The sequence below is a fragment of the Kocuria sp. MNB10 genome (assembly GCF_054073685.1).
Window position 1 is genome coordinate 921,048 of the sequence record NZ_CM133411.1, and the last position, 56,978, is coordinate 978,025.

The window sequence follows — 56,978 nt, forward strand, 5'->3', positions numbered from 1 at the left end:
GTAGTTGCGGGAAGGACGCGACGTAGTCGGTGCGCTCGAGCAACCGGGTCCCGTTGACCGGTGGGAAGCGCAACCGGCGCGTTCCCGCGTCCGGGGACAATCGCGCCGCGACCTTGCGGGCCGCGGCGGCGATGCCCTGCACGACGTCCTCGGCCTGCGGACCGAGCCCGGTCACGCCGTCCCCGAGGGTGGGCAGGAACCAGCCGTGGGCTTCGAGGCCCTCGCGGAAGGTGTCCTGCAGCTGGGAGAGGTCCTGTGTGGTGTCCGTGGCGCTCATCGTTGCCCCCTGGAAACGAGTTGGAGTGTGGCGGTGTGGAGCAGGATGCGGTCGTTGTTGACCATGACCGAGGGCCCGATGCTGTCCCGGTACAACCGGGCCAGGCTCACGGGCGAACGATTGGCGAAAGCGGTGATGCCCACGATCACCATGGCGTCCCCCACGATCCGGCGCACTGCTTCCGCGCCCGAGACCTTGAGGGTGTTCATGGCGATCGCGAACTGCATGGACTCGGTCACGGCCGGATCGTCCCACGCGGCCTCGTAGCGGGCCACGCTCGCACGCACCACGTCTGTCATGGACTGCAGCTGCACCTCGAGTTCCGCGAGTCGCAGCGCGGACGGCGGTGTGGTCCCCGGGGTCTTACGCGCGGCCTTTTGCACGACGGACCGGGCGGTGAGCCCGGCCTGGGTAGCCATGCCCAACCACGCGGAGGCCCACAGGCAGTGGGCCGCCGGGAGCATGGTCTGCGCGGAGATCGTCTCGAACAGCACCGTGAACATGGCGTCCGCGGGCGTGGTGGCGTCCAGCTCGAAGGACTCGGAGCACGTGCCCCGCATCCCCAGGGCGTCCCAGCCACGCTGGCGGTCCAGCTGCAGGTTCTCGGCCTCGACCACCAACAGCACCTGGTCGCTCGACGCCGCGTCCTCGCTGCGCCGCGCGGTCACCAGGATCGCGTCCGCGTACGCACCGTAGGAGATCACGGGGCAGCTCTTGTGCAGGGCCACCCGGCCGTCCTCGATCGGGCGCACGGCGCACGTGGAATTGCGGGTGTCCCCGCCGATCTGGGCCTCGGTCGTGGCGGAGGCCAACAACAGCCCCTCGGCGGCCACACGGCGGGTGTAGTCCCGTAGGAAGTCGGTGTCCGCGTGGCGGGTGAGGCACAGCACCTGGGAGTGGTGCATGGCCAGGATCATGGCCGTGGAGGTGCACTCCCGACCCACGCGCTCGAGCATCCGGCACAGCTCGGTGATGCTGTAGCCCAGCCCACCGTCCGCTTCCGGGATCGGCGCGGCCAACAGGCCCTGGGCGCGGGCCTCCTCGATGGCCTCCCGCGGGAACCGGGACTCCGAGTCCACCGCGTCCGCGAACTCGCGCGCCACGGCGGCCACGGCCTCCGCGCGCGCGGCGACCCGCTCGGCCCGGTCGGTGTCCTCGGCACCTCGCTGCGAGGTGTCGGTCAATACTGCATGATCAGTCATTGTTGATCGCCTCCACGGCCTCGGTGATGGAGTTGATGGACGTGAACGTGGCCTTGGTCAGGCGCTCCTCGGGAAACTCGATGTCGAACTCGTCCTCCAGGCCCAGCATCACGTTCACGGACGCGTGGGAGGTCATGCCTGCGCGGTACAGGTCCGCATCCGCGGCGATCGTCCCGGCGTCCTCGGACAGCTTCCCGTGCTGGCCCAGCACGGAGCGGACGGTGGTCTCGATGGCGGTGGAATCCATGGGGTGAACCTCTTTCGGTTGATGTGGTGGTTTTCGATGTCCGCGCCCCGGGTACCGGTCGGCGCGGTGGTCTGGCCTCCGGTCAGGGCTGGGGTGAGCGGATGGCCAGGGCCACGGCCATCGCGAAGCCTCCGTCGTGGGACGTGCTCACGCTCCACGCCCCGAGTCCGGCGCCGCGGGCCAGGCGGGCGGCCGTGCCCCGCAGTTCCACGCGAGGGGCACCGTGGGCGTCCGAGCGGATCATGATCTGGGGCCAGGCCACGGCGTCGTCGGCGCTCGGGCGCAAGACCTTCAGCACGGCCTCCTTGGCCGCGAAGCGCCCCGCCACGGACTCCGCCGCGAGCGGACGTCCGTCCGGACGCGTGAGGTCGGCGATCTCCTCGGGCGCGAACAGTGCCCGCAGGTACCGCTGCCCGCGCTGCGCGAGCGCTTCGGCCACGGGCGCGACCTCCTGCAGGTCGCAGCCCACGCGGGGTACGCCGACGACGCCGTCCCCTGCCTCGGTCCCGCGTGTCACGGCCACGGGCGCGCTCGTCATGACGAACTCCGTGAGGTCACGTCCTCGAATGCCGAGGGCACCGACGGCTGGGGCGAGGTGCGCTTCACGCCCACCCGATCGGCCCAGCGCCCGAGGGCGACCGTGGCCGCGGGGGTCCAGCACGGGAACTCGTGGCCGCCGTTGCACTGGCCCGCCTGGCCGTACTCGGTGTACTGGTAATCCACTCCCTGTGACTCGAGCTCGCGCGCCATGGTCACCGTGGTGTCCTTCAGAGCGGGTTCGATGTCCCCCTCCTGGCCGTTGCCCCGACCGGCGAAGAGTTGCACGTGGACATCCTTGAGCTCCCCGCTCCGGACCGCGGGATCGTTCGCACGCCACTGTTCCTCGGTCGTGACCGAGCCGTTGCCGAACACCGAATCGGTGCGGCCCGTGGCCTCCTGGGATCCCGTGGCGATCGTCTGCTTGGCCTCATCCGAGGACAGGTCCAGCAACCCGGACAGGCTCACGGCCTCCCCGAAGAGATCGGGACGTTGCTCGGCGTAGCGCATGGCGCCGTACCCGCCCATCGAGTTGCCGATGATCACGCGGTGCTCGCGGTCCGCCCTGGTGGACAGGTGCTGATCCACCCACGGGACCACCTGGTCCAGGTGGAATGTCTCCCAGTTCTGCGTGAGTTCCTCCTGGGACGCCCAGTCCGAGTACCAGCCCACCTTGCCCCCGCTCACGATGACAGTGATCACGGGCAGACCCTGGGTGAGCTGCTCGGCCTGACCCGCCTCGTACCACTGCAGGGCAGGGGACTCCGTGGCACCGCTGCCCGGGAGGAGATACACCACCGGGTACTTCTTCGCGGGGTCGTAGTCCTGCGGGGTGATCACCACCACCGAGTTGCGCCCGCCCGGGGCCTCGGCAGAGACCTGGTCCGTGCTCACCGCGAGTTCCGCGGCCCGCTCCGAGAGCCCCCGCGCACCCGTCACGGTGATCCCGTGGGACGGTTGCGTGAGTTGCTGCGGGTCCGCGAAACCCACCTGGGACAGCGCGGCGTCGTCGAAACCCAGGCTCTCACCGGAGGAGGACGGCGCGTGGTCGCCGGACCCGCCGGCCGCGCAGCCGCTCAGCAGCACGGCCGTGAGGGCGCACCCGGCGAGCGCGCGGGCGCTGCGTGTTCTCAGACGGCGCACGGGACGACCTCCTCGGCGGGTGAGGGGCTCAGGCCCAGGGCGGCGTCCACGATCTCGAGGGCCGTGAGGCGTGAGGCGTGGGCCTGGAGGGAGTGGTCCAGGGCGGGCACGTGGGCCACCCTGATCCGGCGGCCCTGGCGCTGCAACCGGGCCAGACCCTCCTCCCCGCGTTCCTGCTGGAAGAGCAGACCGTCCTCCGGCCCGAAGTAGAACGTGACCTCGGCGCCCCGGGACGCGTACTCCATGACCACCTCGGGAACGTTGGGGATGTTGCGCCGGCCCAGCACGAGCCACGCGATGTACGGCATGCGGCGGCGCACCCGGTCCTTGGCGCGCGTGCGCCAGCTCGTGGTGACCTCCACGTCGCTCATGGTGCGCAGCTGTTCCAGCACGGCGTCCACGTCCCAGTTGCGATAGAGCTTGTCGTAGTAGCTCTCCGCCGCGCGCCACGCCACGTTGTTGAGCACCACGCGGGTGGTCATGGCGCTCGTGGGCGGGGCCATGGCGACCAGCCAGCCGCCCACGCACAGCCCCACCCCGGTGACTTTTTCCCCGGTGCGCTCGGCCAGCCACGCGGCACCCAGGTCCAGGTCCGCCACGCCCTGCCCCGTGTAAGGGTTGATGTCCTTGACCTCGTCCAGGCCAGCGGCGTCACCGCAGTGGTGACGCTCGATGCGCAGCGCGGGGACACCGCGCGCGGCGAGTCGGCGTGCCTGCACGGTCCACAGTCCCGTGGGCCCGTCCTTGGGGTCCGCGGACGGCGGTGCGAGCACCACCGCGCCGGCCCCGGTGCCGTCGCGGCCCACGGGGTGGGTGTAGGAGGTCGGCAAGTGGTCCGGGCCCAGCTCCAGCAGGTCCTCCTGGACCTCCGCGCCGAACTCCGCCACATGGAAGCACGCGGTCGTCGTGGGACGCCAGCCGCTCACGTCCACCCAGTCCTCCCTGTGGGACGTGGTGGGGACGGAATCGTCCAGTCGACCCACGAGGGCGGCGATCGCCTCCGGGCTCGCCTTCGCGTAGATCGCGGCCACGCCGTATAACTTCTTGGCGATGCGCCGGTCCTCCTCGCGCACCGTGATCAGACCCGGGGTCTTGATCTTGCGGGGATCCGGTAGGGCGCGGATGGCCGCGGCTTCGGCGTCAGTGAAGTGTGCGCCGCCGATCTCCACGCCGTCGGGGACCTCGGGCGGCAGGATCAACCCGCTCGTGCGCCGCAGGCCCGTGTACTGGCGCATGTAGACGGCGCCCGAGACCGGTTCCCACAGCACGCGCCGATCGAACGGCAGGGGTGAGGTCGCGAGCACACCCGCACCGATGCGCAGCCCGATCCCGTGCACGGGCAGATCAGGTCCTACGAGCTCCCGCGCGGTACGGTGGGCCACCGCAAGGTCCTCGTGCCACACCTCGAGCGGGTTACTCAGGGCCGGACGCGCACCGGATTCGGAGGTCCCGCTCCACGCCAGGCGGATCACGAGCCACCCGGATTCCGCGGCGCGCGCGGCCACGAGGCGCATGCTGCGGTGACTCACGACCTCCTCGCGCGCCAAGGCCGGCGCCACGATCACGGCGCCGCGCACACGATCGTCCACGGGGCCGTGGACCCACGCGTGGATGGTGTGGTCGTGGTCCGTCAAGAAAGTTGCCTGCCCGGCAATACGCATGAAATCTCCCCCAGTTCTGCTCCGGTGCGCCTCAGCCGCGCCCCTTCGCACGTCCCCCGTGGCGATGGGGTGCCCTCTCGAAGACCGGGCCCCACCCCGAAGTGCGGATCGATGCCCCGAACTCCGCGTCACTTTCGCGTTCCCCCGCGGGAGTCGTGCATGTTTGCACTCATAAAGCATAGCCAGGGAGACGCCGGTCGTGACCGAGATTACCGTCCCCTAATGTGTGGTTTTACATCAAGATCACTGTTTTTCGCGCTCCCACCTGAGGTGATACCCACGTGTACCTATATGAGCCCACACAGAATTGTCATCACTGTGGTGTTAGGTGCTTGTGCACACGATTATGATGGCAAACGTCGGCACACGCGGGATTCGTGTTTCGGCGACATTCACCGCTCCCGGTGGGACAGCCATGAGGCATTGCTGCACCACGTGGCGCGGAGGCGGACTGGGGAAGTCCGCCCATTCGGGAAAAGCGGCAGCGGCTGAGCTGCTCCGCTTTTCATGGGGGAGGAGATAGCGTGGCAGCACGCGTCCTGATCATCGGACTCAACTATTCACCGGAACATACGGGCATCGCGCCGTACACCGCCGGCATGGCTCGCGCGCTGCGCGAGGAGGGATGGGACGCCCGGGTCATCACGGGTCTCCCGCACTACCCGCAGTGGCGCGTCCACGAAGGGTATTCGCACCGCCGCGCCACGCACGAGGAGATCGACGGCGTACCCGTCCTGCGCGTGCCGCACCCCGTTCCCCACGACGCCGGACAGCTGCGCCGGCTGGGAATGGAGATCGTCTTCGGTCTGCGTGCCGCGACCGCCGCGTGGGGCGATCCCGACGCCGTCGTGGTCGTGAGCCCCGCCCTGTTCTCGTCGGCGATCGTGCGGGTGCGCGCCGCGCTGAGCCGCACGCCGGTGATCGCGTGGGTGCAGGACATCTACACCGCCGGGCTCACCGAGACTGGCGCGGCGAGCGGACCCGTGGCGCGCGTCATGCGCGGTATCGAGAGCACCTTCCTGCGCTCGTGCCAGGGGGTGGTCGTGATCCACGACCGCTTCTCGGACTACCTGCGCCGCGAGATGGCCGTGCCCGCGCGCCGGATCAGCACCGTGCGCAACTGGACCCACATCTCCCAGACCCCTTCGGTGGACACCGACGAACTACGGCGTCGTTTCGGGTGGGGCGCGGGCGACGTCGTCGTCCTGCACACGGGCAACATGGGGGCCAAACAGGACCTCGCGAACGTCGCCGCGGCCGCGGACGTTGCCGAGCGCACGGGAGCGCCGCTGCGATTCGTGCTCGTGGGCGGCGGGCACCAGCGCCCGCAGCTCGAGGAGCTGGCCCGACGCACGCCGCGCTTCGAGGTCCTGCCCGGGGTCGACGACGAGACCTACGCCGGACTGCTGCGCGCCGCGGACGTCCTGCTGGTCAACGAACGACCGGGGCTCAAGGAGATGTGCGTCCCGAGCAAGCTCACGAGCTACTTCACCGCTGGCCGTCCCGTGCTCGCGGCCGTCGAGGCCGAGAGCCCGTCCGCCGCCGAGCTCGACGCCGCGGACGCGGGCATCCGTGTGGCGCCCGGGGATCCCGAGGCACTCGTGGCGGGCGCCCTGCAACTGCACGAGGAGTGGATCGCGACCGGCGGCGCCACGCACCGCGGCGGACGCCGCTACGTGCGCGACGTGCTCAGCGCCGGCGCCGCGGTCCGCGCCTTCAGCACCGCGCTGCGCGCACTGCTACCCACCGAGACCACCGCACCTGCGGCGGCACTGCATTCCTGATCGGCCGGGACACCCGTCCCGACGTACCACGTCACACAGGGGAGACCACTCATGACCAAGAAAGCGCTCATCACCGGCATCACCGGGCAGGACGGTTCCTACCTCGCGGAGCTGTTGCTCGCCAAGGGCTACGAGGTCCACGGCCTGATCCGCCGCGCGTCCACGTTCAACACGTCCCGCATCGACCACCTGTACCAGGACCCGCACGACCCGCAGGCGCGGCTGTTCCTGCACTACGGCGATCTTTCCGACGCCGCCCGTCTGGTCACGCTGCTGGGCGAGATAGACCCGGACGAGGTCTACAACCTCGCGGCCCAGTCGCACGTGCGCGTGTCCTTCGACGAGCCCGAGCACACGGGTGACACCACGGGCCTCGGCACCGTGCGTCTGCTCGAGGCCGTGCGCCGCGCCGGGGTGAAGTGCCGCTTCTACCAGGCCTCCACGTCCGAGCTGTTCGGGGCCACTCCCCCGCCGCAGAACGAGGACACCCCGTTCTACCCGCGCTCCCCGTACGGCGCGGCTAAGATCTACTCCTACTGGATCACCAAGAACTACCGCGAGGCGTACGACATGTTCGCCGTGAACGGGATCCTCTTCAACCACGAGTCCCCGCGCCGCGGCGAGACGTTCGTGACCCGCAAGATCACGCGTGCCGTGGCCGCGATCGCGGCGGGCAAGCAGGACCTGCTCTACATGGGCAACCTGGACGCCGTGCGCGACTGGGGCTACGCAGCGGAGTACGTGGAGGGCATGTGGCGCATGCTCCAGGTGGACGAACCGGAGGACTTCGTGCTGGCCACGGGCCGCCCGTCCACGGTGCGCGAGTTCCTGGAGACCGCGTTCGAGCACGCCGGGCTGGACTGGGAGAAGCACGTCCGCTTCGACGACCGTTACCTGCGCCCCACCGAGGTGGACGCGCTCATCGGTGACCCGTCCAAGGCCGAGCAGAAGCTCGGGTGGAAGGCCACGGTGCACGCCCCGGAGCTCGCGCGGATCATGGTGGACGCGGACCGCGCTGCCCTGGAGTGCGCCGGTTCCCCGTGGATCGACACCGTGTCCGAGCGCATCTGGACGCCGGAGCACGCGGCGTGAGCGCGGACGTGGCGAACCGCCGGGACACCACTGCCGGCCAGGAGCACTGGCCGCACACGGTGAGCGACCCGGCCGATGCTCGCACGACCGACGACGTCGCCTACACCCCCGGCGCGCTGGACCGCTCCGCGCCGTTCTACGTGGCCGGTCACCGCGGTCTCGTGGGTTCCGCCATCTGGCGTCACCTCCAGGACGAGGGTTTCGAGAACCTGATCGGTGCGAGCTCCCGTGAGCTGGATCTGCGGGACCGCGCGGCCGTGGAGGCGTTCATAGCCGAGCACAGGCCGCGCTACCTCGTGCTCGCGGCGGCCAAGGTGGGCGGGATCGGCGCGAACAATTCCCAGCCCGTGGACTTCCTGTCCGACAACCTGCGGATCCAGCTCAACATCCTGGACGCCGCGCGCACCGCAGGCGTGGAACGCGTGCTGTTCCTGGGCTCCTCCTGCATCTACCCCAAACTCGCGGAACAACCGCTGCGCGAGGACTCGTTACTCACGGGGTACCTGGAGCCCACCAACGACGCCTACGCGATCGCCAAGATCGCCGGCATCCTGCACGTGCAGTCGATGCGACGCCAGTACGGGCTGCCGTGGATCTCCGCGATGCCCACCAACCTCTACGGCCCCGGGGACAACTTCTCCCCGTCCGGCTCCCACGTGCTGCCCGCCATGATCCGCCGCTACGACGAGGCCGTGCGTGCCGGTGACACCGAGATCACCAACTGGGGTTCGGGTTCACCGCGGCGCGAGTTCCTGCACGTGTCGGACCTGGCCACGGCCTGCCTGTACCTCATGGAGCATTACGACGGGCCCCAGCAGGTCAACGTGGGCACCGGCGAGGACGTGACCATCAAGGAACTAGCCGGCCTCGTGGCCTCGGCCACCGGGTACGAGGGCACCACCTCGTGGGACACCTCCAAGCCGGACGGGACGCCCCGCAAGCTTATGGACGTCTCCCTGTTGCGTTCGCTGGGCTGGTCCGCCTCGATCGACCTGCCCACCGGGCTCGACGACGCCGTGGCCTGGTACCGCGCGCACCGCGAGCAGGCGCGGGGCGCCTGAGCGACGGGATGCCCCGCGTGATGCGGGGACACTCCGTGTCATGGGCGAACTCTCCGCATGATGCCGTGACGACCCGCGCGATGCGGGTCGTCACCGCCGCCCCGGGGGGGGATGACCGCGGCGTGCCGACCGCAAATAGCATGGGAGCCCGGCGTTCAGAGCCGAGCGCCCTGCTCGAGAAGGCAGCCATGAACATCCACGCCTACGTGGTCGATCACGTCGATGCACCGTTCCGGTGGGAAGAACTCACCGTGGACGAGCCGGGTCCCGGTGAGGCGGTGGTTAAGATCGTGGCCACGGGCCTGTGCCACACGGACCTGAACACCTAAGCGGGCAAATATGCCGCTGCCGCTGCCCGGAGTGCTGGGCCACGAGGGTGTCGGGATCGTCACGAAGATCGGCCCGGGCGTGGAGAACGTGGCCGTGGACGAGTCCGTTCCCCTGGAACTCGCGGGCCCCCTCGCGTGCGGTATCACCACCGGGGCGGGAGCCGTGCTCAACACCGCGAACCCCGCCCCGGGTGAATCCGTGGTGGTCTACGGTGTGGGTGCCGTGGGACTCGGGGCCATCATGGCAGCCCACAATTCGGCCGCGGCCACGATCATCGCGGTGGACCTGCATGACTCCCGCCTGGAGCTCGCCCAGCGCTACGGGGCCACGCACGGGATCACCTCCCGGAAGGAGGACTCGCTGGAACAGATCCGGGAGATCACCGGAGGGGCAGCGGATTACGCCATCGAATGCACCGGTGTGATCGCCGTGCTCGAGGAGGCCATCGAGGCGGTGCTCACGCTCGAGTGAGCTCCGCCCGCCGCGCCGCGGGACGCCACGCGTCCACGCCCACGACCAGGCCCAGGATCGCGATCGCGAGCAGCAGCGAGGCCGTCACGTCCGTGAGCCAGTGGTACCCCAGGTAGAGCCGACTGAACGCGACCACCCCGATCAACACCACCCCCGCCGCGGCCACCCACCATCGGGTGAGCGGGGAGCGGGAAGGGCGCAGCGTCGTCGTACCCGTTGCGGCCTCAAAGGACGACGCCGCCGCGGGACCCGCCGCCGGTGACCGCGGGCTCGTCAAGGCGCCCGCGCAGGAAGGTGGACCGGCCGGTCGCCGGGGTCGAGGTGGTCATGGCGTCATGCTGCGTCCGCAGACCGGGAACGGGTTGTGCGTTGGCCCTACGCCACCAGGAGCCAGCAGCCCGCCAGCCCGATGGTCGAGAGGACCGCAGCCACCAGGAACGACCGCCACGGCGCACTGCGTCCCACCAGGACGTATGCGACGAGGACCACGGCGAACTCACGGATGACCAGCAGCGTGGCCGCGAGGTGCAGGTCGAACGACGCGACCCATGCGATCAGCGCACCGAAGACCACGCCGATCACCGGACCCACGAACGTCTTCCAGGCCGCACCGGTGCGCACGAGCAGCACGGAGGCCGCCCAGGACAGCACTACGGGGAAGGACACCATGGCGATGAACGGCACCATGGACATCGCGGGTTTCCAGTCGCCACCCAGCAGGGGCGTGAGGACCACGCTCGCCGTGAGGGCGATCAGCACGCACGCGAACGCGAGCATGAGTGCGCGCAGCAACAAATGGTCACTCGCGCTCCGGATCTCCTCCGGGGTCTCCTTGTCCGCAATCCCCACGCGCACCACGTTCGCGGTGGACGCGGCCAGGGCGTCCCCCGGGGCGCGGCCCACGGCGCTGCCCGCGGTGTAGGTACCGAGGACGGCGGTGCCGGCGAACACGGCCATGAACAGTCGCTCGGCCTGGCCCTGGAACCAGGACACCAGCGCGTAGCCGGACATCGTGCCCATGTCGGAGAGGATCGAACGCTCGCCCGGCGTGGAGTGCGGCAGGGGTTGGGTGTTACGGCGCGCACGGCGCCAGCACAGCAGGGCGAACATGCCCTCCGTGACGGCCAGCTGCAGGGCCGGGCCCAGCAGCGAGTGGGTCAGCACCAGGATGGTCCCGCCCACGAGCAAACCCACGAGGGAGGCCCGCAACTGCATCCGGGCCAGGGTCCCCCACTGGTTGGTGGCCTGCAGCGTGCCCACGTACAGCAGACCCAGGGCCCCGAAACCGGGCGCGAGCGCCACGGGCAGCACCTGGAAGAACTCGCCCCAGTTCTCGAGCGTCCCGTTGTGCAGCAGGAACAGCATGAGCCCGGTAAGGATCACGAAGGCCAGGACGGGCATGATCACCCGGTAGCGGTTCATGATCTTCATGCCCCCGGGTTCGGTCAGCACACGGATCACCGCGAACCGGGCCCCGGAGTCGATCGTGACCTGGATGGCCGTGTAGAGCAGGGTCACCACGTTGTAGATTCCCACGTAATGCGGGGACGTGAACGCGGCGAGCGTGAGGATCACGATCGCGGAGGACATCCGCGGGATCGCGCGCTCAATGAGCGACTTGATCTGGTTCAGCATGCCGGCGCCGGGATGAGCGTGGCGTTCCTCCACAACTGTCGGCGCATATAGGGCCGGGTCCGTGGCCGGGCTCGCGCTACTACGTCCTCGAGCTGCGCCCGCGTGGCCACGGGGTGCATGGTCCCTCCCCCGTTGTCCATCAGCCAAGACATCCCCAAGGCCTCCACCCAGGCGCGATAGGCGCGATCGACCTGGGGATCGTCCTTGACCCGCCGTAGGTAGTCTGGGGCGCCGGAGATCTGGTTCGCACTGATCCGATACGCGATCACCGCGGTGGCCGTCTTGTGGATCGTGGACCCATTGAGTAGCGCATCGACCCATAGAACATAGTCCTCCGCAGCCGAGGGCGTGGCGTATGCGTTGGCGTCCAGAAGTGTCTGCCGCCGGGCCAACAGACTCGGGTGGAACAACGGATTCGTGAACGGCAACAGAAGCCCCACCTCCTTGCTCGTGAGCGACCCCAGGTATGAGGGTCGAGGGACGGCGCGATGGCCGAACCGGATGCCGCTGCCGCACACGATGTCCGCGTGCTGCATGGCCGCGAGCTCAACACGGAACCGCCACGGCAAACACACGTCGTCGGCGTCCATCTTCGCCACGAGTTCGCTGTCCGTCGTCTCCAGGGCGTGACGCATGCATGCCACGGTGCCCCGATTGACCGGGTTGGCACGCACGACGACGCGGCGGTCCGTCACGCGGCGTGCCGCGCGTTCGGTCTCGGCGTCCGGGCCGTCCACGGACACCACCAACTCCGCGTCCCGCGGCATGGCCCGCAGCGTGGAACGCATGGCGCTCTCCACGGTGGCGCCCGCCCGATAGGCGGGCATGATGACAGTAAGCCTGGGCAAAGTGGTCCACTCCCGTTGATGAAGCCCCGGGAACGCGAAGGTCGCCCCTCCACACCCGTTGAGCTGATTTATTTGTGAACTGCCGGTGTCCGCGGTGAAAGCTCCGTGGCCGGTGAAGATCTTATTCCCGCGGGCGGTGATTTCGTATCACCACGGCCGAAGATGCGTTCAACGATCCACAACCCCCACAGGGGCAGGATCGACAACGTCAAGAACACCTCGAGGGACTCCAGCTGCCCCACGATGCCCTGGAAGACGAGCGTGGATCCTACGGTGGCCAACAACAACCGATTGGTTTCACTCCGGCTGCGACTGTAGGCATCGGAGACCATGGCAGACACCAGCCCCAACACGAAGTAGCCGACGATCGCACCGAGCAGGCCGAAATTCAGGATCATTTCTGCGCTGAGCCCCGGAACCACGTAAATCTGGTCTTCCCCACCCAACAAGTCGTATCCCGAGACCTGCACCATGGACCGGAAAGGATTCTCCGCCGGGATACCCGCGAAATGCAGAAGCGCAAGCGGGACGTTGAGCAGAGCGCTCAACAGGGTCTCACCCTGGAGTGCCCCGTGGAACTGGACGTGGTTCTCGGCCCAGGCGGCCATGGAGAACCGACCCCATTGCCAATCCACGAACGACCACGGGTCCGTGGTGGCACCTACGCGCCGGGCCGTGGTCGCGATGATGAACCCCACGAACACGGTCACGCCCACCACGATCAGCGGCCACCGCAGGACGTTGATCCGGGGCAGCATCAGAGCCAGCAGGGGAAATGCCACGTAGGCGATCTCGGAACGCCCACCGTTCCACGTGGCGCTGACGCCCAATGCGGCCAACCCGGCCACCAGGATGATGGTGTTCCACACCGCTGGGCCGGGCACACGCTTCCGGCTCGCGAGCGCCAAGACCAGGATCGTAATGCCCCACGGCAGCCAACCCGCCAGGAATGCGTAGCGGGCATTGCCGCCGTCCACGGAAATGATCCGCCCGCCGGTCTGGTCGGTCGTGGCGCCCATCACTCGCACGAGTCCCACGGCGCCCGCTGCTACGAGTACGAGAGCCAGGCCCCCCATGCTGACCCGGTGATGGGATACGAAGGAATACAACTGTTCGGGTACCAGAGGGCGCCGGGGAACCTGTCGGGGACCACGGTGTGCGGCCAGGATCCGCGGCCGCGGGATCGTCAGCCCCGCCCAGAGGGCACACATGCCCAAGAAGGTCGCCCAGGCGGCCGTGGTCAAGCCGGATGTAGCACCTGCGGGAGTACCGGACATGGCCTCGTAGAATCCGCGGTCCCTGGACCACCCCAATACATGGGCGAATCCGGACAGGACGTTGGCCACGAGGAAGTTGATCACGAGCCACATCCGCAGGTTCAGCCCGTCCACCCGGTCCCTGGTCCAGATGTGGATGAGCGCGAGCGCACCCACGGCGGTCGTGGCCCCCAGGAGGAACACGGCCCAGCCGAAAGGAGTCATCGTGTTCATCGTGGGCTTCAGAGAACGCCGGAGTGTGCGCGCGAAGGGCGCACCTGGTTGGCCACCAATGCCACGGGCGTTTCGCGGAATCCCTGAACCGAGAACTGCAGCTGATCGGTCGAGGTCTTCCCGGGCACCGTGACCAGCAGGACCTCATCCGCCAGTTCGCCCAGCACCGCCGCGTCCACGGAGTCCTGCAACGGGGAACAATCGAGGACGACAACGTCGAATTCCGAACGCAACTCACCCACCAACGCAGCCATCGGTTCCGAGCACACCAGGTCACTCGGGCGCGGCGTCGGCGTACCCGCGGGTAAGAAGGTCAGCCCCATCTCGAGGCGAACAGTGCTCTGGTCTGCGCCGGCCCGACGTTCCACGAGATCCGAGACACCGAGGTGATTGTGCTGGGCCAGCAAAACAGTTGCCCCGCGGTCGGAGAGGTTGGCATCCACGAGAGCCACGCGGCTGCCCAGACCGGCAAAGCTACGCGCGAGTTCCACGGCGACCGTGGTGGCACCGTCGCCCGAACGCTGACCGGTCACCACCAGTACCGCGCAGCCGGCCACATGGGGCAGGACCTCGGCATGACCCTGTTGGATGCGCGAGCGCAGCGAAGTGACGTGAGGTGACACCTCCCGCGCCGGCGCGGATTCGCCACCCGCGGGAAAGAAGCTGCGCGCGTCAGTCCTGTGCTTCAGTCGCGGAACGGACGCGACCAGCGATGCACCCGGCACACGACGCAGCTCCGTCGTGGTCCGCGGCCGCCGAACCAGACTCTCCAACACGAAGGCGAGGATCACGCCCAACAGCGCGCCACCGACCACACCGAACAACGGATAGAGCCACGACGGCAGGCCACTGGTTTCATCCGGGAGCTGCGCCCGGCTAAGAACCGTGGCCTGAACGGTGCCTCCCCGGTTGGCGACCTCGGGGGACAGTGACCCGACCCCTCTGGTCAATTGATCCGCGACCCCGTTGGCAACCGTCTGGGCCTCCTGAGGCGAGTCCGCGGTGGCATCGACCTGGATGATGGAGGTGGCCGTCGGATTGGTGACGTCCAACATGTCCTGCAATTGCGCGACCGTCTTATCCACACCCGTGTCCTCGACGACGGGTTTGAGGATGTAGGGAGACGTCGCCACGGTCGCGTACGACTTCAGCTCTCGCGAAAGGTACGTGGCTGCCTGGTTCAACTCCGTGGCGGAGTCACTCGCGGGAATGGAGACGTAGAGGGATGACGTGGCCTTGTACATGTCCGGAGACACCAAGGCGTAGATCCCCCCGGCCAACAAGCCCACCACGGTCAGTGTGATGACGGTTTTCCACCATTTCTTCAAAATATTGACGTAATCATGCAGCGTCATGTGCCCTCCCAGCCCCTGATCACAATGAAAGACGGTTCGTTTCGGACGCTGCCCAGCCCCCGAGCACGTCCCGCCAGTCTCTTCATCGCTCCCCTGTAATGGGCCTCAGTCTAACGCGCGAAATCATGTCGATGAACACGCAGATAGTTTCTGTAGAATTATTTTGTACCCGAATTGGGGGATAAACCTTCATCGGCAGATCTCGACAGCAATTTGAACCCGCAAGAAATGAGGGCTGCAAAACTGTTCGCAGAAGCAGAATCATTCCCACGACAAGTACGTTGCCCTCAGCAACGAGACAGTGCGCGACCTGCGCCGTTGCGGAAAGTCTTCCCGGACGCATGCGGGCAAGGACCCCGACCCAGGCGCCCGTCGGCGTCGAGGAGATATCGAGGACGAAGCGACGGCATTAGTCCCGGTGTCTCCACTTATGGGGTCAGAAGCAGGCGGATCGACGGGCGCAGTGTGCCAAGCTTGGATCCCGTAGCCGCGCGCCCGCGGGGAGAGCGGACCGGTTGCGCGCAGCGCGCAGCCCTATTTGCGGCTCGACGACAGGGGGAGACCATGACACACACGACGAGACGCCTGGCCACCTTCACCGGCCGCGGCTACGACAAGGGCCGGGGAACACTGCAGTGCGCCGCGTGGGCCCTCGTGGCGGAACCGCTGCAACGGTCCGTCCTGTGCCCGCCGAGCGTACGCACCCGCATCCTGCGGGCCTTCGGCGCGCAGATCGGGGAGGGCACACTGATCCGCCACGACGTGCGGATCCACTGGCCGTGGAAACTGACCGTGGGCGAGAACTCGTGGATCGGCGTGGGCGCATGGTTGCTCAACCTGGAGCCCATCACGATCGGCTCGGACGTGTGCGTGTCGCAGGGCGCCATGCTGTGCACGGGCAGCCACCGCGCGGACGACCCGGCCTTCGAGTTCGACAACGCCCCCATCACCGTGGCCGACGGCGCATGGATCGCCCTGCGAGCCACCGTCCTGCGCGGCGTCACGGTGGGCGAGGGCGCCGTCGTGGGAGCCACCGCGCTCATCACGCGGGACGTCCCGGCCGGGGCGCGCGTGCTCGCCCCCGTGGCCACGAAGGCGTGAGCGGCATGCGGATCCTGCAGGTCGTCGCCCTGGTCTCGGGCACCAACGCGTACGGCGGGCCCACCACGGTGGCCCTCAACCAGTGCCGCGCGCTCGCCGACGCCGGACACGACGTGATCCTCGCCGCGACCGGCTCCGATCTGGGCGCGCCTCTGCCCACCGAACGCGACGGCGTGCGCACGCAGCTCTTCCGTCCCGTCCAGGCCCTGCCGGGTGCGGGTTTCGCGGGTCTCACATCGCCGGCCATGCTGTCGTGGCTGCGCCGGGTCGCGCCGACCGCGGACGTGGTGCACGTGCACACGGCGCGTGACCTGCTGACCCTGCCGGCCGCGTGGCTCGCGGAGCGCGCGGGCACCCGAACCGTCCTGCAGACCCACGGGATGATCGACCCGTCCGAGAATCCCCTCGCGGGGCCCCTGGACGCCCTGCTGACCCGACGGGTGCTGCGGGACGCGCACCGGGTCTGCTATCTCACCCCTCAGGAGGAACAGGACCTCACCGAGGTCGCCCGCGGGCCCGTGAACCTCATGGAACTGCACAATGGGATGCCCGTATCCTCGCGCCCCCGCGTGCCGCGGGAAGACGACGAGTGTCGCGTGCTGTTCCTCGCGCGTCTGCAGGATCGCAAGCGTCCGCTCGCGTTCGTGGCCGCCGCGCGATCCCTGGCCGAGCGGTTCCCGCGCGCCACGTTCACGCTCGTGGGCCCGGATGAGGGCCAGGGGGACGCGGTGCGCGCGGCGATCGCGGCCGCGGGCCTCGGCGAGCGCCTCTCGTGGGCCGGCCCGGTGGACTCCGCGGGCGCGGCGCGGTGGATGGCGGAATCGGACGTGTACGTCCTACCCTCCGTCCACGAGCCGTACCCCATGTCGGTTCTCGAGGCCATGTCCGCGGGACTGCCCGTGGTCGTGACGGACACGTGCGGGCTCGCGCCCACGGTCGCGCGAACGGGGTCCGGCGCGGTCGTGGACGACACCCAGCCACCCCTCGAAGATGCCCTCGCGCAGCTGATCGCCGATCCCGAGCGGCGACGGCGAGCGGGTCGGGCGGCCGCGGACACGATCGCGCGCGAGTACGGGATGCGCGCCGTCGTCGAGAAGCTGCTGGGCGCGTACCGGGACTGAGCGGACGGCGCGGTCCCGGAGGACGACGCCGCCGGGTCACCCCGCGCGCGAACGCCGCGCTCGGGGGTGACCCGGAATGCTACGTCGTGAAATGGGGCGCCCGCGCCCCACCCCATAGGATGGACGGGTGAAGGCCTTACTGCTCGAGAACATTCATACCGACGCCGTCGACTCGCTGCGCAGCCGCGGCTTCGAGGTAGAGACCCGCAAGGGTGCCCTGGACCCGCAGGAACTGATGGCCGCGCTGGACGGCGTGGACCTGCTGGGGATCCGCTCCAAGACGCGCGTGACCCGCGAAGTGTTCGAGGCGCACCCCACCCTCAAGGCCGTGGGTGCGTTCTGCATCGGGACCAACCAGATCGATCTCACCGCCGCCACGGACACCGCCACGGCCGTGTTCAACGCGCCGTACTCCAACACGCGTTCCGTGGTGGAGCTCGCGCTGGGTGAGATCATCGCGCTGGCGCGTCACCTCACGGACAAGAACTCCGGGATGCACCAGGGCGTGTGGGACAAGTCCGCCAAGGGCTCCCACGAGGTGCGGGGCCGCACCCTGGGGATTGTGGGCTACGGCAACATCGGCAAGCAATTGTCGGTCGTGGCGGAGGCCTTCGGGATGAACGTCTACTTCTACGACATCGTGGACCGCCTGGCCATGGGCAACGCGACCAAGTGCGATTCCCTGGAGCAACTGCTGAACACGGTGGAGACCGTGACCCTGCACGTGGACGGGCGCGAGAGCAACACCAACATGTTCGGCCGGGAGCAGTTCCGCCAGATGCGCCCCCGTTCCCTGTTCCTCAACCTGTCCCGTGGTCACGTGGTGGACATCGAGGCCCTGCGCGAGGCCCTCGTCTCCGGCCACCTGGCCGGGGCGGGCCTGGACGTCTACCCGTCCGAACCCAAGGTCGCCGGCGAGGCGTTCGAGTCCTCGCTGCAGGGGCTGCCCAATGTGATCCTCACCCCGCACGTGGGTGGTTCCACGGCGGAGGCCCAGGAGAACATCGGCGGTTTCGTCTCCGGCAAGCTCATCGACTACTGCCGCTACGGCACCACGAGCCTGTCCGTGAACTTCCCCGAGGTGCAGCTGGACCCCCACATCCACGGCACCCGGTTGCTGCACATCCACAGCAACCTGCCCGGCGTGCTGGCTCGCGTGAACGCGGTGCTCGGCGAGCACGGGATCAACGTGGACCGCCAGCAGCTCGTGACCAAGGGGAAGATGGGCTATCTGGTCACGGACTGCGGCAACGGTGTCACGGACGACGTCGTGGCGGCCGTCAAGGCCCTGCCCGAAACCATCCGGGTGGCCACGGTCAGCTGAGCCGCGCTGCCGTACGCTGGGATGACCGACCTTTTCCCCACAACGATGTGGAGACATCATGAGTCACCCGGCCGTACCCGGCGCGCACCTGCAGAACATGGACCCGGACCCTCACCGCGGTGAGGAGGTGGACTTCCAGTCCCCGGGCGAACGGGCGGAGGCGGAGAAACCCCGCACCCGCACCGTGCGCTGGATCGGCCTGGCGGGCGGTCTGTTGCTCGCGGTGCTCATCTACACCCTGATGCCGCAGGACGTCCCCCACGCCGCCCGGCTCACGGCCGCCACGGCCGTGCTCATGGGCGTGTGGTGGATGACCGAGGCCCTGCCGTTGCCCGCGACCGCCCTGGTCCCCCTGGTGGTGTTCCCCACGCTCGGCACGGACGTGAAGTTCGACGCCGTCGGGGCGTCCTACGGCAACAACGTCATCTTCCTGTTCATGGGCGGGTTCCTGCTCGCGCTCGCGATGCAGCGCTGGAACCTGCACCGGCGGATCGCCCTGCTCACCGTCAAGGTGATCGGTACCAAGCCCACACAGATGATCGCGGGGTTCATGGTGGCCACGGGCTTCCTGTCCATGTGGGTGTCCAACACCGCGACCGCCGTGATGATGCTGCCGATCGGCGTGTCCGTGCTGCTGCTCGTGACCAAGATCGGTTCCGGTGCCGACGCCGCCCAGGGCACCTCCGCCGCGCCCGCACGGGAGGAGATCGAGCCCCAGGACAGCGAGGTCAAGGGGGAGATCGTCAAGTCCAACTTCGGCACCGCGCTGATGCTCGGGATCGCGTACGCGGCGTCGATCGGTTCGCTGGGGACCATCATCGGCACCCCGCCCAACACCCTGATGGCCGGCTATCTCTCGGACGCGCACGACATCACGATCGGTTTCGGTCAGTGGATGCTCGTGGGCGTGCCCCTGGCCGTGGTGCTGCTCGCACTGTGCTGGGTGCTGCTGACCAAGGTGTTGTTCAAGCCCGAGATCACCGAGATCCCCGGCGGCAAGGAACTCATCAACGACGAACTCGCCAAGCTCGGCCCTATGTCCCCGGGTGAGAAGCGCGTGCTGGCCATCTTCGTGCTCGCCGCGCTGTCCTGGGTCTTCGTGCCGGTGCTCTTCGCGGATCCCATCATCTCCGACGCCGGCATCGCCATGGCCGTGGGGCTGCTGTTGTTCCTGTGCCCGGCCGGTGCGGCACCGGGCGTGCGCCTGCTGGACTGGGACTCCGCGGTCAAGTTGCCGTGGGGCGTGCTGTTGCTGTTCGGCGGTGGCCTGGCCCTCTCCGCGCAGTTCTCCACCTCCGGGCTCACCGAGTGGATCGGCGAGCGCGCCCAGGGTCTCGGCGGACTGCCCGTGGTGTTGCTCGTGCTCATCATGGCCGGCGGCATCCTGCTGCTCACCGAGCTCACGTCCAACACGGCCACCGCGGCCACGTTCCTGCCCGTGGCCGGCGGTGTGGCCATGGGGATCGGCGTGGACCCCATGCTCCTGGCGATCCCCGTGGCGCTCGCCGCCACGTGCGCGTTCATGCTGCCGGTGGCCACCCCGCCCAACGCCATCGCGTTCGGTTCCGGGTACGTGACCATCGGGCAAATGATCAAGGGCGGGATCGGGCTCAACCTGATCGCCCTGGTCCTGATCACCGCCACGACCATGACCCTGGGCGTGTGGGTGTTCAACCTGGCGTTCTGACCCGCGGTCACCCATCCGGCGACGACGGCGCGGCGCCGCCTTAGCAGGGTGACCGCAAGCGGCGTCGTCGTTCTCCAAGGCATACGACAGCGTGCGGCGGCACCCGACCGCAGAGGAAGGACCCCCGGACCCGCAAGATGCGGATCCGGGGGTCCTTCTACTACATGTGTGGTTACTTCTTTTTGGCGACCCGGCCGCGCTTGACGGCCTTGGCGGCGTCCTTCTCCGTGCGGGCGGCGGAGTTCTCCAGCACGCCGGAATCGGACTCGATGTGCGAGCGCATGAACCACTGGAAGAGCTCGAGCCCGCGGACCTGGGCGATCAGCATGTCCTCGGTGATGGGATCCACGTCGCTGATGCGGGCCAGGGCATCCCGATGGTCGGTGATGACGCCGTCGTAGACGAGGTCCAGTGCCGCGAGGTGCTCCACGCCGGAGGCGCGCTGGACGTCGTAGTCGTCCCACGTGCGCTCGGCCACGATGGCGCCGGGCAGACCGTTCGGCGGCACACCCAGGGTGGCCATGCGCTCGGCGAGCTCGTCCACGTACCCGCGGACCTCCTCGATCTGCGGGTCCAGCATCTCGTGGACGGAGATGAAGTTGGGACCCACCACGTTCCAGTGGGCGTGCTTGAGGGTCAGTTGCAGGTCGTTGAGCGCGTGCAGCCGCTGCTGCAGGATCTCGGCCACACCGTGGCCCTGCTCCGTGGTGAGACCCGGAACGGTGTAGTTGGCGTTCTTCGTGGATTTCTTGGCCATGACAACCTCCTCGTGGGGCGGTGGTCCCGGGGTGGAACCACGCCATGCCGTCTTATTTTGATGTATTCAGAATAACAAGGACGCGAGCATTGCACCAGGGGTCACTCGGGAGCCACCGCCCTGGGGCGCTCGTCGCCTCGGGGTGCCCGGACGATCGGCCCGACGGCGCTCTGGTCCCGAAGCGCCTTCACGGTGCTCTGGCGCCTGAGCGCCTCTACGGTGCGGCGGCACGACACCCCACTGACGGAACGCGAGTGGGAATCCGCGAGCCGCCCGGATGCGGGCTGTGAACTCCGCCTAAACCGACCCCTCGACCCATCCCGCCGCGGACGCCGAACGGATCGGGGGTTTCCTGCTGAGGTGGTTCCCGCCGCGCCACACCGAGGAGCTACGCCGGACCGACCGGGACACCGTGCGCACCCTGGGTGGTTACGTACGGGGCACCGCTGCGGTGGCGGTGATCGAGATGCTCGCGATCGCGGTCGGCTGTGGTTGCTCGGTGTGCCGCTCGCGGCCCCGCTGACCATGCTCGTGTCCCTGGGAGCGTTCATCCCCATCGTGGGCCCGATTGTCGCCGCAGCGCTGGCCGCTCTCGTGGCCCTCGTGACCACGGGACCGTGGGCCGCGCTCGTGGTGCTGCTCAGCATCGCGCTCGGAACGCTCGTGGACGGCGTCGTCGGCGCCGCCCTGGCGGCACCCCTCACGGCAGTGGCGTGGTCCGTGATCCAGTTGTGGCTGCCGCGGCCCGGTCGGATTGGTGATCCAGCTCACGGGCTCTAGGGTGGAAGAAATACCTGAGACCTGGAGTATCGGATGAGTTCCTATCCCCATCTTCTGTCCCCGCTGCGCGTGGGTTCGCTGACCCTGCCCCACCGCGTGATCATGGGGTCCATGCACACCGGCCTCGAGGAGGTCCCGGGCGGTGAGCACGAGCTCGCGCGCTTCTACGTGGAACGCGTGCGCGGCGGCGCCGGGCTGATCGTCACGGGCGGGATCTCCCCCAACCCGGAGGGCGCTGCCCGCCGCGGCGGCGCGCACCTCAGCCGCGAGGACCAGCTGGGTCCCCACCGCACGGTCACGGACGCGGTGCACGGGGAGGGCGGGCTGATCGCACTGCAACTGATGCACAGCGGACGGTACGCGATGCACGAGGGCGCCGCGGCGCCGTCGGCCATCCGCGCTCCCATCAACAAGGTCACGCCGCGTGAGCTGAGCACCGCGGAGGTCGAGCGCACGGTCGAGGACTTCGCGAACGCCGCGCACCTCGCGCAGCGCGCGGGCTACGACGGCGTGGAGATCATGGGCTCCGAGGGGTACCTGATCAACGAGTTCCTCGTGGCCCACACGAACGAGCGCACCGACCGGTACGGCGGGTCCGACGCCGCCCGCCGCCGGTTCGCCACCGAGATCGTCCGGCGCGTGCGCGAGGCCACGGGCCCGGACTTCCTCATCATGTACCGGCTCTCCGCCCTAGACCTGGTGCCGGACGCCCAGCAGTTCGCGCAGGTCCTGGAGCTCGGCCGGGAGATCGAGGCCGCCGGGGCATCCATCATCAACACGGGGATCGGGTGGCACGAGGCCCGGATCCCCACGATCGCCACGAGCGTGCCGCCCGCGGGGTTCACGTGGGTCAGCAGGGCATTACGGGAGCACCTGAGCGTACCCGTGGCCGCGGTCAACCGGATCAACACCCCGGAGATCGGGGAAGCGGTGATCGAACGCGGGGACGCGGACCTCGTGTGCCTGGCCCGCCCGTTCCTGGCGGACCCGCAGTTCGTGGCCAAGGCTCGCGCGCAGCGCCCCGCGGAGATCAACACGTGCATCGCATGCAACCAGGCGTGCCTGGACCACACCTTCTCGGGCCGCCGCATGTCATGCCTCGTGAACCCGCGCGCGATGCGCGAGGACGAGCTGGTGCTGGGCCCCACGCGCACCGCGGAGCGGATCGCGGTGGTGGGTGCCGGACCGGCCGGACTGGCCTTCGCGGAGGCCGCGGCGCAGCGCGGTCACAGGGTGACCCTGTTCGAGGAACAACCGGAGCTGGGCGGCCAGTTCCAGTTGGCGCTGCGCATCCCGGGCAAGGAGGACTACGCCCACACCGTGCGCTACTTCAGCACGCGCCTGGCCGAACTGGGGGTCACCGTGCACACGGGGCACACCGCCACCGCGCAGGACGTGGCCTTCGCGGACCGCGTGGTCGTGGCCACCGGCGTAACCCCGCGCGTCCCCGGCATCCCCGGGGAGGACGGCCCCACGGTGCTCGGCTACAAGGAGGTGCTGGCGGGCGCCCCCGTGGGCGAGCGCGTGGCGGTCGTCGGCGGCGGCGGTATCGGGTTCGACGTCGCGCACTTCCTCACGCACGACCCGCACGCCGACTTCTACGAGGAATGGGGCGTGGACCGCTCGCTGCAGGCCCGGGGTGGGTTGCTCGCCCCGGCGCCGTCGAAACCCGTGCGCCGCGTGACCCTGCTGCAGCGCAGCGCGGGCAAACCCGGTGCGCGACTGGGCACCACCACGGGATGGATCCACCGCGCGGAACTGCGCATGGCGGACGTGGAGTTCGTGACCGGGGTGCAGTACGTGCGGATCGACGAGCAGGGCGTGCACGTCCTGGCACCCGCGCACCGGGATGCGTCGTCGGCCGACGCACCGGACACCGAGGACCGGATCGAACGGATCATCCCCGCGGACACCGTGGTGCTGTGCGCGGGCCAGGAACCCCGCGCCGAGCTCGCCCGGGAACTCGCGGGAGAGAACGGGGAGCGCCCCGTGCACGTGGTGGGCGGCGCGCACGTGGCGGCGGAACTGGACGCGAAACGCGCGATCCGTGAGGCCGTGGAACTGGCCGCGTCGCTGCCCTGATACGGCGTCGCAGTCACGACGCGATCACCGAGCGCCCCGCTGTCAGTGTGCAGCGGGGCGCTCGGTCAGCGGCTCATAGGGGCGTCCCCGGTGATCCGCCCCTGCCTCCCCCCCCCACGAAGCGACAGGCGTGGGGGGCAAGACGGTATGTAAGCGGCGCCCCGGGACGTCAGCGCGCGGTGACGCTGCCGTTCTGCACGTTGACCGTGTACTCCTTGTCCCGGTTGTCGATGTCGAGCTCGACTTCCCAGCGCACGACGTCGTCGTCCTCGTCCAGGGAGGCCTCGTCCAGCACCTTGGTGCCCGACTCGGACTCGGCGGACTCGAAGACCCGCTTGATCGCGTCCTTCGCGCCCACGGACGCGGCACGCAGCTCGGCCACGTCGTCCTCGTCCGCGCGGCCGTCCGCACGGTCCTCCTGGACGTTCTTGCCCGTGCCGTCCACCGTGACCTGGTGGGCGTTACCGTCCGAGATCAGGTCCACCTCGAACTTGTCCGCGCGGCGGTCGTAGTCGATCTCCACCACGTCACCACCCTGGTGCTGGGCCAGCGCGGAGTCAACGGCGGCCAGCGCGGCCGCCTGCCCGCCGTTGACGGCCGCGCCGGACGCCGAACCGCTCGGGCTCGCGCTGCCGGACGCGCTGCTCGTGGGCGAGGCGCTGTCGGACGGCGAGGCGCTGTCCGTGGCGGACGCGGTGTCGGACGGGGATGCACCGGTCGCGTCGGGCGTGGCCGCGTCCTGCGTGGTGCCGGTGGCCGCCGGGGTGGCGTCCCCGGCGCCCTGGGTCGCGTCGTTCTGCGCGGGGGCCTGGTTCTGGGTGGTGTTCCCGCAGCCCACGAGCAACGAGGCGCTCAGCAGTGCGGCGGAACCGAGGGTCAGGATCTTCTGGGGTCGCTTCATGGTCCCGAGTATCGCCCGCCCCGGGGGACCGGGTCGAGGGTCCGTCGGTAGAAGTCGCAGTGTGTTGACCACCCGCGCTGCACCGCGGTACGCCGCGACGCGCCGGGCCGGCCACCGTGTCCTGCCCGGCCGGGCGCGCTCCCAGCGGGATCACGCGCGCTGTCACCGCCCACTCAGCCTGTCCGGCTACTATTCTGAACACTGTCCATGACCGTGTGTACCGCCGCCCCCTGCGGTCGCACGCCGCGCAGCGCCACTGGCTGACCGAGGAAGGAGGCGGGATGGGTTTCTGGACCGGGCTGGAGAACGGGATCGAGAAGGTGGTCCGCACCGCCTTCACCGCGGGTTCTCGCAAGCGGGTCGAGGCCGTGGAGATCGCAAGCGCCCTGCGCCGTGAACTGGACCAGGAGTCCTTCACCGTTCCCGCGGGCCGCACCATGGCACCCAACGTCTTCACCGTGGAGTTCTCCGACGACGACTTCCCCCGGGCCCAGGAATGGGGCGTCCAACTGGCCGAGGAACTGTGCGACGTCGTCATCCGCCACGCGCGCTCGCAGGCCTATACCCTGCAGGGCGCGGTGCGCGTGAGCTTCACGCGCCAGTCCGAACTCGAGGCCGGCCACTTCGACATCCTGTCCTCGTTCGAGCGCACGAGCACACCGGAGGTTCCCGCGGACGCCGGGACCTCCGCGCGCGCACCCCAACCCCCGGCGCCCGCCCCGCACGCCCGCCCGCGCGATAGCCAAGCCGCTCATTCGGCCGACGACAACGCTGCGGGTCACGTTCCCGGCGGCTATCACGACCCGGTCGACGACCAGGCCGGGCTGCAACCGGTGCCCGTGATCCAGGTGGGCGCCGAACGTTTCACGCTCAACGCGGACCGCGTGAGCGTGGGCCGCTCCGCGCAGGCGGACGTGACCGTGGAGGACACGGGGGTCTCCCGCGAGCACCTCGAAATCCGGCGCCAGGGGGACCATTTCCTGGCTGTGGACCTCGGTTCCACGAACGGTTCCTATGTGGACGGCCAGCGGATCCAGGGCAGGGCCCAGCTCGTGGACGGTTCCGTGATCACCGTGGGGCGCACCAGGTTGACCTTCCGACTGATGCTCCCGAGGGAGAGGCGCTGACGTGTCCGAACTGACCGTGACCCTGCTGCGCTACGGATTCCTGGCGCTGCTGTGGATCTTCGTCGCCGCCGTGGTCTTCTCCCAGGCGCGTGACCTGACCGTGGGCGGCAAGGCCCGCGCGGCCGTGCGCGGTGGCCGCGAGAAACTGCGTGACGCCCGCGCACGGGAACCCCGCCAGGAGGCACCCCAGAACCCCCGCCCCGCCGCCCCCACCACCGGGGGTGCGCGTACGCGCGCGCAACAGCTCGTGGTCGTGGACGGCCCGCTCGCCGGGCGTAGCTTCCAACTGGGATCGGCCCCCGTGATGCTGGGCCGTTCCGCAGAGGCCACCATCCCGCTCGAGGACGACTACGCCTCGGGGCGCCACGCCCGCCTGTTCGCGCAGGGATCCAAGTGGTTCCTGGAGGACCTCGGGTCCACGAACGGCACCTACCTACAGGACCAGCGACTGTCCCGCGCCACCGTGGTGGACCCGGGTGCCCGGTTCCGGGTGGGGCGCACCGTGATGGAACTGAGGCCGTAGCCCATGCCCATTGCTTTCCGATATGCTGCTCGCTCCGACGTGGGCCGGGCCCGTTCCAAGAACGACGACTCCGCCTACGCCGGCCGCTACCTGGCCGTCGTCGCGGACGGGATGGGTGGTCACGTGGGGGGTGACGTCGCCTCGGCCTCCGCGGTGATCGACCTGACCCACCTGGACCACGGCGGCTACGACGGCGACGCCGAGACCGTGCTCGCGGACGAGATCCAGAACGCCAACCAGAACCTCGCGAAACTCGTACAGTCCAATCCACGGTTGGGCGGGATGGGCACCACCGTGACGTCCCTGCTGATCGACGGGGACGTGATCTGCGTGGCGCACATCGGGGACTCCCGCGCGTACCGGTTGTCCGAGGCCGAGGGTTTCGAGCAGGTCACTACCGACCACACGTTCGTCCAGCGGCTGATCGACGAAGGCCGGTTGCAGCCCGAGGAGGCCGAGACCCACCCCCACAAGAACGTGCTCATGCGGGTGCTCGGTGACGTGGACGCCTCCCCCGAACTCGAGGTGCGCACCGTGCGCCCGGCCGTGGGTGAGCGCTGGTTGCTGTGCTCCGACGGCCTCAACGCGGTGGTGAACGCTCAGACCATCGAGAACGTGATGCGCTCCACGGGGGATCTGAACCAGATCGTGAACTCTCTCGTGGAACTGACCCTGGACCGCGGGGCCCCGGACAACGTGACCGTGGTTGTGGTGCAGGTGGACGAGATCCCCCAGGGCAGCGAGGCCCACCCCATGACCGGGGAGAGCCAGGGGGCCGTACCGGATCAGTCCCGCACGTCGGACGAGCAACTCATGAGCGAGTCCGAGGTGGAGCATTGGGACGGACCCATGGACTCCCCCGTGGCCGGCGGCGGCACCGACTACCGCGAACCCGGCTACCCCCACACCACATCGCAGCCCACCCAGTCCTCGGCCTCCGTGCTGCGCCGGGACCTGGCCGAGCGTCCCCACCTGCTCGTGGGTGCCGCGGCGAACGCGACCCAGACGGGGCGCATCCCTACCGTCTCGGACTCGGCGATCCAGCGCCGCGCCACGATGCTCGCGACCTCCACGCTGGACGTGACCACCGATCCCGCCGAGGTACGCAGCCTGTTGCGTCGCAAGGGTGACGACCCCGCGCGCGGGACCAAACGCCGTCGTGCGGCGTGGATCGTGGGCGTCGTCGTGCTCGCCCTCGCCCTGCTGCTCGGCGGGTGGGGTGCGCGCGCGTGGACCTCGTCCCAGTACTACGTGGGTGAGGACCGGGGTCACGTGGCCGTGTTCCAGGGGGTCTCGCAGTCCCTGGGTCCCATTTCGCTGAGCGAGTTGAGCGCGACCACCGAGATCCCCGTGGACTCCCTGTCCCAGTACGCGCAGGACCGCGTGCGCGCCACGATCCCCGCGGGCAGCCGCGAGGAGGCCGAACAGATCGTCGCGGACCTGGAGTCCTCGCGCGGACCCGAACCCCGCCCCACGGGCCGGGTGACGGTCACGACCCCCACACCGAACCCGTCCGCGAGCGCGTCGCCGAGTGGCTCGGCCACCCCGCGCACGTCCCCCGGGGGTGAGAACCGATGAGTTCGACCGTGAACGCCGCGCCCGAGCGCGGCACAGAGGCTCCCGTGCGCCCCAGGCCGCGGCGGATCACCGAGTTACTGTTGCTGCTCGTGGCCCTGGCGATCGGCGTGAGCGCCAACATCCTGGTGGATCCCGAACGCGCCCAAGCGGATCCCCGCCACATCATCATGAGCGGTACCGTGCTGGGCGTGGGCGCCCTGCTGGTGCACGTGGTGCTGTGGATCCGGGCGCGCTACGCGGACCCCTACCTGCTCCCGCTGGCCGTGGCGCTCAACGGGCTCGGGCTGGCGATGATCCACCGCATCGACCTGTCCACCAACCAGAGTGCCGCCAACACCCAGGTGGTGTGGACCGGCGTGGCCATGCTCGCGTGCTGCGTGGTGCTGTGGTTGCTCAAGGACCACCGGCGACTGCGCAACGTCACGTACATCATGTTGCTGCTCTCCGCCGTGCTCCTGCTGCTGCCCATGATCCCGGGCCTCGGCGTGGAGATCAACGGCGCCCGACTGTGGATCTCGGTGGCCGGGCGCACGTTCCAGCCCGGTGAGATCGCCAAGATCACGCTGGCCATCTTCTTCGCGGGCTACCTCTCGACCAACCGGGACCTGATCCTGCTGGCTGGGCGCAAGATCGGCCCCGTGCGCCTGCCGCGGTTCCGGGACATCGCCCCCATGCTCGCGGCGTGGGTGATCGCGATCGGCGTGCTGGTGCTGCAGAAGGACATGGGTACCGCCATCATGTTCTTCGGCCTGTTCCTGGCCATGGTCTACCTGGCCACGGGACGCCTGGGCTGGATCGTGTTGGGCGTGCTGCTCATGGCCGTGGGAGGTTTCGCCGCGAGCCGCATGTTCTCCCACGTGGCCCTGCGCCTGGACGCGTGGCTGGACGCCTTCAACCCGGACGTCTACAACCGCTCCCCCGGTGGCTCGGCGCAGATCGTGCAGGGACTGTTCGGTCTGGCCTCCGGCGGACTGTTCGGTCAGGGCCTGGGCCAGGGGCGCCCGGACCTGGTCTCCTATTCCAATTCGGACATGATCATCACGGCGTTCGGTGAGGAGCTCGGGCTGATCGGGCTCGGCGCGATCCTGGTGATGTTCCTGCTCTTCGCGACCCGCGGGTTGCGCGCGGCCCTGGGTACCCGTGATGCGTTCGGCAAGCTGTTGGCCGCGGGCCTGTCCTCGCTCATGGTGCTGCAGTTGCTCGTGGTGATCGGCGGTGTCACGCGGTTGCTGCCGCTGACCGGTCTGACCACCCCGTTCATGTCCGCCGGTGGGTCGTCCCTGCTGTCCAACTGGATCATCGTGGCGATCCTGCTGGCCATCTCCCACAGCGCGCGGCGCCCCGTGGTCACCGGTCCCGCCACGGACGAGGACCTCGCGACCTTCGAGCGCCGCCTCCGCGCCCGCGAGGAACGCCGCGACGATGAGCGCACCCGCACCGACGGCGCCGATGCCGCCCCGGGCCGGGAGCCGGCCACGGAGCCCACCCCGTCGCTGTCGCGGACCACGTCCGTATCCCACGACGCCGCGGCGTCCCCGGGCGCGGCGGAATCGGCATCCGCGACCGAGGCGATCTCGCGGATCACGCATCGCTCGAGCGGTTCCGCCGGCTACGGCGCCACGCGCGCCTCCCGGAGCGACCGCACCGAAGGTGACGCGGCGTCGTCGTCCGGTGAACGCGGCGCATCCGGCGGCAACGCGCACGATCAGGAAGGGGGGACCCGGTGAACAAGGCGATCCGGCGCATGTGGCTCATGGCCGTGGCCATCATGGTGGTGCTACTACTGACACTGACGTACGTGCAGTTCTTCGCGGCCAACGCCCTCCAGGCCAACCCGTGGAACAACCGCACGCTGTATGAACAGTTCGGCCGGGACCGCGGCTCGATCCTCGTGGGCGGGAAGGAGATCGCTCGCTCCGTGCCCGCGGACGGCGACTTCGCGCACCAGCGCGTCTATTCGGACTCCCCCCTGTACGCGAACCTCACCGGGTACTTCTCCCTGGTCTACGGGGCCACGGGACTCGAATCCGCCATGGGTGACCAGCTCTCGGGCGCGTCCGACGACCAGTTCTACGACCGCGTGGTGTCCCTGTTCTCCGGGAACCAACCCAAGGGCGCCTCGGTGGAGCTGACCCTGGACCCCGAGCTGCAGCGCATCGCGTACAACGCACTGGAGGGTCACAACGGCTCCATCGTGGCCGTGGACCCCAAGACCGGCGAGATCAAGGCCATGGTCTCCCGCAAGAGCTACGACGCGAACGCCCTGTCCTCGCACGACACGAACCAGGTGGTCGCCGCAGCCCAGTCCCTGAACGCGGACCCGGACAAGCCGCTCGTGAACCGCGCGATCAGCGGGGACCTGTACTCCCCCGGTTCCACGTTCAAGATCATCGACACCGTGGCCGCGCTGGAGTCCGGAAAGTACACGACCGACACCACGCTGCCGAACCCCAACGAGCTCCCGCTCCCGGACACGACAGTTAGCCTGCCCAACTACCGCCAGGGCGGGTGTGCCGCGCGCTCCCAGGTGGACCTGCGCTTCGCGCTCGAGCAGTCCTGCAACACCCCGTTCGCGCACATCGCCATGGACCTGGGCCAGGACAAGATCCGCCAGACCGCGCAGAACTTCGGCTACGGCCAGAACCTGGACATCCCGCTGCAGGTCACCCCGTCCGTGTTCCCCGAGGACATGAACCAGGCCCAGCTCGCCCTGTCCTCGATCGGACAGTACGACGTCCGCACCACCCCGCTGCAGGTGGCCATGGCCTCCGCGGCTATAGCCAACGACGGTGTGATGATGCGTCCCAGCCTCATCAAGACCGTGCGCTCCTCGGACCTGTCCGTGATCGACCAGTTCCAGGCCGAGCAGCTGCGCCGCTCCACGGACGCGGAGACCGCGGGCACCGTCAAGGACCTGATGACCTCCGTGGTCAGTAACGGCATCGCGTCCGGCGCGGCCGTGCCCGGCGTGCAGGTGGCCGGGAAGACCGGCACGGCGGAGATCGGCAGGGACGGATTGAACGATTCGTGGTTCACTGGATTCGCGCCCGCCGACGACCCCCAGTTGGCGGTGGCCGTGGTGGTCGAGGACGTGGACGTCACCACAGGGTCTTCCCTGACCAGCCCCAGTGCCCGGCAACTCTTCGAGGCGGTGTTGAACAAGTGAGACCATCGTCGAACACCACCCTGGGCGGCCGTTACGCCCTGACGGAACGAATTGCCATCGGCGGCATGGGCGAGGTGTGGAAGGCCAAGGATCAGGTCCTGGGTCGGATCGTCGCGGTGAAGATCCTCAAGGACGAGTACAACGGGGATCCCACGTTCCTGCAGCGTTTCCGGGCGGAGGCCCGTCACACCGCCCTGCTCAACCACCCGGGTGTGGCCAACGTCTTCGACTACGGCGAGGACGAGGGCTCCGCGTTCCTGGTCATGGAACTCGTGCCCGGCGAACCGCTGTCCAACATCATCGACCGGCAGAAGTCGTTGGACCCGGACACGGTCTTGAACTACATCGGCCAGACCGCCCGCGCCCTGGCCGCCGCGCACGCGCAAGGGCTCGTGCACCGGGACGTGAAGCCCGGCAACCTGATCATCACCCCGGACAACCGCGTCAAGGTCACCGACTTCGGCATCGCCCGGCTGGCGGACCAGGTGCCGCTCACGGCCACCGGCCAGGTCATGGGCACGGCCCAGTACCTGGCCCCCGAGCAGGCCACCGGTCAGACCGCCACGGGCTCCTCGGACATCTACTCCCTGGGGATCATCGGCTACGAACTGCTCGCCGGCCGGCGCCCCTTCACGGGGGAATCCCAGATCGCGATCGCCCTGGCCCAGGTCAACGACAACCCTCCCGCGCTGCCGGACTCCATCCCGGACCCGGTGCGCGCCCTCATCATGTCCATGCTCGCCAAGGACCCGGAGGAACGCCCGGAGAACGCGGGCAAGCTCGCCAACGCCGTGGATGCGCTGCGCCGCGGGGACGTCACGGCCGCGGTCACGATGGTCCCGGGGATGCAGCCATTCCTGTCCCAGGACTTCTCCGACGAGCAACCCACCGAGGCCATCGCACCGGTCTCGGGACCGAGCACCCGGCCCATGTCCGGGACGGCCGCCGCGGGAGTGACCGGTTCGGCCGCGGCCGCGGCCCAGCCGGACCCCAAGTACAGCGCCCACCCCTCTACCGCACAGTTCGACGCCGTGAACCGGCCACCGAGCTCGCAGCGCGGTTCCACCCCGCAGGGTGAGCGGCGCAAGACGTCCGTGTGGGCGTGGTTGTTGCCGCTGCTCGCACTTCTGGTGGCCCTGGCCGTGGCCGGGGTGTACTTCTTCTCCTCGCGGGACGATTCCGGCTCCCCCGCACCGGGCACCGTCACGTCCTCCACCGTGAGCCCCACCGCGAACACCGTGGTGTTGCCCGCCAACATGGTGGGCCGCGACGCGGACCAGGTCGCCTCCGAGATCACCGCCATGGGCGTGAACGTGGACAAGCGGCTGCAGCAGGGCACGGGTCAGGCGGAGAACACCGTGGTCTCCGTGGAACCCGCGGCCGGTTCGCGGGTGAAAGTCGGTTCCACCGTGGTGATGTACGTCGCGTGGACCCCGGGTGCCCAGACGACCCCGGGGGCCGGGACCGGGGGCACCGGTGCCACGCAGTCACCGCAGCAACAGCCCGAGCAGAACCAGAACACCCAGGCACCGCAACAGACCGCTCCCACCAACGGCGGGGGCAACGGCGCCGGTAACGGCGACGGCGCGGACAACGGCGGGGCCGGTAACGGAGCCACCAACGGCGCCGGGGAGACCGGCCAGAACGGGGCGAACACCCAGGCGGACACCGGTGCCCAGGGGACCACGGATCAGAGCGCCCGCTCCGAGGCAGGATCCGGGCAGTCCAACCCCGTGCAGGGCACCGGTGACGGGGCGCTCGCGGCTCCGAGCGCTCCCGGCAGCGGCGCGGGCGGCTGACACGCATGGGGACGTCGGGACTGCCGGATCTGATCAACGACCGGTACGAGGTCGGTGAGGTCATCGGCCGCGGTGGCATGGCCACGGTGCACGTGGGACAGGACGTTCGCCTGGGCCGCCGCGTGGCCATCAAGATCCTGCGTCCGGAACTGGCCGCGGATGAGACGTTCCACGAGCGGTTCCAGCGCGAGGCCCACGCCGTGGCGTCCCTCAACCACCACTCGATCGTGGCCATCTACGACACCGGGGAAATCCGCCCCCAGGGCCCGGACGGTGTCCTGCGCCCCTACATCGTCATGGAATACGTCCCCGGGCGCACACTGCGGGAACTCATGCACGGGCCGGGGGTCACTCCGGAACAGGCCATCGAGTACATGCTCGGCATCATGGACGCCCTGTCCTTCAGCCACCGCGCGGGGATCGTGCACCGGGACATCAAACCCGCCAACGTCAAGGTCACCCCGGACGGCAGCGTCAAGGTCATGGACTTCGGGATCGCGCGTGCCGTGGAGGACACGCAGGCCGCGCTGACCCAGTCCCAGGCCGTGCTCGGCACCGCACAGTACCTTTCCCCCGAACAGGCCAGCGGGGCCGCGGTGGATCCCCGTTCGGACCTGTACTCCGCCGCGTGCGTGCTCTTCGAGTTGCTGACCGGGCGCGCGCCGTTCGTGGGGGAATCCTCCGTGGCGATCGCCGCGCAGCACGTTCGGGACGCGCCGCCCGCGCCGTCGGCGGTGAACCCGCAGTTGCCGCCCGCCGTGGACCGGTTCATGGAGCGCGCCCTCGCCAAGGACCCGCGGGACCGGTTCGCGGACGCCGGACAGATGCGCCGGGCCCTGCGTGAACTGGGCGGGCAACTGCCCGGCAATCTCGGGGCCACACAGCCCATCGACGTCACCCACACCGTCGATTCCCACACCAAGACCCTGCCCGCGGTGGGTGCCGGTGCCCCGGCCGCCGCCGTGACCGCCGCGGGGCGCAGCGAGGATGCCGAGCCCACCGTCTCCGCACAGTACGGCGGGTTCGACGACGACGCCGCGGCCGACGACCCAGCGCCCGTCGCCGCCCCCGCGTCCGCCTCCGCGCCGTACGAACAGCGCCGTCGCAGGCCCCTGTGGGTCGTGCCCGTGGTGCTGCTGCTCGTGCTCGCGCTGCTGGTCGGCGGAACCGTGCTGGGCGTGCGGTGGTGGCAGGACCAGCAGGTCGAACAGGTCGCGCAGGTGAGCGTCCCCCAGGTCACGGGGATGGACAGCACCACGGCGGAGAACACCCTGCGGGACGCGGGGCTGAACCCCACGTTCACCACGCAGCACAGTGACAGCGTGCCGGACAAGCACGTGATCAGCATGAGCCCCGCCGCGGGGACCCAGGTGGACCAGGGGTCCTCGGTGGCCGTCGTGGTCTCCGAGGGGCCCGAGAACGTGACCGTGCCCAACGATCTCGTGGGCCAATCCTTGGACTACGCCCGCCAGTCCCTGCAGCAGGCCGGCCTCACGGCGGGCCCGGTCAGCACGGTCAACAGCGCCACCGCGCCCCACAACGTGGTGCTCTCGACCGATCCCGGACAGGGCGCCTCGGTGGCCCGGGACAGCGCGGTCAAACTGCAGGTGTCCACGGGCAAGGTCACGGTCCCGGACGTCGTCGGCCGCAGCCGCGCGGAGGCCGAACAGGCCTTGCGGGCGGACGACGTGCGACTCAACTACGACGTGGAGATCCGCGAGACCGAGGATGCTGAGGCTGGCACGGTGCTGCGGCAGTCCGCTCCCGCGGGGTCCTCCGTGAGCCAGGGGTCCACGATCACGCTCACGGTGGCCCGGAAGGTGACGCCCACGCCGAGCCCCACCCCGTCCCCGACGAACGAGGACGAGCCCACGGCGGAACCCACGACTCCCGCCGAACCCACGGATGCCGCACCGCAACCCACGCAGCCCCAGCCCACGAGTCGCCCCACCGCATCCCGCGGGGGCGACGGCTGAGATCGGCCGGGCCTTACTGTGCGGGGCCTTGTTTCGACGGACCTCGCTCCGACGGAGTGTGCGGTCCGGGTGCCTCTGACGGAACTGGTTCTCAGGCGGTCATGAGCGGGGACAACCCCGCGGCCGCCGCGGCGGCACCGTGCTGGCCCACTTCCTCGAGCCAGTTGCCGAGCATGAGGTAGCCACCCTCCGTGAGCACGGACTCGGGGTGGAACTGCACACCGTGCAGCGGGGCGGAGCGGTGCTTGAGACCCATGACCACCTGCCCGTCGTCGGTGGTCGCGGTGACCTTGAGGCAGTCCGGGACGGTGTCCGCGGCCACGGCGAGCGAGTGGTACCGGGTCGCGGTGAACGGCGACGGGACCGAGGCGAAGACGCTGTCCCCGTGGTGCACCAACTGGGACGTCTTGCCGTGCATGAGCTGTTGGGCGTGGCCCACGCGAGCGCCGTAGACCTCACCGAGCGCCTGGTGGCCCAGGCACACGCCGAGCAACGGTGTCCTGGTGTGCTCCGCCCAGCGGATCAGGTCCGCGCACACGCCGGCCTCCGCGGGGGCACCGGGGCCGGGGGACAGCAGGACACCCTGGTGTTCACCGGCGAGAGCGGTGGCCGCGGCGACGTCCAGGTCGTCGTTGCGCACCACGGTCGTCTGGGCCCCCAATTGCTGCAGATACCCCACCAAGGTGTAGACAAAGCTGTCGTAGTTATCCACGACGAGAATCTTCACAGACACTCAAGAACTCCTGCGCGTTCACCAATTGACAGAACTCGCGCCAGTCTACGCCCGCTCGGGCGGATAGACTGAACGCCGATCTCGCGGCAGGAACCGGTCCCCGCCGCACCCGCGGGCCGCCACGGCCGCGAACCCACCCCCGGGCCACGCCCGGACGTGGTGCCCACGCAGCAGGAGGAAAGAACGCCAGTGTCTGAGCCCAAGAAGCGCTTCGGTCGATCCCGTAAGTCGCAGGACGACACACAGGACTTCGCCCTCACGGAACGGGACCGCGAACTCGCCGCCCTCGCGGCGGAGATCCTTCCCCGCAACAGCGCCGCCGCGTCCTTCGAGCGTTCTGCCGCGCGCAAATCCGGGTCCTCGGCCGTCTCCACCAAGGATGCGGCGACCGACCACGGTCTCGCCGACGACGCCGCTGCGCCCGGTACCGGGGATGCGTCCGGTGACCCGGCTGTGCCCGCTGGCAAGACGACGTCCGTCGGTAAGGGCCGGGCAGGGAAGAAGCGGGCGGCCGCGGCATCCGTGTCCGCTTCCGGGACCGCTGTAGCGAACGAATCCGGCATGAAGGGGGCCCGGGCCGGTACGTCCGGAGCGGACGCGTCCGGCGAGGCCGGGTCCACCGACGAGCCGGGCGTCGGCACGTCCGATACGAGCGAGGACGCGGAGACGCCCGCGGCGCGCAAGAAGCTGCAGCGGGACGAGCGACGTCGTGCGGCGAAGGCCGCCAAGGCGGAGAAGCGCGAGCGCCGGTCCACCGACTACCAGCCCACGCCGCTGTGGTACAAGGTGGTCATGATCGGGTTGATGATCCTAGGGCTGTTGTGGATCATCACCTACTACCTGTTCCAAGGCATGGTGCCCATCCCCGGGATCAGCGTGTGGAATCTGGTGATCGGGCTCGGGTTCATGCTGGCGGGGCTCATCATGACCACCAGATGGCGTTGACCCTGCCACCGATCCGCACTCGCGCCCCGCAGGAGGCCTCGTGAACACTTCCCCTCACCCCCCGTCGCCCGATGACGGGCGGGGCGCCGGGCCCCCCGATCGGAACTTCCCGGACGACGACGCCGCTCCGGGGCCCCTGTCCGAGGCGTCGTCGCGCCGAGGCGCGAACGAAACCCGCCGCGAGGGGTACCGGATCAACCCCGCGCGTATGGAGGTGCGGGTGCGGCGCATCGCGCTCGTGGGACTCGTGCTCGTGCCGCTGATCTACTTCATCGTGCAGTCGTTGCGCTAGCCGCGCTCCTGCCCCGCGGAACGCAAGTGCCCCATCGGTCGTACAACCGGTGGGGCACTGTTCACGCGGGGAGCGAGTCGCTCGGGCGCGAGATGCTCAGGTGCGAGTCGTTCAGTTGGTGGACTCCGGAGCGGTGAACTCCACGTCCAGGTCGATGCGCACCTTGTCGGAGACCATGACCCCGCCGGCCTCGAGAGCGGCGTTCCAGGTCACGTTGAACTCCTTGCGGGAGATCGAGGTGGAGGCGGTGAAGCCCGCGCGGGTGGTGCCGAAGGCGTCCACGGCCACGCCGTTGAACTCGGCGTCCAGCTTCACGGGCTTGGTCACGCCACGCAGGGTGAGCTCGCCGGTCACGGTGCCCTCACCGTCGTTGAGCTCCAGGCCGGTGATCTTGTAGGTCATCTGCGGGTGGTTCTCCACGTCGAAGAACTCGGCCGAGCGCACGTGGTTGTCGCGGGTCTCGTTCTTGGTGTCCACGGAGTTCATCCCCACGGCCACCTGGCCGTTGGACTGGGAAGCGTCCTCGGCCACGTTGAGTTCACCGGAGACGTCGCTGAACACACCGCGCACCTTGGAGATACCGGCGTGGCGGACGGAGAACGCGACCTCCGTGTGGGCGGGGTCCAGGGTCCAGGTTCCGGGGGTCATACCTTCGAGCGTGGTCATTCGTTTCTCCTTGGCATCGGGCGGGCCGTCGTCGGACGGCCCAATTGGTTGCTTCGGAAACTAATTTACGACCCGCTGTTTGATGCGTCAACCTATTCTGGAGAAAACTTTGGGTGAACAGCGTCACACACGGCACGGCGAAGGCCCGCCCGTCAGAGGTGCAGGTCCAGCACCGAGCTGTCGCTGAGGCCGTGGAACTGCCGCTGGTGGTACACAAGCGGGCTGCCCGAGCCCTCTTCACCCAGGACCTCCACGACGGCGGCATTGAACACGAGCGCCGGCCCGGCCTTGATCCGCGCGAGCGGGATGGCCCTCAGCACGCGGCGCACCCCGAGCAAGCGGGGCTCGCCTGTGGACAGCGTGGTCCACTCCATGTCGTCCCCGAAACGGGGTGCACCCGAAATGGCGAAGGATCGTGCGAGTTCCACGTTGTCCGAATCCAGGAAATGCACCACGAAGGAATCGGCCGTTGCCACGACGGCCGCTGAACCGCGCTTGGCCTGCAGCGAGAAGCCGAGGATCGGGGGGTCGGCGGAGATGGAGGAGACGGAGGACGCCGTGAGGCCCACGGGGCCTTCCGGCCCGGCGACCGTGATGATCGCGATGCCCGCGGGATGCTGACCGAACGCGGACTTGAACCCTTCCGTCAGGCGCGGATCGCTGTGCAGCGCCTCCGTGGGGGCCACGAGGTCCACGGCATGTGCGGCGACCCGTTCTGCCTCACCCCCGGATGCCGGGACACCGTCCAACCCCTGGCCGGGGTCGGGGGTCTCGGGATCTGCTGAGGTGTTCTGGCTGACGCGGTCCGGCATGGTGGGTCCTCTCACACGGCTGTGTTCCCGGATCGGCGGTCCGGCCGCCGTTATCCGGACAGGCTAAATCCTGCCAGGCATCTCATGTCCAACACATGATTTCGTAGTCCACATTCTGGGCCACACGGCGCAATGAGACGTCACATTGGGGGGACACCACCACTGCGCACCGTGCGACGAGCGATCCCCCACTTCTCACCGTACGCCCACCCGCGGCCGGGATCACCCGATGCTCTTGTACTCCCTCGCGAAATGGATCAGGGGACGGTCCGCGGCACCCGCGTCCACCCCTCGGCCCATGGCCGTGACACGCCCCACGACCACCAGGTGGGTTGCCGCGGTGTGGGTGGACACGGTGTCCAGCTCGAACCAGCTCAGGCACCCGTCGATCACAGGCGTCCCCGTGCGCTCGGTGCGGTGGAACGGGACGGTGTCCAGCAGTCCGTCCACGGGGTTGCCCGGACTCGCGAGCCAATTCGCCACGGAGCGCTGATCCGCGTTCAGCAGGGACAGGGCCCAGGATCCGGAGCCCTCCACGGCCTCGCACATCCGCCCCATGTCGTACAGGCACACGAGCATGGTGGGCGGATCGTAGGAGACGTCCGCGAACGCCGTGACGGTGATCGCGTGGTCCTTGCCCCGGTAGCGCGAGCACACCACGCCCACCCCCACCGCGTGATCGGCGGCCAGGGTGCGATAGCGCTCCACCTGCACGTCCGTGGGGCTGGGATCCAGGGTCTCGTTCTGCATGACCCCAGTGTGTCATCGCGCCCGTCGCGGCCCCGGGTCCGAGCGGGGCACCGGTTCTCGTGGCCGAGCCGCGCGCAGACCCTCGCGTTCGAGCGGGGCGCCCGACCCCGTCTGCCGACAGACGGGGTCGCTCTCAGCACGTCAGCGCGCTCGCCGGTGTCCACCCGTCATGCGTAGCGTGATGTTCAACCGCCCGCCGTTCTTCAACCCCAGGTGCAGGCCACCCGTGCCGGGGAACACTTTGGGCACGCCGTGGAACGCGTACCGGGAGGGTCCGCCGAACACGAACAGGTCCCCCGAGCGCAGTTCCACGTCCCGGTACGGAGCCGTGCGGGTCTCGGTGTTGCCGAAGCGGAACGTGCATGTGTCCCCCAGGGACAGGGACACGATGGGCGCCGCCGAGAACTCGTCCTTGTCCTGGTGCATCCCCATGTGCGCGGCGCCGTCGTAGTAGTTGACCAGCGCGGAGTCGGGGACGAAACCGCGGACGACGTCCTCGACTTCGGGGACGCCCACATCTCCCGCGTCCACCACCCCGTACGCGTCCGCCACGGCCCGCGCACCCAGGTCCACGAGCCAGTCCGGCAGGGCCGCGACCTCCGCTCCCCCGGTGGCCCCGTAGCGGTAGGGGGTCCGATTCGCGCCGAGCATGACCGACTGCACGGACATCCGACCGCCGCCCGGCATCACCTGGTGACGCATGGGGGCCGAGCGCACCCAGTCACGGCACGCGGCCACGAGATCGTGCTGCCGGGCGACGGGGAGCCAATCGGGAACGTGCACGGCCCCGGGCGCGAGCACGGTGGGCTCGCGGGGGACGGTGAACAGCTCGGTGACCTCGTACTCGGCCATGCCCGTGAGCCTATGACCGACCCCCGACACCCACAACGCGCGCCGCCAGGCGCCGGCTGGGGCGATCCGAGCAGGGCGCCCCGAGAACTGAACCGGCAAGTCCGGGTCCGGTGGTGGCCCCGAGTCTGCCGGTAGGCGCTCCCTCATCCCGCTCCCCCGCTCATCCCCTCCCACCCCGGGCAACCCGTTCAGCACACCCGGGAGAGCAGCGGCCCGCGGAATATCGGGCCCCGTGAGCCCGTTATTCCTACAGCAAGTTTTCTCTGGAAAGGGTTTCATTCATGGCACTGCCCCTATCGGTCATCGACTTCGCCACCGTGCGCGAGAACCAATCGGTGGGTGAGAGTTTCGCGGATTCCGTGACCCTTGCCCGGCACGCGGAGCGGTTGGGATACACGCGGGTCTGGTACGCGGAGCACCACAACATGCCCACGATCGCGTCCTCCGCACCGGCAGTGTTGATCGCCCACGTGGCCGCGCACACGGAACGCATCCGGCTCGGTTCGGGCGGCGTCATGCTGCCCAATCACTCCCCGCTCACGATCGCGGAACAGTTCGGCACCCTCGCGGAGCTGCATCCCGGCCGGATCGACCTGGGGCTCGGCCGCGCCCCGGGGACGGATCCGCGCACGCTGCGCGCACTGCGTCGTTCCCCCGAATCCGCCGAGAGCTTCCCCCAGGACGTCAAGGAACTGCGGGGCTACCTGACCGGCAACTCACTCATCCCGGGCGTGCAGGCGATGCCGGGTGCGGGGACCGACGTGCCGCTGACCATCCTGGGCTCGTCCCTGTTCGGGGCCCAGCTGGCCGCGGCCTACGGGCTGCCCTATGCGTTCGCATCGCACTTCGCGCCGGACGCCCTCGTGGACGCCGTGGCCGCGTACCGGTCCCAGTTCCAGCCGTCCGAACAGCTCGCGGAGCCGTACGTGATCGCCGCGGTGAACGTGATCATTTCCGAGGACGCGCAGGAGGCCGCCCGTCAGTTGGAAGCGACCCAGCGCTCCCGGGTTAGGGCCATGGTGGGCCGCGGCCGGGAGTTCACGGACGAGGAGATGGACATGGTCATGGCCTCCCCCGCTGCCGCCCAGATCCTGCACATGCTCAGTTACACCGGCGCGGGCACCCCGGACACCGTGGTGGACTACCTGCACCGGTTCGCAGAACACGCTGATGCGGACGAGCTGATGATCTCCCCCACCGCTACGCGCCAACCGGACGTCCTCACAGCCATGGAGTTGCTCGCCGACAACTGGAGCTGAGCGCCGGGCATCCCCGGGCACATCCATGCCCCGATAAAGCGCCCGGATCGCGATTCCGAGGCATTATCGGGACTCAGATGTTCGCCCGCCATTCCGCCCGTGAGCGGCACCCGCAAGCCGCCCGATCAGAGGAGGCGCGAGAGGAAGGCACCCAGAGCGGCGTCGTACTCCGAGGGGTTCTCCATGTTGGGCGTGTGCCCGCTCGCGGGGACCACCGCGAGCTCACCGTGGCCCAGCAGCTCGCTCATGACCTGGCCCGCGCCGTTGTCGAACGCGTCCGAGTCCCCCACGATCACGAGCGCGGGCTTCTCCCACGCGCGCAGCGTCTCGGTGAAGTCGTTGCGTTCGGCGCGCCCGCGCATGGCCGCGGTGGAGCCCTCGAGCGGGGCGGTCCGGATCATCTCACGCACGCGCTCGGCGACCTCCGGCAGCCGCTCCACGTTCTCCTCCGCGATCATCTTGGACAGCACGTTCTGCGCGTAGGTCTCCATGCCGTCCCGCACGATCCCGTCCGCCGCCACATGACGACGCCGCCGCCCCGCCGCGTCCTCGGACGTGGGCACCGTGTCGTTGATGATCAGCGCGCTCACCCGTTCGGGGTACGACGCGGTGATCTGCATGGCCACCTGCCCGGACATCGAGAAGCCCAACAGGATCACGGTCTCCAGGCCGAGCTCATCCAGCAGCGCGACGATGTCCGCGGCGAACTCCTCGGTGTACACGATCCCCTCGGTGACCTGGGACTCGCCGAACCCGCGCAGGTCCGGGGCGATCACGCGCCAACCCTGCTCCGCGAGAGTCGTGACCTGCCCGTCCCACATGGAGCGGTCGTACGCGTGGCCGTGCAGCAGCACGACGGACTCGCCCCGGCCCTCGTCCGTGTAGGCCAGCTCGGTGTCGTTGACGTGGGCGGTGTGCGTGGTGAATGTCGATCGGCTCATGGGGCCATGATGTCAGGTGGGGTGGGCCCGGGAGCGGGTGATGTCAGGGATGCAGTCCACGCACCGCCCGCACGACACGGCCCGCACACGACGACGTCGCCCACCCCCGGGAAGGGAGCGAGCGGCGTCGTACCGGGAGCTCAGATCTCCGCGTACCGCACCACCGCGCGGCTCGCGAGACCGGCGATCAGCGTGACGACCACGAGGCCGAGCGGGATGCCCCACCGTCCGAGCTCGCTCGCGAGGTCCAACCACAAGTCCGGCCAGGCCACGATCGCGGCGAGCAGACCCAGTGCCACGAGCACCACGGCCACGATCGAGATCACGGTCCAGATCACCCCGGCCGCGCGGTAGATCCCGCCGAAACTCATGCCCGCGAAGAGGCTCATGAGACTCAGCAGGAACAATGTCACGGCCACGATCAGGGGGTTGCCGTCACCCAGGGCGTGAATGGTGAGGAAACTGATCCCCAGCCCGAACCCGGTCGCGGCCTCCGCGGCCAGAATCACGAGACCCACGGCCGCGACCACCAGGGACGTGATCATGAAACCCATGGCCGTGCCCGCCCAGAAGTTCCGGCGGGTGCTGCCGAACGCGAGCGCGCCGGCGAAACCCCGGTTGGCGGTCAGCGCGCCGTGGGAGATCAGGAAGCCCGGGAGGGCCCAGAACACGGCCAGGTTGGCTTGGAATCCGTCCTGGACCGGCTGCGGTAGGGGCAGACCGGTGCGGATGCCGATGATCAGCCCGATCACGACCGTGAGGATCGCGACCAGGACCAGGATGGCCGGGGCCACCACGAAGGAGTTGAGTCGGTTGGTCAGGTACAGCGCGAGGTTCCGGCGGGCGTACTGCATCACACACTCATTTCTGCGTCGTCGGTGCCGCGCATGCCCCGCGCGGCCACGAGTTCCTGCAAGGTGACGGGTTCCACCGAGACATTGGCGGCGTCCGCGCGGCGCCGGTCCTCGGCGGTCGCGGTGCCGTCCACGGTGACGGAGAGGATGTTGCCGAGTCGGTACTCGCGCAGGACCCTGCGAGCGCCCACGACGTCCCGGACCACGGGTTCGAGTCCGCGCAGCACGAACGCGCTGTCCCGGGCGTCGTCGATGTCCGCGTCCACTGTGACCCGGCCGTCCTCGATCATGACCACGTTCTCGAGCAGGTCGGACACCTCGTCGATCAGGTGCGTGGAGAGGATCACGGTGCGCGGGTGTTCGGCCATGGCGCGGGCGAACTCCTCGTAGAACAGGGCTCGGTGCCCGGGGTCGAGCCCCAGGTACGGCTCGTCCATGAAGGTGTACGGCGCCCGCGCGGCCAGCGAGATGACGATCGCCAGCGCGCTGCGCTGCCCGCGGGAGAGCTTGGTGGTGCGCGTGCTCATCGGCAGCTTGAACCGGGGCGCCAGGCGCTCGGCCAGGTCGGTGTCCCACGTGGGGTAGAACGTGGGCAGGATGCGCAGCAGGGAGGCCGGGGTGTCGTCGTCGTGGAACTTCTGGTCCTCGTGGACGAAGCACGTGCGTTCGAGCAACCGCGCGTTCTCCCGCGGATCCTCACCGTCGATCAGCACCTCACCGGAGCTGCGGAACGTGTGATTGAGGATCACGGACATCAGCGTGGTCTTACCCACGCCGTTGGCCCCGAGCAGCCCGTGCACCCGATCGGGCGCGAAATCCACGGTGATGTCCCGCAGCACGTGCTTCTTGCCGAAGGACTTGTTCAAGTTCCTGATCCGGATCCCCTGCCCCGGCGCGCTCTCGCGGTGATCCGTGTGTCGTACGGGAGAAATCATGGCGAGACCTTTCTGATGAGTGCGACCATGTCGTCGAGTGTGAGTCCGAGCCTTCGGGCCTCGGCCACGGCGGGTTGGATGAAGTCTTCATGGAACGCCTCCCGGCGCTGCGCTCGCAGGATGTCCGGGCCATCCGCGGCCACGAACGTCCCGATCCCACGACGCCGCTCCAGGACTCCCTGATCCACCAAGCGTCCCAGCGCTTTCCCCGCCGTCGCGGGGTTGATGCGGTAGAACGCGGCGAGTTCGTTGGTGGATGGCACCGCGGAATCCACCGGGTAGTTGCCCTGGAGGATGTCGTCCGCGATCTGATCGGCCAGGACCATGAAGATCGGGCGACCGTCTTGTTTGGGTGTCATGGAGAACTTCCAGCTCCTTGGTTCATTACTCTACTAATGAACCACATAACCGGCGAGGCGGTCAAGGGTTCACGGATCGGATCAGGACGAGAACGACGACGCCGCCCGCCCCCGGGAGGGGACGAGCGGCGTCGAGCGACCGGCCGGGGTCAGACCGGGCGCACCGCGGCCCACCAGATGAGCAGCATGGTCACCAGGAAACCGGTGAGGTAGTTCAACCACAGGAAGGTCTTCCACCCCGCGTTGGCCCGCCCGGAATCGGTGTCCGTGACACCGCTGAAGCGCAGCACGTTGAGCAGGTACGGCACCGCGAGCAGTGCGGCGAGCTGGCCTGGCCACTCGGTGAACACCATGAGCCCGCCCGCCAGGGCGTACAGCAGCGCGGCCACCCACACGGTGGGCCGGGCCCCGAGCACCGTGGCCACGGACGCGAGTCCGCCCTCCCGGTCCGGGACCACGTCCTGGACCGCGCCGAACATCTGGGAGGCCATGCCCCACAGGAAGAACCCGATGAGCAGCGCCCACAGTCCCGGTGTGAACGTGGCGCCCGCCAGCGTCAGGCCGTAGACCGCGGGCGAGACGAAGTGGGTGGCACTCGTCATCGCGTCCACGAACGGGCGTTCCTTGAACCGCAGCCCGGCCCACGAGTACGCCACCACGGCGAACAGCGAGACCGCGAGCACCGCGATGGACACCCAGTTGCCCGTGGCCACCGCGTACCCCAGGAGCACCAGGACGAAAGGCACCGGGACCAGGCACGAGGCCAGCAACACGGGGCGCTGCGCGGCACGGTCCACCACAGCACCCTCCACACCGCCCTTGCGGGGATTGCGCAGATCGGACTCGTAGTCGAAGACGTCGTTGATGCCGTACATGGCCAGGTTGTAGGGCACCAGGAAGAACACCGTGCCGAGCACCACGAGCCACCACGGGATGCCCCCGGTCAACAGCACCGCCGCGGTGAACGGGTACGCGGTGTTCACCCAGCTCAGGGGGCGCGAGGCCCAGAAGAGCTTACTCAGCACGGACTCCCCTTTCCTCAGCCTCCGGCGTTCGGGCACCGCGAGCGCCGCGTCCGTCGTGCGACCCGCGTCCGTCGCCGGCACGACGTTCTTCACGGGCACCGCGTTCTTGGCGGGCACCACCGAGCAACAACCACAGCGCCGGCAGCAGGAGCACCCCCGCGAACGGGTACGCGAAGTCCTCGAGCGGGGCCAGTCCGATCTGCACGCCGGAGATGTTGTGCTCCGTGTAGGTCATGATCCCGGCGGCGATCATGAGGTTGTCGAAGATCGCGGTGAGCACCCCGAGCAGCACGAAGGACGCCACCAGGGATCCCCAGAACAGCCCCCGCGGCCGCCGCACGAGCACGGCCACGAGCAGCACCACCGCCGAGATGCCCAAGAAGATGAAGTTCACGCTCCAGTACGTCACGCTCCGTGACCTCCTCGCAGTTCGGACGACGCCGCCGCGGTGCCCCGCCGGTCGCGCAGCCACCGCCACAGCACGGGTGCCCCGAGCACGTAGATCATGGTCTGGTAGCACAGGAATGCCAGGAAGAAGACCTCTTCGAGGGGCAGTTCGGGGGCCACCAAGATCCCCAGGGTCAGCGAGTTCTCGCCGTGCCAGAACAGCCCGTTGACGATCCCCACAACGTCCCACGCGAGGAAGAACAGGACCCCCACGACGAGCACGAGCCACGCCCGCAGTTTGTGCCCCGACCAGAAGTAGAGGTTCCACCGCCGGTCGATCAGCGCGTAGCACCCCAGGAACACGAGCAGCATGAGCAAATACATCAGGACACCCCGCTGTCCTCGCGGATGGCGTCCCACACCACCTGGGATGAGATCAAGCACATGGGCACGCCGATCCCCGGGCGCACCGAGGACCCCGCGTAGAACAGGCCCCGGATCCCGGGATCGGTCACACCGGGGCGCAGCATCGCGGACTGGCCGAGCGTGTGACCGGGGCCCAGGAGGGAACCGCGCCACGCGTTGAACTGGGCGACGAAGTCCCCCGGCCCGTACGTGCGCCGCACCACGACCCGGGACTCGAGATCCGGGATCTTCGCCCAGCGGGCCAGTTGCGCCACGGCCGCGTCCGCGACCCGCTCGACCTGTTCCGAACCCGGTTCGTGGCGTTCCGGCGTGCTGATCCCGCCGCGACCCCACTCGGGGACGGCCGGTGCGGGCACCAGGATGAAGAGGTTCTCGTCCCCCTCGGGCGCAGTGGCGGGGTCCGTGGCCGACGTCATGGACACGTAGATCGAGGTCTTCTCCGCGAGCTCCCGCCCGGTACCGATGCGCGCGAAGTTGTCGTCCCAGTCCGCCGTGAACAGCAGGTTGTGGTGGGCCAATTGCGGCAATTTCCCCCGCACGCCCAGGCACACGAGCACCCCGGACGGCCCCGGGTCCCGGCGCTTCCACCGCGATTCCGGGGCCCGGTACCGTTCGGGCAGCAACCTGGTCTGGATGTGGTGCAGGTCCGTGGCACCCACCACGAGATCGGCGGGCACGGTGGTCTCCGCACCGTCGGCCGCCGTCCGCGGCGCATTCGAGGCCGATGACGTCGCACGGTAACGTACGCCGCGCACGGAGCCGGCCGAGCGACGTCGTGAACGGGCGGCAGCCACCTGGGAACGCACGGAGCGCGGTGCCCGCTCGACGTCGATCCCCGTGACGGTCGCCCCGGTCACGATCTCGACCCCGGCCGCGCGCACCAGCTCGGCCATCGCGTCCACGAGCGCGCTGAACCCACCCACGGGGTACTGCACTCCGTCCGTGAGATCGAGGTGACTCATGAGGTGGTACATGGCCGGAGCACTCGAGGGCGAGGCGCCCAGGAACACCGCGGGGTACCCCAGGATCTGGCGTTCCCGCGGATCGGTGAACCGCTGGTCGATGTAGCCCTTCATGGACCGGGTCAGCAGTGTGCCGAGCCGCGGGAGGTTCTTGAGCACCTGCGGGGTCATGAGCTCACGGGGGTGCGCGAAATCCGTGTAGAGAAAGTACTTCTTGGCGAGCTCGTAGACCTCCGCGCCGGAGTCCAGGTACATGCGCAGCGCACGGGAGGATCCCGGGTCCAGTTGCTCGAACAGTTCCTCCGCGTGCCCGCTGACCACGTCCGTCGGTGGCTCGTCCAGGTGCTCCTCGAAGAACGTGCGGTAGCCCGGGCTCAGGGTGCGCAGGTCCAGTTCTGCTGCGGCGCTGGAGCCCATGAGCCGGAACCACCGGTCGATGACCTCCGGCATGAGGTACCAGCTGGGGCCGGTGTCGAACGAGAAGCCCTCCGCGGACCACCGCCCGGAGCGCCCACCCAGGATGTCCTGTTGTTCCAGAAGGGTCACGCGGTGCCCGTCCTGGGCGAGCAGCCCCGCCGTGGCCAGGCCCGCGAAACCGCCGCCGATCACCACCGTCCGTGTCATCGTGTCACCACCGAATCCGAGAGGGAGCGCGCCGCGATCCGCAGTTTCACCGCGGTGGGCACGCTGATGCGTTGTCTGGTCAGTTCCCGCGCGGGGACGCGTTCGATCCGCCGGGACAGTTCCGCGAACAGTCCGTGCGCAATCAGGACTGCCCGGCGAGCGCGCCGGTCCAGGGCCAGGATCCCGGGCATCGCGGCGTCGAGATCCGCATTGAGGTCCGCGAGCAGCTGCGCCTTCTGGGTCTCGTCCAAGTGGGCGGGGTCCGCGCCCGGGAAATACGTGCGACCGAGCTGGTCGTGGTCCGCCCCGAGGTCACGCAGGAAATTCACCTTCTGGAAGGCCGCTCCCAGCCGCCGGGCCGTGGCCCGCAGCATGTCCCGCTGCTCAGGGGTGTCCGCCCGTGTGCCGGGCATGTCCATGAACACCTCGAGGCACATGAGTCCCACGACCTCCGCGGAACCGTAGATGTACGACTCGAGCGACGCGCCGTCGTGCTCGGCCACGTCCAGGTCGGCGCGCATGGACGCGAAGAACGGTTCGGTCAGCTCCCGCCCGAAACCGTGACGGCGGGCGACGTCCGCGAAGCCGTGGATCACCAGGTCCGTGGCGAATCCCGTGGCCAGGGCCGAGTTCACAGCCGCTTCGTACCCGTCCAGGGCGGTGCGCACGCGGGCGGCTTCGAGGCCCGCGGCGCCCGCGGTGCCGTCCACGACCTCATCCGCGACGCGTACAAGCGCGTAGATCCCCGCGATGTCCCGGCGCACGGCGGGCGGCAGAGTGCGGCACGCCAGCGAGAAGGAGGTAGAGTACCGGCCGATGACCGACCCGGAGGCCGCGAGGGCCGTGGCGGTATACAGGCGAAGCGACGAGAGGGGCGGCGCGTCCGAATCCGGCATGGGGGTCCTCACTACGAGTGTCTGTTCAGGACGTGGTGGCACAGCGCGACGAGCTGATCGCGCTGCGCCGCGGGCAGGGGCAGTTCGTCCAGGGTGGTCCGGGCGCGGTCCACGAGATCCGTGGCCAGTTCCACGGCCACGTCCTTGGCGCCGGAGGCCGTGAGCGCTTCCCGCGCGTGATGCACCGTGGTGCGTTCCGCCGCGAGGTCCCTGAGGACCCGGCGGACCGTGGGTACCCCCATCCCGTGGGCGGTGAGCACGGTGGCCTTGCCCGAACGTAGATCCGCGTCCACCGATTTGCCGGTCAGTCCCGGGTCACCGAACGTCCCCAGGACGTCGTCCACCACCTGGTACCCCACGCCCAGCATGGCGCCGGCCTGGGCCAGCCGCTCCGCGACGTCCGCGGGAGCACCCGCGAGCAGTGCGCCGGCCCGCAGCGGGGCCTCGAACGAATACGTGGCGGTCTTGAGCCGCTCCATGTCCAGGATGTCCTGCACCCCGGGGTGCTCGGCGCCGAAGCGATGCAGGGACAACAGCACGTCATCCAGCTCCCCGGCCGCGGAGGCGGTCACGGCGTCGAACACCACGTCCGCCACGGCGCGACACCGCGCGAGGTCCGATGCGCACGTGGTCGCGAGCCGCAGTGCCCCCGCCAACAACAGGTCCCCCGCGAGGATCGCCGCCGAGGCCCCCGCGTGTTCCGCTTCGTGCTCGGGTGCGCCGGCGCGGGCCGCGTCACGGCGGAACAGCTCTCCCACCGTGGGCATGCCCCGGCGCAGCCAGTCGCGGTCCACCACGTCGTCGTGGACCAGCAGGGCCGCGTGCAGCATCTCGAACGACGCCGCCAGGCGCACGCACTCGGGGTCCGGCACCTCTGTCTCCCGGTCGCCCGCCGTGTGGTTCCCGTCTCCGGCCGCATCGCGCACACCCGGCGTCTCCTCGGCATCCCCGGCGTCCGGCGCGACGAGCGGGTCAGGCGCGCTCGATCCATCCCCCGCGCCCCCGGCGAAGGAGGACCACGCGATCCACGTCAGTCGCGGCCGGATGAGCTTGCCGCCCACCATGTGCTCGCGCACCCGCTCCCACAGCACCCCGAAACCCGGGCTCGTGGGAACTCGATTCGCGGGGGCCGCGAAGAACGCGTCCAGCTCTTCCCCCACGGCGGTGCGGAAACGGCGCCAGGCGGCGTCGTCGGCGGGGGCGACACTCGGGGAGGCCCCAGGATCGGTAACGGACGGGATCCCGGGAGCCGCTCGGTGGGATTCACGGGACCGGGCGGTGCGTACGCGTTCGGTCATGACCCACCCGCCCCGGGATCGTCCTGGGACGCCTGGTCCGCGCGCCCGCGCAAGTCTTCCAAGTACTCCTCCAGACGGGACTCGGTACCTCTCAGGAACCGGAGGACGGCCTCACGCCCGGGCTCGTCCAGGGCGTCGAGCTCGTCCTCGACCATCCCGATTACCGGCACGACGTGCTCCCGGGTCCGCTCCCTGGACGAGGTCACCGCGCGCACAGTCATCCGGCGTCGATCCCCCTCCACGGGCTCCCGGACCACGTGACCCGCGCGCACCAGTCGGTCCACCACCGCGGTCGCGGAGGCCGTCGTGATGTGCAGCGCGTGAGCCAGTTCCGTGGGCCCCATGGAATGGACTATGAGCATGACCATGGCCGCGTAATCGGTTCCCTTGAGCCCCAAGATGCGGCGGATCTCGTACGCGATCTCCGCGTTGAGCACGACCACCCGGCGCAGCGCACGCGACTGCGGGCTCACCGGCCCGTACCACGTTGCACTGCTCTCCATCGCGTCCCTCGCGTTGTGGATAACTAGACAATCTAGTAAACATCATGCTGCACGTGCGGGGGACGTGTCCAACCATGTCACGCGGGTGGAAAACGTTGTCCGCACCTGCCTTGTAGCAGTCATCGGCCGAGAACGCCCTGTCCTCAGCGGGTGATGGACGCGCCCCGTAGTGTCACATCAGACTGCGCAGGGCCCGTAGGACCGCCCCGCCGTAACCACCGTCGAACCTGATCGCATGCACCAGCAGCGGCGGCAACTGGTACCACGGCACCCGGTCGTGCCAGCCGTCCGCGAGGGGGTAGGCGTCGTCGTACGCCGCGAAGCATTCCCGCCCGAAACCGCCGAAGAGCTGCATCATGGCCAGGTCGTACTCGCGGTGTCCGTAGAACGAGGACGGATCGATGAGCCAGTTCGTCCCGTTGCGATCCACCACGCGGTTGCCTGCCCACAGGTCACCGTGCAGCAGGCTCGGGGGTTCGGGAGGGCCCGCGAGTTCGTCCGCTCGCGGCGCCAAGCGCGCCAGCAGGTCCGACGCCGCGGGGTCCAGGTGTCCCGCGTCGATCGCCGCGCGCAGCAACGGCTCGATGCGGCGGTGTAACAGGAAGTCGGCCCAGTCGTCCGTGGGCGTGAGATCCACCGGGAACGAGCCGATGCGTTCCGGCAGCTCCGCCGAGAGCCACCCGACGTGCGGGGCTCGCGCGCGGTGGATGGCCGCGAGACCAGCACCCATGCTGCGTTCCGTGGCACGGTCCTGCCGTCCGGGACCCTCGTCGATCCACTCGAGCACCAGGGCCTCATCGCCCACGTGATGCACCCTGGGCACCCGCACCTCGGCGGGGGCGACGGCGCGCAGCGCCTCGAGTCCCGCCGCCTCCAACGCCAACACACCCGCCGGGGCACCCGGCATGGTCTTGGCGAACAGGGGCCCGTCCGGGGTCTCGAGCCAGTAGGCGCGGGCGGTGTCCCCGCCGCTCAGGGGACGGGCATCGCTCACGCGCAGGTCCGCGACAATCTCACCGGGAAGCTCATCGATGGTGGCCATGCGTCTTGTCTACACCATGCCGCACTGCGCACCACCCCGGACGACTCAGTGGCCACAGTGGAACGCGTGGTGGACGGGGACACCCTGGACGCCACGATCGCGGGGAAGTCCACGCGGGTGCGGCTGCTGAACATCAATACCCCGGAGGTCGCGCGGGACGGTCAGCCCGGCGAGTGCCTCGCGGACGAGGCCACGGCCAAGCTTGAGGACCTACTGCCCAAGGGATCCACGATCCACCTGGACTACGACGTGGAACGCACGGACCGCTACGGCCGCACCCTCGCCCGAGTGACCCGCGACGACGACGGGTTGAACGTCAACCAGGCACTCGTCAAGGCGGGCCTGGCAACGCCCATGACCGTGGGCGCCAACAGCACGTACCGGCGAGAGATGGACAGCGCGTACAACGTCGCCCAGGCCATGCAGGTCGGTTTCTTCGACCCGAAGCAGGACTGCGCGCCGCCGGGGGAATCCGCATCCCCCGGCACCACAACTCCGAGCACCGCGAGCCCGAGCGCGACGCCGAGTCCCACCTCGTCCTCCACGCCCACTCCCACGCCGACGCTCGAGGCGCCTCCCGCGGTCGTGGAGGACGAGGTCGCCGTGGGCGATCCGGCACCCCAACCCAATCCCGCTCCGCAACCGAACTACAACTACAACCCCGCCCCCGCGCAGCCCGCGGCACCTCAGCTACCGGCCGCGCCCCGGGTACCTGCTGCCCCGCAGCTGCCGGCGGCACCCCACGTGCCCCCGGCTCCCGAGAGTGATGGCGGTTATCCCGGTTACACCGGCCCCCGGTGCTACGAACCGGGAGGAAAGGTCTGGCACCCATGCTGAGTTGCTGATGACACGCCAAGGCGCGCCCACCCGGTCGGTTGACCGGGTGGGCGTCCCTGTTTTTCGCCGCGCTTTGGTCACGCGGGTGCACCGGCGAGCCGCCGGATGCACGGCGGCCCGAACTCAGGGTTCGTGACGACCGGGGTTGGCGGTCGCGCTGCGCAAGGGGGACGGCGTCGTCGTCGGAGCGGGTGCCTGCGAGGACGCGGACCCGCCCGCGGCCGGCGCCGCGGCTATCGAGCGCGAGACCCAGTTCTCGGGTCCCAACTCGGGCATCTTCATGTCCTGCACGTCGTGGGGCAGGATGACCACGGCAGGGCCCAGGTGCCCCCGTGCGGTCCATTCAGCCCGCTTGGGAAGACGAGCGCGGCGGGAGGCCGGCGGTTCCGTCATCGTTCGTGGGCCTCGTCACGAGGCTGTGCTACGCTCGCTCGTAACAAAGGATCATGAGTCCCGGTGCGAAGCTCTGGCTAACCGGGCGGCAACCCTCCAGCTGTAGTGGGGTGCCCCAGATGAGGATCCGGCCGCCGCGCAACCGCGTGGTCGGCAAGTACGGCGCTCGGAGCTCATCCTCCGGCGTCCTAACGCCGGAGGATTTTTTATATGCCCGCACCCCTCGCAGCGTCAGAACCCGCGCCCGTGACTGGCCCGCCCACGGGGACGTCCTGGCTGGTCCGGCGCCCGCGCCGCTCCACGCTTGTCTCGTTCGAAGTGTTCCCGCCGCGGCCCACCGCGGACCCGGACACTGTGTGGCGCAACATCGACGCCATGGCCCAGGCCGGGCCGGATTTCTTCTCGGTCACCCACGGTCACGCCGGCCATCACGGCGTCTCCCGCGAGGCGCTGCGCCACCTGCGCCGCACGACCAAGACCCCGGTCATGGCGCACTTCACGTGCGGTGGCACGGACCGCGCGGGTCTCGAGCGCGCCGTGGACCAGTTGCTGGACGACGGCGTTCGCGACCTCCTCGCGCTGCGCGGCGACCCGCCCCTGGGTACCGGGGAATGGCGGACCCCAGCGGGTGGCCTGGGCCGGGCCTCCCAACTGGTGGAGCTGATCCGGGACGTCGAACGACGTCGCTTCGGCACCGGGTTCCGCCCGGGTCAGCGACCGCTGTCCGTGTCGGTGGCGTGCTACCCGTCCCCCGCGCGAGGCCGCGACTTCGAGGCGGATCTCGCGTCCCTGTGGGACAAGCAGGAGGCCGGCGCGGACTACGCGATCACGCAGGTGCTCTACGAACCCGAGGACTACGCCACGTTCCTGGAACGCGCGCGCTCGGAGGGCATCCACATCCCCGTGGTCGCCGGGCTCATGCCGCTGAGCAACCCTCAAAGGTTGCAGCGCATGACCGAGATCACCGGGGTCCGGGTCCCGGAACGCCTCACCCGGTTCCTGCGCGCCGACACTCCCGAGGAACTGCGCCACCGAGGGGTCGCGGCCACCCTGTCCCTGATCGACGACCTCATGGATCTGGGCTGCGCCGGTTTCCACCTGTACACGTTCAACCGCCCCGAGGCGGCGCTGACCATCCTGGAGCACCTGCGGGTCCGGGATGCCGCACGCGAATACCGAGGCCGCAGCCCCGCGGCCTGACCTCCGCACCAGCCCCGACCGACCCGTGAACCGATCGTGTTGGCTTCGACCGCCACATCCGGGCAGGCCGAAAACCGTTCGTAGCGGCACCACCCACGCTGACGTTCCCCTTACCCCGCCGCGCCGGAGCACACCCGTTGCCGCGGCTCATCACACCCCCTAACCGCCATACCCCACACCAGCTCCGAGGAGTTCCCATGAGCACCCAGCCCGTCCCGTTCCCCGCCGCCACGATCCTGGGCTACCCCCGCATCGGCCCCGACCGCGAGCTCAAGCGCGCACTCGAGTCCTATTGGAAGGACCCGCAACAGCACCCCGCCACCACCGTGCTGGACACCCTCGCCCGGTTGCGTGAGCGCACCGCCACGCGATTGTCCGAACTCGGCCTCACCACGGATCACGCGGTGCCGTCCGAGGGGTTCGCGGTGGACCACGTCCTGGACACGTCCCTGGCGCTAGGCGCGGTTCCCGCGCGGTTCATCGCGGACGGCTACGAGCCCGCCGCCCCGGACACGCCCCGCGGGATCGAGCTGATCACGGCGTTGTCCCGCGGCACCGATCGGTTGGAGCCGCTCGAGATGACCAAGTGGTTCGACACCAACTACCACTACTACGTACCCGAGATCGGCCCGGACACCCCGTTGCGTGCGAACCCCGAGAGCCTCGTGTCCCGCTACCGGACCACCCTCGGGACCACCGGGATCACCACCCGCCCGGTCCTCGTGGGCCCCGTGAGCCTGCTCTTGCTCTCACGCCCCGAGACCACCGATGCCGTCGCAAGTCACCCCCTGCAGCGCCTCGACGACGTCGTGGCCGAATACGCCGCGATCCTGCGAGCCCTGGCTGAGGCCGGCGTCGAATGGGTGCAACTCGACGAGCCGGCCCTCGCCGCGGACGGGTGGAGCGTGGAACGCACCGAACTCGTGGCCGCCCTCGAGAGCGCCTACACCCAACTTTCGAACGAGCAACAGCGCCCCGCGATCCTCGTGACCGTGGGCTACGGCGATGCCGGCGAGGACGCCCAGCTCGCCCTGGCCCACACGAACGTCGACGCCCTGGCCATCGACCTCGACCGCGGGGACGTCCCCGGCAAGAAGGCACTCGAGGCATGGGGCGAACGCCCCGTCGTGGGCGGCGTCGTGGGCGGACGCACCGTGTGGCGCACCGACCTCGCGCGCGCCGTCGAGACCCTGGACCGGCTGCGCGCCGCGGCCCGCGGGCCGGTGGCCGTGGGCACCGCGACGCCGCTGCTGCACGTCCCGCACGACGTCGCCCGCGAGACCGCACTGGATCCGGACGTCACCAGCTGGGTCGCGTTCGCGGACCAGAAGGTGACCGAGGTGGTCGGGCTCGCGCGCGGCGTCGAGCACGGCTGGGATGCCATCCGGGACACCCTGGACGAGGACGCCACGATCCGCGCGGCCCGCGCCGAGCACCCGGCAACTCACAAGGCCGAGATCCGCGAGCGCACCGCCGCGGTGCAGGACGCGGACCGCCAGCGCGCGGACGCCGAACAGCGCCGCGCTGCCCAGCGCGAACGTCTGCGCTTGCCCGTGCTGCCCACCACGACCATCGGATCCTTCCCGCAGACGCCGCAGATCCGCAAGACCCGGGCGGACCACCGCGCGGGGCGGATCACGGAGGCCGAGTACACGGACGCGATCCGCGCGGAGATCGCCCACACGGTGCGCGTCCAGGAGGAACTGGGGCTCGACGTCCTGGTGCACGGCGAACCCGAGCGCAACGACATGGTGCAGTACTTCGCGGAGGGCCTGGACGGTTTCGTGACCACGCAGCACGGCTGGGTGCAGTCCTATGGATCGCGCTGCACGCGCCCGTCGATCCTGTTCGGGGACGTCTCGCGCCCCGCGCCGATCACGGTGGACTGGACCTCGTACGCGGCGTCCCTGACCGAGCGCCCCGTCAAGGGCATGTTGACCGGGCCGGTCACGATCCTCGCGTGGTCCTTCGTGCGCGACGACGCTCCGGCCGCCGAGGTCGCCGACCAGGTCGCACTCGCCCTGCGGGACGAGATCGCGGATCTCGAGCGCGCGGGAACGCCCGTGATCCAGGTGGACGAGCCCGCGCTGCGCGAGCTGCTGCCGCTGCGGGCGGCCGAGCGCCCGGCGTACCTCGAGTGGTCCGTGGGGGCGTTCCGCCTGGCCACGGGCGGGGCGGCCACGGACACCCAGATCCACACCCACCTGTGCTATTCGGAGTTCGAGACCGTCCTGGACGCGATCGACGCCCTGGACGCGGACGTCACCACGCTCGAGGCGTCCCGCTCCGGTTCGGGCATCGTGACCGGGCTCGCGGCATCCGATTTCCCTCGGGACGTGGGTCCCGGCGTGTGGGACATCCACTCGCCCCGGGTTCCCACGTTCGAGGAGCTCGCGGGGCGCATCCGCCACGCGGCGCACGAGATCGGCGCCGAGCGCGTGTGGGTTAACCCCGACTGCGGGCTGAAGACCCGCGGCTGGCCCGAGACCGAGGCCGCACTGGACCGGCTGGTCGCCGCGGCGGTCACCGTGCGCGCGGAACTCTCCGCCGACGACGCCGCTCGGACGGCCGGCGCACCCGCAGGTGCACCGGCGAACGTGGACCCGAACGACGTGACGACCGTGTCCGGGAGCGTCACTGTCGCCGCGTCGTCGACCCCTGCCGCGGATACTCCGGCGCAGCGCTGATTCACCCGTAGGAAACGTCCACCCGGTGGCCGCCGCCGCGCGGCCACCGGGTGGACCGAGGAAGGAAGAAGACCATGACCGCAGCCACCCCCGCTCCGCTGGGCACACCCATCGTCCGGCCCATCCACCACAGTGCCGCGTACGCGTTCGAGACCCTGGCCGACGCCCGCGAGGTCTTCGCCCAGCGCGCGAGCGGTTTCACGTACGCCCGCACGGGTAATCCGAACGTCGCGGCGCTCGAGGCC

56 protein-coding genes and 1 riboswitch (2 of these 57 cut by a window edge) are annotated in these 56,978 nt (G+C 69.5%); of the genes, 25 read left to right on the plus strand and 31 right to left on the minus strand.

The features are described from left to right. The 6 genes from ACW9PK_RS04050 to ACW9PK_RS04075 all read right to left on the minus strand — a co-directional run. A protein-coding gene (locus ACW9PK_RS04050) for a class-II aminoacyl-tRNA synthetase family protein (protein WP_085106552.1) crosses the window boundary here: on the minus strand, positions 1–277 show its start. Its footprint begins 665 nt before the window's first position; only the first 277 of its 942 coding nucleotides appear in the window; its start codon is at positions 275–277; its stop codon lies beyond the left edge, outside the window. After that, positions 274–1,479: an acyl-CoA dehydrogenase family protein gene (locus ACW9PK_RS04055; RefSeq protein ID WP_368844659.1), complete on the minus strand. Its 1,206-nt coding sequence runs from the start codon at positions 1,477–1,479 to the stop codon at positions 274–276. Before ACW9PK_RS04055 ends, ACW9PK_RS04050 begins: the two co-directional genes overlap by 4 nt. Beyond that, a complete protein-coding gene (locus ACW9PK_RS04060) occupies positions 1,472–1,726 on the minus strand; it encodes an acyl carrier protein (protein WP_064845610.1) in 255 nt (84 codons plus the stop codon). The genes ACW9PK_RS04055 and ACW9PK_RS04060 overlap by 8 nt, the downstream gene beginning before the upstream one ends. 82 nt (positions 1,727–1,808) lie before the next feature. Next, a complete protein-coding gene (locus ACW9PK_RS04065) occupies positions 1,809–2,264 on the minus strand; it encodes a holo-ACP synthase (protein ID WP_129699753.1) in 456 nt (151 codons plus the stop codon). Next, positions 2,261–3,406 (minus strand): alpha/beta hydrolase, encoded by a 1,146-nt coding sequence (locus tag ACW9PK_RS04070; protein ID WP_457016649.1) that lies wholly within the window; start codon positions 3,404–3,406, stop codon positions 2,261–2,263. The genes ACW9PK_RS04065 and ACW9PK_RS04070 overlap by 4 nt, the downstream gene beginning before the upstream one ends. After that, entirely contained in the window at positions 3,394–5,067 is a 1,674-nt protein-coding gene (locus tag ACW9PK_RS04075; RefSeq protein ID WP_457016651.1) for a hypothetical protein, read from the minus strand. Before ACW9PK_RS04075 ends, ACW9PK_RS04070 begins: the two co-directional genes overlap by 13 nt. Positions 5,068–5,591: 524 nt before the next feature. Here ACW9PK_RS04075 and ACW9PK_RS04080 point away from each other — a divergent pair. The 5 genes from ACW9PK_RS04080 (at position 5,592) to ACW9PK_RS04100 (ending at position 9,805) form a co-directional block, all read left to right on the plus strand. Next, a complete protein-coding gene (locus tag ACW9PK_RS04080) occupies positions 5,592–6,851 on the plus strand; it encodes a glycosyltransferase family 4 protein (protein WP_457016653.1) in 1,260 nt (419 codons plus the stop codon). A gap of 51 nt (positions 6,852–6,902) precedes the next feature. After that, positions 6,903–7,943, plus strand: a complete 1,041-nt coding sequence (gene gmd / locus ACW9PK_RS04085; RefSeq protein ID WP_035964951.1) for a GDP-mannose 4,6-dehydratase — start codon at positions 6,903–6,905, stop codon at positions 7,941–7,943. A gap of 59 nt (positions 7,944–8,002) precedes the next feature. Further along, a complete protein-coding gene (locus ACW9PK_RS04090; RefSeq protein ID WP_186317211.1) occupies positions 8,003–9,004 on the plus strand; it encodes a GDP-L-fucose synthase family protein in 1,002 nt (333 codons plus the stop codon). 122 nt (positions 9,005–9,126) lie between these two features. Continuing rightward, complete coding sequence (locus tag ACW9PK_RS04095) at positions 9,127–9,333, plus strand: hypothetical protein (protein WP_197493074.1); 207 nt, start codon at positions 9,127–9,129, stop codon at positions 9,331–9,333. Positions 9,334–9,343: 10 nt separating this feature from the next. Then, entirely contained in the window at positions 9,344–9,805 is a 462-nt protein-coding gene (locus ACW9PK_RS04100) for a zinc-binding dehydrogenase (RefSeq protein WP_368844664.1), read from the plus strand. On the opposite strand, the gene ACW9PK_RS04105 is transcribed toward ACW9PK_RS04100, so the two are convergent. From ACW9PK_RS04105 to ACW9PK_RS04125, 5 genes are all read right to left on the minus strand, one after another. After that, the gene (locus ACW9PK_RS04105) at positions 9,792–10,007 is read right to left on the minus strand and encodes a phosphatase PAP2 family protein (RefSeq protein ID WP_238400109.1); all 216 of its coding nucleotides are present in this window, start codon (positions 10,005–10,007) and stop codon (positions 9,792–9,794) included. The two genes, ACW9PK_RS04100 and ACW9PK_RS04105, sit on opposite strands and share 14 nt — an antisense overlap. A gap of 173 nt (positions 10,008–10,180) precedes the next feature. Further along, on the minus strand, positions 10,181–11,440 hold the full coding sequence (locus ACW9PK_RS04110) for a lipopolysaccharide biosynthesis protein (protein ID WP_064845616.1): 1,260 nt from the start codon (positions 11,438–11,440) through the stop codon (positions 10,181–10,183). Beyond that, entirely contained in the window at positions 11,434–12,267 is an 834-nt protein-coding gene (locus ACW9PK_RS04115) for a glycosyltransferase (RefSeq protein WP_457016656.1), read from the minus strand. Before ACW9PK_RS04115 ends, ACW9PK_RS04110 begins: the two co-directional genes overlap by 7 nt. A gap of 89 nt (positions 12,268–12,356) precedes the next feature. Continuing rightward, positions 12,357–13,769, minus strand: coding sequence for a hypothetical protein (locus ACW9PK_RS04120; protein WP_368844666.1), 1,413 nt, complete (start codon positions 13,767–13,769; stop codon positions 12,357–12,359). Between the two features lie 17 nt (positions 13,770–13,786). Then, positions 13,787–15,133, minus strand: a complete 1,347-nt coding sequence (locus ACW9PK_RS04125; RefSeq protein WP_368844667.1) for a Wzz/FepE/Etk N-terminal domain-containing protein — start codon at positions 15,131–15,133, stop codon at positions 13,787–13,789. 564 nt (positions 15,134–15,697) lie between these two features. Here ACW9PK_RS04125 and ACW9PK_RS04130 point away from each other — a divergent pair. The 4 genes from ACW9PK_RS04130 to ACW9PK_RS04145 all read left to right on the plus strand — a co-directional run bounded on the left by ACW9PK_RS04130 (position 15,698) and on the right by ACW9PK_RS04145 (position 20,366). Beyond that, positions 15,698–16,234: a DapH/DapD/GlmU-related protein gene (locus ACW9PK_RS04130; RefSeq protein WP_368844668.1), complete on the plus strand. Its 537-nt coding sequence runs from the start codon at positions 15,698–15,700 to the stop codon at positions 16,232–16,234. Positions 16,235–16,239: 5 nt separating this feature from the next. After that, on the plus strand, positions 16,240–17,355 hold the full coding sequence (locus tag ACW9PK_RS04135) for a glycosyltransferase (protein WP_167318914.1): 1,116 nt from the start codon (positions 16,240–16,242) through the stop codon (positions 17,353–17,355). Positions 17,356–17,482: 127 nt separating this feature from the next. Beyond that, positions 17,483–18,679, plus strand: a complete 1,197-nt coding sequence (gene serA / locus ACW9PK_RS04140) for a phosphoglycerate dehydrogenase (protein ID WP_457016659.1) — start codon at positions 17,483–17,485, stop codon at positions 18,677–18,679. A 58-nt stretch (positions 18,680–18,737) separates the two neighbouring features. Further along, entirely contained in the window at positions 18,738–20,366 is a 1,629-nt protein-coding gene (locus ACW9PK_RS04145) for an SLC13 family permease (RefSeq protein WP_457016661.1), read from the plus strand. A gap of 172 nt (positions 20,367–20,538) precedes the next feature. On the opposite strand, the gene ACW9PK_RS04150 is transcribed toward ACW9PK_RS04145, so the two are convergent. Further along, a complete protein-coding gene (locus tag ACW9PK_RS04150) occupies positions 20,539–21,123 on the minus strand; it encodes a Dps family protein (RefSeq protein WP_162229868.1) in 585 nt (194 codons plus the stop codon). A 501-nt stretch (positions 21,124–21,624) separates the two neighbouring features. Between ACW9PK_RS04150 and ACW9PK_RS04155 the strand changes: the two genes are divergently transcribed. Next, positions 21,625–21,903: a hypothetical protein gene (locus tag ACW9PK_RS04155; protein ID WP_457016664.1), complete on the plus strand. Its 279-nt coding sequence runs from the start codon at positions 21,625–21,627 to the stop codon at positions 21,901–21,903. Between the two features lie 33 nt (positions 21,904–21,936). Continuing rightward, entirely contained in the window at positions 21,937–23,985 is a 2,049-nt protein-coding gene (locus ACW9PK_RS04160; protein ID WP_457016666.1) for an oxidoreductase, read from the plus strand. Between the two features lie 169 nt (positions 23,986–24,154). Here the strand turns inward: ACW9PK_RS04160 and ACW9PK_RS04165 are convergent, their stop codons facing one another. Next, a complete protein-coding gene (locus ACW9PK_RS04165) occupies positions 24,155–24,886 on the minus strand; it encodes a hypothetical protein (RefSeq protein ID WP_457016668.1) in 732 nt (243 codons plus the stop codon). A 281-nt stretch (positions 24,887–25,167) separates the two neighbouring features. On the opposite strand from ACW9PK_RS04165, the gene ACW9PK_RS04170 reads away from it, so the two are divergent. From ACW9PK_RS04170 to pknB, 7 genes are read left to right on the plus strand one after another with little or no spacing between them, the layout of a single operon-like run. Further along, positions 25,168–26,013, plus strand: a complete 846-nt coding sequence (locus tag ACW9PK_RS04170) for an FhaA domain-containing protein (protein WP_457016670.1) — start codon at positions 25,168–25,170, stop codon at positions 26,011–26,013. 1 nt (position 26,014) lies between these two features. Then, positions 26,015–26,536, plus strand: a complete 522-nt coding sequence (locus tag ACW9PK_RS04175) for an FHA domain-containing protein FhaB/FipA (RefSeq protein WP_457016672.1) — start codon at positions 26,015–26,017, stop codon at positions 26,534–26,536. A 3-nt stretch (positions 26,537–26,539) separates the two neighbouring features. Beyond that, entirely contained in the window at positions 26,540–28,114 is a 1,575-nt protein-coding gene (locus ACW9PK_RS04180) for a PP2C family serine/threonine-protein phosphatase (RefSeq protein ID WP_368844672.1), read from the plus strand. After that, a complete protein-coding gene (locus ACW9PK_RS04185; RefSeq protein WP_457016675.1) occupies positions 28,111–29,841 on the plus strand; it encodes an FtsW/RodA/SpoVE family cell cycle protein in 1,731 nt (576 codons plus the stop codon). Before ACW9PK_RS04180 ends, ACW9PK_RS04185 begins: the two co-directional genes overlap by 4 nt. After that, positions 29,838–31,280, plus strand: a complete 1,443-nt coding sequence (locus ACW9PK_RS04190) for a peptidoglycan D,D-transpeptidase FtsI family protein (RefSeq protein WP_085106574.1) — start codon at positions 29,838–29,840, stop codon at positions 31,278–31,280. The genes ACW9PK_RS04185 and ACW9PK_RS04190 overlap by 4 nt, the downstream gene beginning before the upstream one ends. Then, complete coding sequence (locus ACW9PK_RS04195) at positions 31,277–33,079, plus strand: protein kinase domain-containing protein (protein ID WP_368835766.1); 1,803 nt, start codon at positions 31,277–31,279, stop codon at positions 33,077–33,079. Before ACW9PK_RS04190 ends, ACW9PK_RS04195 begins: the two co-directional genes overlap by 4 nt. A gap of 5 nt (positions 33,080–33,084) precedes the next feature. Then, positions 33,085–35,055, plus strand: a complete 1,971-nt coding sequence (pknB, locus tag ACW9PK_RS04200) for a Stk1 family PASTA domain-containing Ser/Thr kinase (RefSeq protein ID WP_368844675.1) — start codon at positions 33,085–33,087, stop codon at positions 35,053–35,055. Between the two features lie 91 nt (positions 35,056–35,146). Here the strand turns inward: pknB and ACW9PK_RS04205 are convergent, their stop codons facing one another. Beyond that, positions 35,147–35,788 carry an anthranilate synthase component II gene (locus ACW9PK_RS04205; RefSeq protein WP_457016678.1) on the minus strand — a complete coding sequence of 214 codons (642 nt, stop codon included), beginning with the start codon at positions 35,786–35,788 and terminating at the stop codon, positions 35,147–35,149. Between the two features lie 189 nt (positions 35,789–35,977). Between ACW9PK_RS04205 and ACW9PK_RS04210 the strand changes: the two genes are divergently transcribed. Both ACW9PK_RS04210 and ACW9PK_RS04215 read left to right on the plus strand, forming a co-directional pair. Beyond that, positions 35,978–36,733 (plus strand): cell division protein CrgA, encoded by a 756-nt coding sequence (locus ACW9PK_RS04210; protein WP_368835763.1) that lies wholly within the window; start codon positions 35,978–35,980, stop codon positions 36,731–36,733. Between the two features lie 40 nt (positions 36,734–36,773). Beyond that, complete coding sequence (locus ACW9PK_RS04215; RefSeq protein WP_098053657.1) at positions 36,774–37,025, plus strand: hypothetical protein; 252 nt, start codon at positions 36,774–36,776, stop codon at positions 37,023–37,025. Between the two features lie 111 nt (positions 37,026–37,136). Here the strand turns inward: ACW9PK_RS04215 and ACW9PK_RS04220 are convergent, their stop codons facing one another. The 4 genes from ACW9PK_RS04220 to ACW9PK_RS04235 all read right to left on the minus strand — a co-directional run bounded on the left by ACW9PK_RS04220 (position 37,137) and on the right by ACW9PK_RS04235 (position 40,105). Continuing rightward, positions 37,137–37,691, minus strand: coding sequence for a YceI family protein (locus ACW9PK_RS04220; protein ID WP_085106579.1), 555 nt, complete (start codon positions 37,689–37,691; stop codon positions 37,137–37,139). A 152-nt stretch (positions 37,692–37,843) separates the two neighbouring features. Beyond that, positions 37,844–38,503 carry a flavin reductase family protein gene (locus ACW9PK_RS04225; protein WP_368814856.1) on the minus strand — a complete coding sequence of 220 codons (660 nt, stop codon included), beginning with the start codon at positions 38,501–38,503 and terminating at the stop codon, positions 37,844–37,846. A gap of 222 nt (positions 38,504–38,725) precedes the next feature. Further along, on the minus strand, positions 38,726–39,253 hold the full coding sequence (locus ACW9PK_RS04230; protein WP_144998569.1) for a flavin reductase family protein: 528 nt from the start codon (positions 39,251–39,253) through the stop codon (positions 38,726–38,728). Positions 39,254–39,394: 141 nt separating this feature from the next. Then, complete coding sequence (locus ACW9PK_RS04235; RefSeq protein ID WP_064845637.1) at positions 39,395–40,105, minus strand: alpha-ketoglutarate-dependent dioxygenase AlkB family protein; 711 nt, start codon at positions 40,103–40,105, stop codon at positions 39,395–39,397. Positions 40,106–40,386: 281 nt separating this feature from the next. On the opposite strand from ACW9PK_RS04235, the gene ACW9PK_RS04240 reads away from it, so the two are divergent. Next, positions 40,387–41,364 carry an LLM class flavin-dependent oxidoreductase gene (locus tag ACW9PK_RS04240; RefSeq protein ID WP_457016683.1) on the plus strand — a complete coding sequence of 326 codons (978 nt, stop codon included), beginning with the start codon at positions 40,387–40,389 and terminating at the stop codon, positions 41,362–41,364. Between the two features lie 125 nt (positions 41,365–41,489). Here ACW9PK_RS04240 and ACW9PK_RS04245 read toward each other — a convergent pair whose 3' ends face one another. The 12 genes from ACW9PK_RS04245 to ACW9PK_RS04300 form a co-directional block, all read right to left on the minus strand. Next, the gene (locus tag ACW9PK_RS04245) at positions 41,490–42,305 is read right to left on the minus strand and encodes an alpha/beta fold hydrolase (RefSeq protein ID WP_457016685.1); all 816 of its coding nucleotides are present in this window, start codon (positions 42,303–42,305) and stop codon (positions 41,490–41,492) included. Positions 42,306–42,445: 140 nt separating this feature from the next. Beyond that, entirely contained in the window at positions 42,446–43,159 is a 714-nt protein-coding gene (locus ACW9PK_RS04250; protein ID WP_131333649.1) for a hypothetical protein, read from the minus strand. After that, positions 43,159–44,094, minus strand: coding sequence for an ATP-binding cassette domain-containing protein (locus tag ACW9PK_RS04255; RefSeq protein ID WP_457016687.1), 936 nt, complete (start codon positions 44,092–44,094; stop codon positions 43,159–43,161). Before ACW9PK_RS04255 ends, ACW9PK_RS04250 begins: the two co-directional genes overlap by 1 nt. Next, complete coding sequence (locus ACW9PK_RS04260; protein ID WP_098053664.1) at positions 44,091–44,453, minus strand: GntR family transcriptional regulator; 363 nt, start codon at positions 44,451–44,453, stop codon at positions 44,091–44,093. Before ACW9PK_RS04260 ends, ACW9PK_RS04255 begins: the two co-directional genes overlap by 4 nt. A 149-nt stretch (positions 44,454–44,602) precedes the next feature. Next, on the minus strand, positions 44,603–45,478 hold the full coding sequence (locus tag ACW9PK_RS04265) for a prenyltransferase (protein WP_239321628.1): 876 nt from the start codon (positions 45,476–45,478) through the stop codon (positions 44,603–44,605). Continuing rightward, positions 45,468–45,887 carry a lycopene cyclase domain-containing protein gene (locus tag ACW9PK_RS04270; protein ID WP_085106585.1) on the minus strand — a complete coding sequence of 140 codons (420 nt, stop codon included), beginning with the start codon at positions 45,885–45,887 and terminating at the stop codon, positions 45,468–45,470. Before ACW9PK_RS04270 ends, ACW9PK_RS04265 begins: the two co-directional genes overlap by 11 nt. Beyond that, positions 45,884–46,249 (minus strand): lycopene cyclase domain-containing protein, encoded by a 366-nt coding sequence (locus ACW9PK_RS04275; RefSeq protein WP_085106586.1) that lies wholly within the window; start codon positions 46,247–46,249, stop codon positions 45,884–45,886. Before ACW9PK_RS04275 ends, ACW9PK_RS04270 begins: the two co-directional genes overlap by 4 nt. Next, complete coding sequence (gene crtI, locus ACW9PK_RS04280) at positions 46,249–47,877, minus strand: phytoene desaturase family protein (RefSeq protein ID WP_368844680.1); 1,629 nt, start codon at positions 47,875–47,877, stop codon at positions 46,249–46,251. Before crtI ends, ACW9PK_RS04275 begins: the two co-directional genes overlap by 1 nt. After that, positions 47,874–48,773 (minus strand): phytoene/squalene synthase family protein, encoded by a 900-nt coding sequence (locus ACW9PK_RS04285; protein WP_098053666.1) that lies wholly within the window; start codon positions 48,771–48,773, stop codon positions 47,874–47,876. The genes crtI and ACW9PK_RS04285 overlap by 4 nt, the downstream gene beginning before the upstream one ends. Before the next feature lie 11 nt (positions 48,774–48,784). Further along, positions 48,785–50,071: a polyprenyl synthetase family protein gene (locus tag ACW9PK_RS04290; protein WP_260850650.1), complete on the minus strand. Its 1,287-nt coding sequence runs from the start codon at positions 50,069–50,071 to the stop codon at positions 48,785–48,787. Further along, a complete protein-coding gene (locus ACW9PK_RS04295) occupies positions 50,068–50,574 on the minus strand; it encodes a MarR family winged helix-turn-helix transcriptional regulator (RefSeq protein WP_144998581.1) in 507 nt (168 codons plus the stop codon). The genes ACW9PK_RS04290 and ACW9PK_RS04295 overlap by 4 nt, the downstream gene beginning before the upstream one ends. A gap of 172 nt (positions 50,575–50,746) precedes the next feature. Beyond that, the gene (locus ACW9PK_RS04300) at positions 50,747–51,616 is read right to left on the minus strand and encodes a fructosamine kinase family protein (RefSeq protein ID WP_085106589.1); all 870 of its coding nucleotides are present in this window, start codon (positions 51,614–51,616) and stop codon (positions 50,747–50,749) included. 48 nt (positions 51,617–51,664) lie between these two features. Between ACW9PK_RS04300 and ACW9PK_RS04305 the strand changes: the two genes are divergently transcribed. Beyond that, positions 51,665–52,453 (plus strand): thermonuclease family protein, encoded by a 789-nt coding sequence (locus ACW9PK_RS04305; RefSeq protein WP_206479149.1) that lies wholly within the window; start codon positions 51,665–51,667, stop codon positions 52,451–52,453. Between the two features lie 123 nt (positions 52,454–52,576). Here the strand turns inward: ACW9PK_RS04305 and ACW9PK_RS04310 are convergent, their stop codons facing one another. Further along, positions 52,577–52,846: a hypothetical protein gene (locus tag ACW9PK_RS04310; protein ID WP_121544252.1), complete on the minus strand. Its 270-nt coding sequence runs from the start codon at positions 52,844–52,846 to the stop codon at positions 52,577–52,579. Between the two features lie 49 nt (positions 52,847–52,895). Continuing rightward, positions 52,896–53,012, plus strand: a riboswitch (SAM riboswitch). An 80-nt stretch (positions 53,013–53,092) separates the two neighbouring features. Between ACW9PK_RS04310 and ACW9PK_RS04315 the strand changes: the two genes are divergently transcribed. The 3 genes from ACW9PK_RS04315 to ACW9PK_RS04325 form a co-directional block, all read left to right on the plus strand. After that, on the plus strand, positions 53,093–54,046 hold the full coding sequence (locus ACW9PK_RS04315) for a methylenetetrahydrofolate reductase (RefSeq protein ID WP_239321620.1): 954 nt from the start codon (positions 53,093–53,095) through the stop codon (positions 54,044–54,046). 197 nt (positions 54,047–54,243) lie between these two features. Beyond that, complete coding sequence (gene metE / locus ACW9PK_RS04320) at positions 54,244–56,733, plus strand: 5-methyltetrahydropteroyltriglutamate--homocysteine S-methyltransferase (RefSeq protein WP_457016694.1); 2,490 nt, start codon at positions 54,244–54,246, stop codon at positions 56,731–56,733. 74 nt (positions 56,734–56,807) lie between these two features. Beyond that, positions 56,808–56,978, plus strand: the 5' portion of a protein-coding gene (locus tag ACW9PK_RS04325; protein WP_457016696.1) for an aminotransferase class I/II-fold pyridoxal phosphate-dependent enzyme. 1,137 nt of this gene lie beyond the right edge of the window; the window shows 171 of its 1,308 coding nt (coding positions 1–171); the start codon lies at positions 56,808–56,810; the stop codon falls past the right edge of the window.

Coding starts and splice junctions, on each gene's coding strand:
- ACW9PK_RS04260 (WP_098053664.1), bottom strand. CDS start 44,453: ATGACACCCAAACAAGACGGTCGCCCGATCTTCATGGTCCTGGCCGAT.
- ACW9PK_RS04250 (WP_131333649.1), bottom strand. CDS start 43,159: ATGCAGTACGCCCGCCGGAACCTCGCGCTGTACCTGACCAACCGACTC.
- ACW9PK_RS04240 (WP_457016683.1), top strand. CDS start 40,387: ATGGCACTGCCCCTATCGGTCATCGACTTCGCCACCGTGCGCGAGAAC.
- ACW9PK_RS04295 (WP_144998581.1), bottom strand. CDS start 50,574: ATGGAGAGCAGTGCAACGTGGTACGGGCCGGTGAGCCCGCAGTCGCGT.
- ACW9PK_RS04225 (WP_368814856.1), bottom strand. CDS start 38,503: ATGCCGGACCGCGTCAGCCAGAACACCTCAGCAGATCCCGAGACCCCC.
- ACW9PK_RS04300 (WP_085106589.1), bottom strand. CDS start 51,616: ATGGCCACCATCGATGAGCTTCCCGGTGAGATTGTCGCGGACCTGCGC.
- ACW9PK_RS04120 (WP_368844666.1), bottom strand. CDS start 13,769: ATGACTCCTTTCGGCTGGGCCGTGTTCCTCCTGGGGGCCACGACCGCC.
- ACW9PK_RS04055 (WP_368844659.1), bottom strand. CDS start 1,479: ATGACTGATCATGCAGTATTGACCGACACCTCGCAGCGAGGTGCCGAG.
- ACW9PK_RS04170 (WP_457016670.1), top strand. CDS start 25,168: ATGGGTTTCTGGACCGGGCTGGAGAACGGGATCGAGAAGGTGGTCCGC.
- ACW9PK_RS04285 (WP_098053666.1), bottom strand. CDS start 48,773: ATGCCGGATTCGGACGCGCCGCCCCTCTCGTCGCTTCGCCTGTATACC.
- ACW9PK_RS04065 (WP_129699753.1), bottom strand. CDS start 2,264: ATGACGAGCGCGCCCGTGGCCGTGACACGCGGGACCGAGGCAGGGGAC.
- ACW9PK_RS04290 (WP_260850650.1), bottom strand. CDS start 50,071: ATGACCGAACGCGTACGCACCGCCCGGTCCCGTGAATCCCACCGAGCG.
- crtI (WP_368844680.1), bottom strand. CDS start 47,877: ATGACACGGACGGTGGTGATCGGCGGCGGTTTCGCGGGCCTGGCCACG.
- pknB (WP_368844675.1), top strand. CDS start 33,085: ATGGGGACGTCGGGACTGCCGGATCTGATCAACGACCGGTACGAGGTC.
- ACW9PK_RS04230 (WP_144998569.1), bottom strand. CDS start 39,253: ATGCAGAACGAGACCCTGGATCCCAGCCCCACGGACGTGCAGGTGGAG.
- ACW9PK_RS04275 (WP_085106586.1), bottom strand. CDS start 46,249: ATGTATTTGCTCATGCTGCTCGTGTTCCTGGGGTGCTACGCGCTGATC.
- ACW9PK_RS04180 (WP_368844672.1), top strand. CDS start 26,540: ATGCCCATTGCTTTCCGATATGCTGCTCGCTCCGACGTGGGCCGGGCC.
- ACW9PK_RS04150 (WP_162229868.1), bottom strand. CDS start 21,123: ATGGCCAAGAAATCCACGAAGAACGCCAACTACACCGTTCCGGGTCTC.
- ACW9PK_RS04110 (WP_064845616.1), bottom strand. CDS start 11,440: ATGCTGAACCAGATCAAGTCGCTCATTGAGCGCGCGATCCCGCGGATG.
- ACW9PK_RS04310 (WP_121544252.1), bottom strand. CDS start 52,846: ATGACGGAACCGCCGGCCTCCCGCCGCGCTCGTCTTCCCAAGCGGGCT.
- ACW9PK_RS04135 (WP_167318914.1), top strand. CDS start 16,240: ATGCGGATCCTGCAGGTCGTCGCCCTGGTCTCGGGCACCAACGCGTAC.
- ACW9PK_RS04130 (WP_368844668.1), top strand. CDS start 15,698: ATGACACACACGACGAGACGCCTGGCCACCTTCACCGGCCGCGGCTAC.
- ACW9PK_RS04145 (WP_457016661.1), top strand. CDS start 18,738: ATGAGTCACCCGGCCGTACCCGGCGCGCACCTGCAGAACATGGACCCG.
- ACW9PK_RS04160 (WP_457016666.1), top strand. CDS start 21,937: ATGAGTTCCTATCCCCATCTTCTGTCCCCGCTGCGCGTGGGTTCGCTG.
- ACW9PK_RS04235 (WP_064845637.1), bottom strand. CDS start 40,105: ATGGCCGAGTACGAGGTCACCGAGCTGTTCACCGTCCCCCGCGAGCCC.
- metE (WP_457016694.1), top strand. CDS start 54,244: ATGAGCACCCAGCCCGTCCCGTTCCCCGCCGCCACGATCCTGGGCTAC.
- gmd (WP_035964951.1), top strand. CDS start 6,903: ATGACCAAGAAAGCGCTCATCACCGGCATCACCGGGCAGGACGGTTCC.
- ACW9PK_RS04255 (WP_457016687.1), bottom strand. CDS start 44,094: ATGATTTCTCCCGTACGACACACGGATCACCGCGAGAGCGCGCCGGGG.
- ACW9PK_RS04060 (WP_064845610.1), bottom strand. CDS start 1,726: ATGGATTCCACCGCCATCGAGACCACCGTCCGCTCCGTGCTGGGCCAG.
- ACW9PK_RS04115 (WP_457016656.1), bottom strand. CDS start 12,267: ATGCCCGCCTATCGGGCGGGCGCCACCGTGGAGAGCGCCATGCGTTCC.
- ACW9PK_RS04100 (WP_368844664.1), top strand. CDS start 9,344: ATGCCGCTGCCGCTGCCCGGAGTGCTGGGCCACGAGGGTGTCGGGATC.
- ACW9PK_RS04220 (WP_085106579.1), bottom strand. CDS start 37,691: ATGACCACGCTCGAAGGTATGACCCCCGGAACCTGGACCCTGGACCCC.
- ACW9PK_RS04075 (WP_457016651.1), bottom strand. CDS start 5,067: ATGCGTATTGCCGGGCAGGCAACTTTCTTGACGGACCACGACCACACC.
- ACW9PK_RS04165 (WP_457016668.1), bottom strand. CDS start 24,886: ATGAAGCGACCCCAGAAGATCCTGACCCTCGGTTCCGCCGCACTGCTG.
- ACW9PK_RS04125 (WP_368844667.1), bottom strand. CDS start 15,133: ATGACGCTGCATGATTACGTCAATATTTTGAAGAAATGGTGGAAAACC.
- ACW9PK_RS04185 (WP_457016675.1), top strand. CDS start 28,111: ATGAGTTCGACCGTGAACGCCGCGCCCGAGCGCGGCACAGAGGCTCCC.
- ACW9PK_RS04245 (WP_457016685.1), bottom strand. CDS start 42,305: ATGAGCCGATCGACATTCACCACGCACACCGCCCACGTCAACGACACC.